The sequence below is a fragment of the Promicromonospora sp. NPDC023987 genome (assembly GCF_040639055.1).
Classification (GTDB): domain Bacteria; phylum Actinomycetota; class Actinomycetes; order Actinomycetales; family Cellulomonadaceae; genus Promicromonospora.
The window spans coordinates 1-48,652 of record NZ_JBEZZF010000044.1 but is presented as its reverse complement, the minus strand read 5'-3'; the positions used below and the strand labels follow the sequence as shown (position 1 = coordinate 48,652).

36 protein-coding genes and 1 tRNA gene are annotated in these 48,652 nt (G+C 71.1%); 23 read left to right on the top strand and 14 right to left on the bottom strand.

Annotated features, from left to right (window positions below; translation table 11 throughout):
* Nucleotides 1–155 precede the first annotated feature (155 nt).
* The 3 genes from AB0F40_RS18580 to AB0F40_RS18570 are packed head-to-tail and all read left to right on the top strand — an operon-like array spanning nucleotide 156 to nucleotide 2,387.
* Complete coding sequence (locus AB0F40_RS18580; protein WP_357470708.1) at nucleotides 156–1,037, top strand: alpha/beta hydrolase; 882 nt, start codon at nucleotides 156–158, stop codon at nucleotides 1,035–1,037.
* Nucleotides 1,030–1,650, top strand: a complete 621-nt coding sequence (locus AB0F40_RS18575) for a WHG domain-containing protein (protein ID WP_357470705.1) — start codon at nucleotides 1,030–1,032, stop codon at nucleotides 1,648–1,650. Before AB0F40_RS18580 ends, AB0F40_RS18575 begins: the two co-directional genes overlap by 8 nt.
* On the top strand, nucleotides 1,647–2,387 hold the full coding sequence (locus AB0F40_RS18570) for a hypothetical protein (protein ID WP_357470702.1): 741 nt from the start codon (nucleotides 1,647–1,649) through the stop codon (nucleotides 2,385–2,387). Before AB0F40_RS18575 ends, AB0F40_RS18570 begins: the two co-directional genes overlap by 4 nt.
* A 93-nt stretch (nucleotides 2,388–2,480) precedes the next feature.
* Here the strand turns inward: AB0F40_RS18570 and AB0F40_RS18565 are convergent, their stop codons facing one another.
* Nucleotides 2,481–3,386: a Bax inhibitor-1/YccA family protein gene (locus tag AB0F40_RS18565; protein ID WP_357470699.1), complete on the bottom strand. Its 906-nt coding sequence runs from the start codon at nucleotides 3,384–3,386 to the stop codon at nucleotides 2,481–2,483.
* A gap of 220 nt (nucleotides 3,387–3,606) precedes the next feature.
* Between AB0F40_RS18565 and AB0F40_RS18560 the strand changes: the two genes are divergently transcribed.
* The 3 genes from AB0F40_RS18560 (at nucleotide 3,607) to AB0F40_RS18550 (ending at nucleotide 7,664) form a co-directional block, all read left to right on the top strand.
* Entirely contained in the window at nucleotides 3,607–4,560 is a 954-nt protein-coding gene (locus AB0F40_RS18560; protein ID WP_357470696.1) for an ATP-binding cassette domain-containing protein, read from the top strand.
* Nucleotides 4,557–5,444 carry an ABC transporter permease gene (locus tag AB0F40_RS18555; protein WP_357470694.1) on the top strand — a complete coding sequence of 296 codons (888 nt, stop codon included), beginning with the start codon at nucleotides 4,557–4,559 and terminating at the stop codon, nucleotides 5,442–5,444. The genes AB0F40_RS18560 and AB0F40_RS18555 overlap by 4 nt, the downstream gene beginning before the upstream one ends.
* A 168-nt stretch (nucleotides 5,445–5,612) precedes the next feature.
* Nucleotides 5,613–7,664, top strand: a complete 2,052-nt coding sequence (locus tag AB0F40_RS18550) for a catalase (protein ID WP_357470691.1) — start codon at nucleotides 5,613–5,615, stop codon at nucleotides 7,662–7,664.
* Here AB0F40_RS18550 and AB0F40_RS18545 read toward each other — a convergent pair whose 3' ends face one another.
* Nucleotides 7,665–11,264 (bottom strand): efflux RND transporter permease subunit, encoded by a 3,600-nt coding sequence (locus tag AB0F40_RS18545; protein ID WP_357470688.1) that lies wholly within the window; start codon nucleotides 11,262–11,264, stop codon nucleotides 7,665–7,667.
* A 299-nt stretch (nucleotides 11,265–11,563) separates the two neighbouring features.
* Between AB0F40_RS18545 and AB0F40_RS18540 the strand changes: the two genes are divergently transcribed.
* The 3 genes from AB0F40_RS18540 to AB0F40_RS18530 all read left to right on the top strand — a co-directional run bounded on the left by AB0F40_RS18540 (nucleotide 11,564) and on the right by AB0F40_RS18530 (nucleotide 13,270).
* On the top strand, nucleotides 11,564–11,779 hold the full coding sequence (locus AB0F40_RS18540) for a hypothetical protein (RefSeq protein ID WP_357470685.1): 216 nt from the start codon (nucleotides 11,564–11,566) through the stop codon (nucleotides 11,777–11,779).
* Between the two features lie 75 nt (nucleotides 11,780–11,854).
* The gene (locus AB0F40_RS18535) at nucleotides 11,855–12,559 is read left to right on the top strand and encodes a helix-turn-helix domain-containing protein (RefSeq protein WP_357470682.1); all 705 of its coding nucleotides are present in this window, start codon (nucleotides 11,855–11,857) and stop codon (nucleotides 12,557–12,559) included.
* A gap of 108 nt (nucleotides 12,560–12,667) precedes the next feature.
* Nucleotides 12,668–13,270, top strand: coding sequence for an ATP-dependent Clp protease proteolytic subunit (locus tag AB0F40_RS18530; protein WP_357470679.1), 603 nt, complete (start codon nucleotides 12,668–12,670; stop codon nucleotides 13,268–13,270).
* Between the two features lie 6 nt (nucleotides 13,271–13,276).
* Here the strand turns inward: AB0F40_RS18530 and AB0F40_RS18525 are convergent, their stop codons facing one another.
* A complete protein-coding gene (locus tag AB0F40_RS18525) occupies nucleotides 13,277–13,771 on the bottom strand; it encodes a helix-turn-helix transcriptional regulator (RefSeq protein WP_357470676.1) in 495 nt (164 codons plus the stop codon).
* Between the two features lie 154 nt (nucleotides 13,772–13,925).
* On the opposite strand from AB0F40_RS18525, the gene AB0F40_RS18520 reads away from it, so the two are divergent.
* Nucleotides 13,926–16,166, top strand: coding sequence for an excinuclease ABC subunit UvrA (locus AB0F40_RS18520; RefSeq protein WP_357470674.1), 2,241 nt, complete (start codon nucleotides 13,926–13,928; stop codon nucleotides 16,164–16,166).
* 30 nt (nucleotides 16,167–16,196) lie between these two features.
* Here AB0F40_RS18520 and AB0F40_RS18515 read toward each other — a convergent pair whose 3' ends face one another.
* The 9 genes from AB0F40_RS18515 to eno all read right to left on the bottom strand — a co-directional run bounded on the left by AB0F40_RS18515 (nucleotide 16,197) and on the right by eno (nucleotide 25,022).
* A complete protein-coding gene (locus AB0F40_RS18515; protein ID WP_357470671.1) occupies nucleotides 16,197–17,135 on the bottom strand; it encodes an alpha/beta hydrolase in 939 nt (312 codons plus the stop codon).
* A 182-nt stretch (nucleotides 17,136–17,317) separates the two neighbouring features.
* A tRNA-Leu gene (locus tag AB0F40_RS18510) sits at nucleotides 17,318–17,391 on the bottom strand.
* 175 nt (nucleotides 17,392–17,566) lie between these two features.
* On the bottom strand, nucleotides 17,567–19,024 hold the full coding sequence (locus AB0F40_RS18505; protein WP_357470668.1) for an NAD(P)/FAD-dependent oxidoreductase: 1,458 nt from the start codon (nucleotides 19,022–19,024) through the stop codon (nucleotides 17,567–17,569).
* Nucleotides 19,025–19,201: 177 nt separating this feature from the next.
* Nucleotides 19,202–20,569: a hypothetical protein gene (locus AB0F40_RS18500; protein WP_357470666.1), complete on the bottom strand. Its 1,368-nt coding sequence runs from the start codon at nucleotides 20,567–20,569 to the stop codon at nucleotides 19,202–19,204.
* On the bottom strand, nucleotides 20,566–20,898 hold the full coding sequence (locus tag AB0F40_RS18495) for a PadR family transcriptional regulator (protein ID WP_357470664.1): 333 nt from the start codon (nucleotides 20,896–20,898) through the stop codon (nucleotides 20,566–20,568). Before AB0F40_RS18495 ends, AB0F40_RS18500 begins: the two co-directional genes overlap by 4 nt.
* Nucleotides 20,899–20,966: 68 nt before the next feature.
* Nucleotides 20,967–21,959 (bottom strand): Ppx/GppA phosphatase family protein, encoded by a 993-nt coding sequence (locus tag AB0F40_RS18490; protein WP_357470661.1) that lies wholly within the window; start codon nucleotides 21,957–21,959, stop codon nucleotides 20,967–20,969.
* Between the two features lie 57 nt (nucleotides 21,960–22,016).
* Nucleotides 22,017–22,517 carry a DUF501 domain-containing protein gene (locus tag AB0F40_RS18485; protein WP_357470658.1) on the bottom strand — a complete coding sequence of 167 codons (501 nt, stop codon included), beginning with the start codon at nucleotides 22,515–22,517 and terminating at the stop codon, nucleotides 22,017–22,019.
* A gap of 41 nt (nucleotides 22,518–22,558) precedes the next feature.
* On the bottom strand, nucleotides 22,559–23,521 hold the full coding sequence (locus tag AB0F40_RS18480) for a septum formation initiator family protein (protein WP_357470655.1): 963 nt from the start codon (nucleotides 23,519–23,521) through the stop codon (nucleotides 22,559–22,561).
* Between the two features lie 220 nt (nucleotides 23,522–23,741).
* Complete coding sequence (gene eno / locus AB0F40_RS18475; protein WP_357470652.1) at nucleotides 23,742–25,022, bottom strand: phosphopyruvate hydratase; 1,281 nt, start codon at nucleotides 25,020–25,022, stop codon at nucleotides 23,742–23,744.
* Between the two features lie 266 nt (nucleotides 25,023–25,288).
* Here eno and AB0F40_RS18470 point away from each other — a divergent pair, with 266 nt between their 5' ends.
* The 3 genes from AB0F40_RS18470 to AB0F40_RS18460 all read left to right on the top strand — a co-directional run bounded on the left by AB0F40_RS18470 (nucleotide 25,289) and on the right by AB0F40_RS18460 (nucleotide 31,480).
* Nucleotides 25,289–26,860, top strand: coding sequence for an ABC transporter permease (locus tag AB0F40_RS18470; RefSeq protein ID WP_357470649.1), 1,572 nt, complete (start codon nucleotides 25,289–25,291; stop codon nucleotides 26,858–26,860).
* Between the two features lie 16 nt (nucleotides 26,861–26,876).
* The gene (locus AB0F40_RS18465) at nucleotides 26,877–27,554 is read left to right on the top strand and encodes an ABC transporter ATP-binding protein (protein WP_357470646.1); all 678 of its coding nucleotides are present in this window, start codon (nucleotides 26,877–26,879) and stop codon (nucleotides 27,552–27,554) included.
* A gap of 308 nt (nucleotides 27,555–27,862) precedes the next feature.
* On the top strand, nucleotides 27,863–31,480 hold the full coding sequence (locus AB0F40_RS18460; RefSeq protein WP_357470644.1) for an endo-1,4-beta-xylanase: 3,618 nt from the start codon (nucleotides 27,863–27,865) through the stop codon (nucleotides 31,478–31,480).
* Between the two features lie 109 nt (nucleotides 31,481–31,589).
* Here the strand turns inward: AB0F40_RS18460 and AB0F40_RS18455 are convergent, their stop codons facing one another.
* Entirely contained in the window at nucleotides 31,590–32,129 is a 540-nt protein-coding gene (locus AB0F40_RS18455; RefSeq protein WP_357470641.1) for a MarR family winged helix-turn-helix transcriptional regulator, read from the bottom strand.
* A 145-nt stretch (nucleotides 32,130–32,274) separates the two neighbouring features.
* Between AB0F40_RS18455 and AB0F40_RS18450 the strand changes: the two genes are divergently transcribed.
* The 9 genes from AB0F40_RS18450 to AB0F40_RS18410 all read left to right on the top strand — a co-directional run bounded on the left by AB0F40_RS18450 (nucleotide 32,275) and on the right by AB0F40_RS18410 (nucleotide 43,605).
* The gene (locus tag AB0F40_RS18450) at nucleotides 32,275–33,951 is read left to right on the top strand and encodes a CocE/NonD family hydrolase (protein WP_357470638.1); all 1,677 of its coding nucleotides are present in this window, start codon (nucleotides 32,275–32,277) and stop codon (nucleotides 33,949–33,951) included.
* 329 nt (nucleotides 33,952–34,280) lie between these two features.
* Nucleotides 34,281–35,870, top strand: a complete 1,590-nt coding sequence (locus AB0F40_RS18445) for an ABC transporter substrate-binding protein (RefSeq protein ID WP_357470635.1) — start codon at nucleotides 34,281–34,283, stop codon at nucleotides 35,868–35,870.
* A gap of 92 nt (nucleotides 35,871–35,962) precedes the next feature.
* The gene (locus AB0F40_RS18440; protein WP_357470632.1) at nucleotides 35,963–36,967 is read left to right on the top strand and encodes an ABC transporter permease; all 1,005 of its coding nucleotides are present in this window, start codon (nucleotides 35,963–35,965) and stop codon (nucleotides 36,965–36,967) included.
* A complete protein-coding gene (locus tag AB0F40_RS18435; protein WP_357470629.1) occupies nucleotides 36,960–37,889 on the top strand; it encodes an ABC transporter permease in 930 nt (309 codons plus the stop codon). Before AB0F40_RS18440 ends, AB0F40_RS18435 begins: the two co-directional genes overlap by 8 nt.
* Entirely contained in the window at nucleotides 37,886–39,055 is a 1,170-nt protein-coding gene (locus AB0F40_RS18430; RefSeq protein ID WP_357470626.1) for an ABC transporter ATP-binding protein, read from the top strand. Before AB0F40_RS18435 ends, AB0F40_RS18430 begins: the two co-directional genes overlap by 4 nt.
* Nucleotides 39,048–40,211, top strand: coding sequence for an oligopeptide/dipeptide ABC transporter ATP-binding protein (locus AB0F40_RS18425; protein WP_357470623.1), 1,164 nt, complete (start codon nucleotides 39,048–39,050; stop codon nucleotides 40,209–40,211). The genes AB0F40_RS18430 and AB0F40_RS18425 overlap by 8 nt, the downstream gene beginning before the upstream one ends.
* Complete coding sequence (locus AB0F40_RS18420; RefSeq protein WP_357470620.1) at nucleotides 40,208–40,921, top strand: type 1 glutamine amidotransferase; 714 nt, start codon at nucleotides 40,208–40,210, stop codon at nucleotides 40,919–40,921. Before AB0F40_RS18425 ends, AB0F40_RS18420 begins: the two co-directional genes overlap by 4 nt.
* A 40-nt stretch (nucleotides 40,922–40,961) precedes the next feature.
* Entirely contained in the window at nucleotides 40,962–41,762 is an 801-nt protein-coding gene (locus tag AB0F40_RS18415; protein WP_357470618.1) for a serine hydrolase, read from the top strand.
* 163 nt (nucleotides 41,763–41,925) lie between these two features.
* Entirely contained in the window at nucleotides 41,926–43,605 is a 1,680-nt protein-coding gene (locus tag AB0F40_RS18410; RefSeq protein WP_357470615.1) for an AMP-binding protein, read from the top strand.
* A gap of 52 nt (nucleotides 43,606–43,657) precedes the next feature.
* Here AB0F40_RS18410 and AB0F40_RS18405 read toward each other — a convergent pair whose 3' ends face one another.
* A complete protein-coding gene (locus AB0F40_RS18405; protein ID WP_357470711.1) occupies nucleotides 43,658–44,878 on the bottom strand; it encodes an aminotransferase class V-fold PLP-dependent enzyme in 1,221 nt (406 codons plus the stop codon).
* 370 nt (nucleotides 44,879–45,248) lie between these two features.
* On the opposite strand from AB0F40_RS18405, the gene AB0F40_RS18400 reads away from it, so the two are divergent.
* Nucleotides 45,249–48,536 (top strand): discoidin domain-containing protein, encoded by a 3,288-nt coding sequence (locus tag AB0F40_RS18400; RefSeq protein WP_357470612.1) that lies wholly within the window; start codon nucleotides 45,249–45,251, stop codon nucleotides 48,534–48,536.
* The last annotated feature ends 116 nt before the right edge of the window (nucleotides 48,537–48,652 follow it).

The following is a 48,652-nucleotide window of genomic DNA, read 5'->3' as shown; positions in this document are numbered from 1 at the left end:
AGTCAGGGTGGGAAGGCCAGCCACCATTCTCCCACGTCCCGTGCGAGCGGGGCACGGTCGTGCCTACTGTCGTGACGTAGCGAACCCGATCGGCACCGGCCCATCTGTTCTCTGGCCTCTTGCGCCGTCTGGCTAATAGGCGTAGCTTGCTGGCTATGACAACCAACCAGCTCGCCTTCCTTGCGCGGCCCGAAGGTCGCATCGCCTACAGCGACACCGGCTCGGGCCCCCTCGTCGTCGCCGTCCCCGGCATGGGGGACCTCCGGTCCACCTACGACGACGTCGTACCGGCCCTCGTCGACGCCGGCTACCGCGTCGTCGTCACCGACCTGCGCGGGCACGGCGACTCGGACACCACGTTCCGCACGCACGGTGACGACGTGACCGGCGCGGATCTCCTCGCGCTCGTCGAGCACCTCGACGCCGGACCCGCCGTGCTGCTCGGCAGCTCGATGGGCGCCTCCTCCGCCGCCTGGGCCGCCGCGGAGCGTCCCGACCTCGTGCGCGGCCTGGTCCTGCTCAGCCCGTACCTGCGCCACCCGGGGTCCCTGGCCATGCAGCGAGTCATGGGGGTGGTCTACCGGGTGCTGCTCGCCTGGCCGTGGGGCGGCGCGTTCTGGGGGTCGTTCTACTCCACGATCTCGAAGGGGCGCCGCTCACCCCGGCACGCCGAGCACGTCGCTGCCATCCGGCAGAGCATGCGCGGCCCGGGCAAGCTGCGCTCCTTCCGTGACCTCGCGGTGGCCCTCGACCACTCCGTCGTCGAGGCCCGACTGCCCGCCGTCAAGGCCCCGGCCCTCGCCGTCGTCGGCGCGCTCGACCCCGACTTCTCCGACCCGGCGGCAGAGCTGGCCTGGGTGGCCGACACCATCGACGCCCGCGCCGTCCTCGTCCCCGAGGCGGGCCACTACCCGCAGCACCAGGCGCCCGACGTCGTCGTGCCCGCCGTGCTCGAGTTCCTCGCCGGGCTCCCTGCGCTGCCGAGTGCCGCCGACGCCCCCGCCGCACAGGCCGAGGAAGACGGTCAGCGTGCCTAGGGCGGGCCTGTCGCCGGACGCGGTGGTGCGCCTTGCCCTCGAGGTCGTCGACGCGGGCGGGCCGAGCGGGTTCGCCGGCCTCACCCTCGCCAAGGTCGCCGCGCGGGCCGGTGTCGCGGCCCCCAGCCTCTACAAGCACGTCGGCTCGCTGGCCGACCTGCGCCGCGAGGTCACGGTGATCGCCGTCCGCGAGCTCACGGCCGCGGGCACGTCGGCGACCGTGGGCCGGGCCGGGGCCGACGCGCTCCACGCGCTGGCCGACGCCTGGCGCCGCTACGCCCACGCGCACCCCGGCCGGTACGTGGCCACGCAGATCGGGGCCGACCCGGACGACCCCGCCGACGCCGTGCTCCGGGCCGCCGGCGAGGAGAGCGTCCGGACGGTCGTCGCGGTGCTGCGCGGCTTCGGCCTCCCGGACGAGCGCGTGGTCGACGCCGTTCGCGCGGTCCGCGCCGGCGTGCACGGCTTCGTGACCCTCGAGCTCGGCGCCGGCTTCCGCATGCGGGAGGACGTCGACCAGAGCTTCAAGGTCCTGATCGACATGCTCGTCGCGGGAGTCGCCGCGCTCGCGACCCCCGACCCCGCGCAAGCCACCACCGGGAGCCACCGATGACCGCAGCCCACTGGACCCCTGCCGCCTTCGTCGCGGCCGGGCTGTCCTTCCTCCTCTTTCCGCTGCTGCGGCCGTGGCCCGACGAGTCCGTCGCCACGGCGGACCTCGCCACCGCCTTCGCGTCCGACCGCTGGGTCCTTGCGCACCTGTGCGGGATCCTCGGCCTCGCCCTCCTCGTCCCCGCGCTGCTCGGCCTGCGGACGATCCTCGCCCAGGCCGGTTCCGCAGACGACCGCGCGGGTGCCGGTGCCGGTCCAGACGCGGCCGCGGTTCCGGGAGCCGGGGCGCGTGCGGAAGCCAGGGCGCGTGCGGGACGCACGGCGGGCGTCGGCGCCGCGACCTGGGCGCTGATCACCGCGTGGGTCGGCGCCGGCTGCGCGGCGCTCTATTTCGGCGCCGAGATCTTCGGCATCCGTACCCTCGCGGAAGCCGCACTGCGGGAGAACGACCTCGGCGTGCTCGCCGACGTCGAGGTGCTACGCATGCAGCCGGGCGCCGTCGCGCTGTTCGGCGTCGGGCTGTTCCTGCTCGCCGTGTCCGGGGTGCTCGTCGCCGTCGCCCTGTGGCGAGCGGGCGGGCGCCCGAGGTGGGCCGGCGTGCCGCTCGCGGTCGGTCTCGTGCTCCTGCTCCCCCAGTTCTTCGGCGGCCCGGGGCTACGGATCACGCACGGGTTCCTCGTCGCTGCGGGCTGTGCCCTGGTCGCCGTGGCGGCACGTTCCCGGACCGGCCGCACGTAGTCGCCCGCCGCGCACGACGACGGCCCGGTCACCTTCCGTGGGGAAGGTGCCGGGCCGTCGTCGGTACCGCGGGTAGGTCAGTCGCCCGCCGTGTCAGTCGCCGCTGAAGAGGGTCTGCACGATCGTCAGCAGCCGCAGCAGCTCGATGTACAGCCAGATCAGCGTCACCAGCAGGCCGAAGGCCGCTGCCCACGCCATCTTGGCGGGCGCGCCGCCCTCGACGCCGCGCTTGATGGAGTCGAAGTCCAGGATCAGCATCATGGCGGCCAGGCCGACTGCCACGACACCGACGACGACGCCCAGCCAGCCGGAGCGCATGCCCCAGCCGTCCAGCACGCCGAACATCACCAGGCCGAAGTTGACCAGCGAGAACACGGCGTAACCGGCCACCGCGATGAGCAGCCAGCGCGTGAACTTGGGCGTGACCCGGACCCGCCCGCTCTTGAAGAGGAACAGCGCGGCCGCGAAGGTCGCGATGGTGCCGAGCACCGCCTGCACCACCACACCGGGCGCCATCGTCTCCATGACCTTCGAGATGCCGCCGACGAAGGCGCCCTCGAAGACCGTGTAGGCCACGATCAGGGCCGGGCTCGGGTTCTTCTTGAAGCTGTTCACGAGGCCGAGGACGAGGCCGCCGAGCGCGCCGACGATCATTACGCCGAACATCATCGGGGCCGGAACCAGCGTCCACGTCGCCGCGGCCACCACGACCAGGAGGGCGAGCAGCCCGCCTGCCTTGATGATCACGTCGTCATAGGTCATGCGCCGGGTGTCCGCGGTGGTCGCGGACGGCGACTGGTACATCGCGTCGAGCTCCGACGCGTCCATCGGCCGCTGACCCGCGGCGCCGTACTGGCCGTACTGGCCAGGCTGCGGCGCAGTGCCGTATGCGGGAGTCTGGTTGGGGTGGGTGGTGGTGCCGCCGCGACGCGCGCCTGCTGCACCGTTGCGACGGGGCTCACCGAAGACGTCGCTTCTCGAAAAGACGGGGTTGCTCATCTGCTCCTCCTGGTCTGTCGGACCATCCTAGGGAACGCTGGGGAGCTCTCAGGAGTTCCCGGGTCATACCGTGGGATGAACTGAGTCCCTCCACGGGATGATCCGGGCCGATTATGGGTGCGGCGGATGCCATCCGCTACCTAGTCTCGTAGCGACCAGTCTTGTAGTGAACGCCATTGACCGCAGAAGCCATCCCGCATGCCAGATGGAAGGGCAAGCAATGATCGAGGCCAGAGGCCTGACGAAGAGGTACGGCGCGAAGACAGCCGTTGACGGCGTCACGTTCACCGTGCAGCCGGGCCAGGTGACGGGCTTCCTGGGCCCGAACGGCGCCGGCAAGTCGACCACCATGCGGATGATCGTCGGACTGGACCGGCCGACCGCCGGGACGGTCACCGTCAACGGCAAGCCGTACGCCGCGCACCGCCGTCCGCTCGCGGAGGTGGGCGCGCTGCTCGACGCGAAGGCCGTGCACACCGGCCGCAGCGCGCGCAACCACCTGCTCGCCATGGCAGCCACGCACGCCATCCCGACCAAGCGCGTCGACGAGGTGATCGAACTCACCGGTCTGCGGCCCGTCGCGGGCAAGCGCGTGGGCGGTTTCTCGCTCGGCATGGGCCAGCGCCTCGGTATCGCCGCAGCCCTGCTCGGTGACCCGCGCACGCTCATCCTCGACGAGCCCGTCAACGGGCTCGACCCCGAGGGCGTGCTCTGGGTCCGCAACATCGCGAGGTTCCTCGCGTCCGAGGGCCGCACGGTCTTCCTGTCCAGCCACCTGATGAGCGAGGTCGCGCTGACGGCCGACCACGTGCTCGTCATCGGCAAGGGCCGCATCCTCGCCGACGCCCCCGTCTCGGAGATCGTCGACGGTGCCGAGCGCAAGCTGGTGCGGGTCCGGTCGCCGCAGGCCACGGAGCTCGCTGAGCTCCTCAAGGGCCAGAACGCCCAGGTGGACGACGTCGAGCCGGGGCTGATCGAGGTCCGCGGCAGCAACGCTGTCGCCGTCGGCGAGCTCGCCGCCTCCTCGAAGATCGTGCTGCACGAGCTCACGCCCGTCGCGTCCACGCTCGAGGAGGCCTACATGTCGCTGACCGCCGATTCGGTCGAGTACCAGTCCGAGGACATCGCGGGCCACGCGGGCACGCAGTCCGATCTCGAGGGGAGCAAGGCATGAGCGCGACGGTCACGGCTCCGCGCGGACCGGCGTCGGGCACGACGGTGGGGCAGACGCCGGTGAAGAACGTCTCTTTCTGGCGCGTGCTGCGCTCGGAGTGGATCAAGCTCTGGACCCTGCGCTCGACGTGGTGGACGCTCGGCCCGACCGTCGTGGTGATGGTGGGCTTCGCGTTCGCCATGGCGCTCGTGGCACAGTTCATCGGCGACCAGATGGCCGACGCCGGGCCCGAGGCGGAGGCCGCAGGGGCAGGCGGGATGATCCCCGGAACGCTGGTCGTGGCCTTCGGGTTCGAGACCGCCGCGCTCGTCGTCGCGGTGCTGGGCAGCATGATCATCACCGGTGAGTACAGCACCGGGATGATTCGCTCCACGTTCGCCGCCGTGCCCGACCGCCTCACCGCCTTCTTCGCGAAGGCCACGGTTCTCGCCGGCGTCACCGCGGTGCTGACGGCCGTGTCGCTCGCGATCGCGTGGGCCGTGACCTACCCGATCCTCGACGCCAACAGCTCCACGGTCGACTTCTCGGACGGCACGCAGGTGCGACAGCTCGGAGGCGTCGTCCTCTACGTCGTGCTCGTGGCGCTCTTCTCCCTGGGGATCGGCGCCCTGCTGCGCCACACCGCCGGAGCGATCTTCACCGTTGTCGCGCTGTTCTTCGTCGTGCCGACGATCTTCACCGGCGCGGCCGCCTTCGCCAGCGACATCGACTGGGTCGTGTGGGTGACCAAGCTGCTGCCCAGCGTGGCGGGCGCCCAGATCACCCCGACCGCCGGGGCCGTCCCCGACGCGCTCGACCCCTGGGTGGGTATCAGCGTGCTGGCCGGCTACACGGTGCTGGTCCTGGCCGGCGCGGCGACGCGCCTCAAGCTCCAGGACGCGTAGCGCACCTGGTCAAGGCCCCGCGGCCCGCACCGACGTCCTCCGGGACGCGCGGTGCGGACCGCGGGGCCTTGGTCGTTCCGGTCGCAGGCCGAGCGTCGCTGCGCCATCGTGGTTTGCGGACCTGAAGAAGCCGGGCCCCGATCCTGAACCCGATCCGAGGGACGCACCATGGCGCGCGACAGGAACCCCGTCCACCATGTCCCCGAGCTGCACGCCCAGGAGGGCGACCGCCTGACGACGGCGCAGGGCGCCGGTGTGGACGACACCGACCACTCCCTGACCGCCGGACCCCGCGGCCCCGTGCTGCTCGAGGACCATCATCTGCGCGAGAAGATCACGCACTTCGACCACGAACGCATCCCGGAACGCGTGGTCCATGCCCGCGGCGCCGGTGCGCACGGCGTCTTCCGGGCGTACGGCAACGCGGCGTCCGTGACCAAGGCCGCGTTCCTCGCCACGCCGGACGAGGAGACCGAGGTCTTCGTCCGGTTCTCCACGGTGCTCGGCTCCCGCGGCTCCGCCGACACTGTGCGTGACGTCCGGGGCTTCGCCACCAAGTTCCACACCAGCGACGGCACCTTCGACCTCGTGGGCAACAACTTCCCGGTGTTCTTCATCCAGGACGCCGTGAAGTTCCCCGACATCATCCACGCGGGCAAGCCGGAGCCGGACCGCGAGATCCCGCAGGCACAGACCGCGCACGACACGTTCTGGGACTTCATCGGCTCGCACACCGAGTCCACGCACATGGCGATGTGGGCGATGTCCGGCCGCGGCATCCCGCGCAGCTACCGCACCATGGAGGGGTTCGGCGTCCACACGTTCCGGACGGAGGCGGCCGACGGGACGACGTCGCTCGTGAAGTTCCACTGGAAGCCCGCCCTGGGCGTCCACTCCCAGGTGTGGGAGGAGGCCCAGATCACGCAGGGCGCCGACCCGGACTTCCACCGCCGCGACCTCTACGACGCGATCGAGGCGGGCGCGTTCCCGCAGTGGGAGCTGGGGCTGCAGATCATGCCCGACACCGTCGACGAGACGTTCGAGGGCATCGACCTGCTGGACCCCACCAAGATCGTCCCCGAGGAGATCTGCCCCGTGCAGGCCGTCGGGCTGCTGACGCTCACCGAGGCTCCGGAGAACTTCTTCGCCGAGACCGAGCAGGTGGCGTTCCACGTGGATCACGTGGTGCCCGGTATCCAGGTCACGAACGACCCGCTCATGCAGGGCCGCCTGTTCTCCTACCTGGACACCCAGCTCACCCGGCTCGGCGGCCCCAACTTCGCCCAGCTGCCGGTGAACCGGCCCCGGACCGCCGTGAACGACATGTTCCGCGACGGGATGCACCAGCAGGCGGTGCACTCGGGCATCGTGGCCTACAAGCCGAACCAGATCGACGACGACCTCCCGCGGACCTCGCCAGAGGGCGAGGACGCGTTCGTCACGATCCCCACGCCGGTATCGGGCGAGAAGGGACGCCACCACCCGGTGTCGTTCACCGACCACTTCAGCCAGGCCCGCCTGTTCTGGCTGTCGCTGACGCCGGTCGAGCAGGCGCACGAGGTCGAGGCGTTCACGTTCGAGCTCGGCAAGTGCCTGCGCCAGGAGGTCAAGGAGGGTGTGCTCGCGTCCCTGGCGTGCGTGGACACCGACCTCGTCGCACGGGTGGCCGCCGGCCTCGGGCTGCCGGTCCCCGACGGCGAGGTGCCGGACGGCGTCGTGGCGTCCCCCGCCCTGTCCCAGATCCCAGCCGAGTCGGGCCGGGTGGACGGCCGGGTGGTGGGCGTCTTGGTGGCAGAGGGCGGCGACCTCTCACCGGTCGCCGATCTCCGGACCGCCTACGCCGACGAGCACGTGCTGGTCCGCGTCATAGCCGCCCGCGGCGGCGAGGTCTCGGGCGGCTCGGGCGAGACGGAGCCCGCGGACCGCACGCTGCTCACCACCCGCTCCGTGGAGTACGACGCCGTCGTGGTCGCCCCGGGCGTCGCCGGCAGCGCCGTGGCGGCGGAACCACGCACCGCCGTCCTGCTCCAGGAGGCGTTCCGGCACGGGAAGGCCATCGTGGCGCTCGGCGACGGCGCCGACCTCCTCACCTCCACCGGCGTCGACACCTCGGCCCCAGGGGTGCTGGCGTGCGGCAGCGTGCGGGACTGCGTGCAGCCCTTGCGTGACGCGCTCGGGATGCACCGTTCCTGGGAGCGCCTGGCGATGTTCGCCGGCTGATCAGTCGGGCGGGTCCAGCGGGTGGGGCCAGGCGGGTGGCGGCGGCCGCTGGTACTGCCGCTGCGGCGGCACCGCGTACTGCGGCGGAGCAGGCTGCTGCGGCGGAGCAGGCTGCTGCGGCCGCACGGCGTAGCGCGGCCGCGCTGGTTCCTGGGGCGGCACCGCGTAGCGTGGCGGCGCAGGCTGTTGGGGCGCGGCATGCGGCGGCGCGGCGTGCTGCGGTGGCGTCTGGGCAGGTGTCGGTCGGCTGTGCCGGGCGGGGCGCGCCCTGCGCTGCGCCGCGGCCTGCCGCCCGACGGTCTGGAAGGCGCCCGTCGCCACGCTGGGGAAGGCACCCGTGAGGGGTCTGCGCACGGTACGTCCGGCCGCGTCGTCGGCGGCCCGACGACGCTCGGCCCGGCGCTCGAAGATCGTGTAGATCACGGGCACCACGTACAGGGTGAGCAGGGTCGAGGACACCAGCCCGCCGATCACCACGAGTGCGAGCGGCTGCGAGATGAACGCCCCGCCACCGGTCAGGCCGATGCCCATGGGCGCCAGCGCGAAGACCGTGGCCAGGGCGGTCATGACGATGGGCCGGAGCCGCTTCCGAGCCCCTTCCCGCACGGCGTCGTCGAGTCCCATGCCGTCCTGGCGGTACTGGTTGATCAGGTCGATGAGCACGATGGCGTTCGACACCACGATGCCGACCAGCAGCAGCGTGCCGATCAGCGCGGGCACGCCCAGCGGCGTGTTCGTGGCGACCAGCGCGATCAGCGCGCCGACCGCGGCGAACGGGACCGACACCAGCAGGATGAACGGCTGCACCAGGCTGCGGAACGCGGCCACCATGACGATGAACACGAGGGCGACGGCGGCCAGGAGCGCCATGCCCAGGTCGCCGAAGGCCTCGGCCTGGTCGGCGGCCGCGCCGCCGACGGTCACGGTCGCGCCGGCCGGCAGGTCCGTCGACTCGATCTCCGCGTTCACCGTCTCGGTCACCGCGCCGAGGTCGTCCCCGGCCGGCGTCACCGACACCGTGGCGGACCGGTCGCCGTCGATCCGGCTGATCGACGTCGGCGTCTTGGCCACCTCGACGTTCGCGACATCGCTCAGCGGCACGGCGCCGACCGCCGTCGGGACCGGGATCTCGCCGATCTCGGCCATCGTGCTCGGCACCGCGTCGGCGGAGAGGGTCACGCCGACGGGCCCCTCGGCCGTGTGCAGCTCGCCCATCTCCTGCGACCCGGTCATCGCCGCCGAAGCGATCCCGGTGACCTGTGTCTCGGTGAGCCCGTACTCCGCGGCGGCCTTGCGGTCGACGGTCACCTCGACGATCTCCTGCGCCGCGGCCAGATCGTTGCTGACCTCCGCGACGCCGTCCAGCGCGCTCATCGCGTCCTGGAGCTGGTTGGTGGCCTCGGTCAGCGTCGCGTCGTCGCGAGCGCGGACCACGAGATCGATGGAGGACGCGCCCACGGAGTCGCCGGCGGAGACGGAGACCTCCGTCGCGGGCTTCTCGGCCGGCCCGCCGACGGCGGCGCGGATGTCCGCCGCGGCGTCCGCGCTGTCGGCCGTCTCATCGAGCGTGACCGCGAACGTCGCCTTGAGCCCCGCGCTCGCGCCGCCGAACACCGCCATCGACATGTCGCCGCCGCTGCCGACGGTGGCCTGCACGCTGTCGACGGCGTCGACGTCGGCCAGGGCGGTCTCCACCTGCTTCGCCGCCTCGTCCTGACCCTTGAGCGACGTGCCGGCCGCGTAGTGCTGCGTCACGGTCACGGTGTCCTGGCCGCTGTCCCCGAGGAAGCTGGTCTCCATGTTCGGGACGAGAGCGGACGTGCCGCCGAGGACCGCGACGGCCATGCCGATGGTCACGACCGGCCGGGCGAGCGCACCGTTCAGCGACGGAACGTAGATCCGCTGCCAGACGCCGCGGCTCTCCTTCTCCTCCGCGGCGGCGCGGGCGACGGCCGCGCCGCGCCCGGTCGACCTCGGCGGCCGGATGAACCAGTACGCCAGCACCGGCACGATCGTCAGCGCCACGACGAGGGAGGCCAGCATCGCGATGGACACGGTGAGGGCGAACGGCCGGAACAGCTCGCCCACCATGCCGCCCACGAACGCGATCGGCAGGAATACGGCGACGGTGCAGATGGTGGAGGCGGCGATGGCCCCGCCGACCTCGCGCACGGCCGCGAGGATCGCCTCGGTCTTCTCCTCGCCGTACGACATGTGCCGCTTGATGTTCTCGATCACCACGATCGCGTCGTCGACGACGCGGCCGATCGAGATCGTGAGCGCCCCCAACGTCAGGATGTTCAGCGTGTAGCCGCCCGCCTGCATGGCGATGAAGGTCACCGCGAGCGACAGCGGGATGGAGATGGCGGACACCAGCGTGGAGCGCATCGACATCAGGAAGACAAGGATCACGAGGACCGCGAACAGCAGGCCGAGGCCGCCCTCGGTGGCCAGGCCGTGGATCGACTCCTCGACGAACGGTGCCTGGTCGAACACGACAGCCGTGTTGATGCCGCGCTCGGCCAGCGTGTCCGCCACCTCGGGCTCCGCCAGCGCTGCCTCGATCGCGTGCGACACCTCGACGGTGTTGGCCTCCGGCGTCTTCGTCATGGCCAGGCCCAGGGACGCCGAGCCGTCGAGGCGGGAGTACGACGTCGCCTCGACCGGCTCGAGCTGGACGGCCGCGACGTCGCCCACCAGCGCCGGGTCCGGGGTGGCGGGCGTGTCGGGCGCGGTCGGCGTCGTGGGCTCGGCGGTCCGGGCCTGCGCGTCCGTGTCCTGACCCGCTGCGGCACCCGCGTCACCGGCCGCGGCGCCGGCACCCGCGTCACTGGCCGCAGCGCCCGGGCCACCGGCACCACCGGGGATCACGGGCAGCTGCTTGAGCTGGTCGACCATGTCGACGGGCTTGCCGAGCTGGACCGACCAGGCACGCCCGCCCTCCGTGATCTGCCCCGCCGGCACGACCACACCGTTGTCCTGCAGGACCGTGGTCAGGTCGTTCGCCGTGAGGCCGGCCGCGGCGAGCTTCTCCTCGTCCGGAACGATGCGGACCTCGGTCTCGCGCTCGCCGGTGACCGAGACCGCCCGGACGCCGTCGACGTCCTCCACCGCCGGCACCACCACGTTCTCGACGGTGTCCGCGAGCGCGTTGGCGTTCTTGTCGCCCGAGACGGCCATCTGGACGACCGGCACGTCGTCGACGGAGCCGGTCGTGACCTGCGGGCTGACGTCCTCGGGCAGGATCTGCTGGGCACCGGCCATCGCGGTCTGGAGCCGTTGGGTCGCGGCTTCCATGTCCGTGCCGTAGGTGAACTCGACGGTGGTCAGCGAGACGCCGGTGGACGCCGTCGACCGGACCGACGCTATCCCGTCGATCGAGGCGACCGCCTCCTCGATCACGTCGGTGACCTGCTCTTCCACGATCTCGGGCGACGAACCCTGGTACTGCGCGCTCACGATGCCCGTCGGAAGCTGCAGGGAGGGGATCAGCTCCTGCTTCAGGGACGTCATGCTCAGCACCCCGAACACCGCTATCGCGATCGTCACCAGCGCTACGACGGCTCGGTTCGCGAGGGACAGTCGGGCGAGATGGAACACGAAGACTCCACGGTGCGGACGAAGATCGGGCATACGGCGCGCCGCCGCCGTCGTAGCCGAGTTCGGACCAACGGGGTGAAACTGACCGAAGTCACAGAGTAGGGCAGTATCCTGCCCCGCCTGCAAGCGCTGACAGAGGCTGGCGAGGCGGGTCAGAGTATGCCCCGGGCGACACGAGAACGAGGAGAACGATCCCCAAGAACCGTTTGCAAAGAACTGCTTGCAAAGATCTGTTGGCATGCGTAGGGTGAGGACACGAGCTAGCCCGCCGAACCACCACACAGAGCCAGGAGAACGTGATGAGCGCCTACGCACCCGCCGTCCGCACCGCTGTACTGCAGCCCATCGGAGTCCCCCTCGCGGCAGCCTCCGCCACTCGCCGGCGACCCGTCGCGCCGAGCCCCCGTGACCGCGCGGCGCAGCGCCGCGAGATCGAGCGTGCCGAGCGGCAGCGTGCCCAGGCCGAGCGCGTGCGCGACAACGCGGCGGCGCGCCACCCGCTCGCCCTGCGCTGACCGCTGATCGCTGACCGCCGCAGGTCCGCGCTCACGATCCGGTCCGATCGACGGCGAGTGGGTAACGTCCTGCCTATGGCGACAGCACGCAAGGACTCCCCGGGCAGCCCGGCGGACCGGGACGCCCGCTCACGCTCGAGGCCACCGGCACCGCGGGCCGTGCCGGACCCGTCCGAGTCGCCGGCCGTGGGCCGGCCCGCCGAGCTCGGCCCGGCGGCGCTGCGCACGCTCGCCCATCCGCTGCGGATCCGCATCCTCGACCTGCTGCCGATGCGCGGGCCGCTCACCGCCAGCAAGCTCGGTGAGATCCTCGGTGAGTCCAGTGGTTCGACGAGCTACCACCTCCGTCAGCTCGCCAAGCACGGCCTGGTCCGCGAGGTGGAGGGCAAGGGCACGGCCCGGGAACGCTGGTGGGAGCGCACTCCCGGCGGGTTCAGCATCTCCAGTGCTGGAAAGGGTTCCCCCGCGGGTCGCCAGACCGCCGAGGCCGTCAACATGGAGTTCCTGCGCCTCCGCAACGAACGGGTGGCAGCCTTCGCCCGTGCGGGGCAGGAGGTGGACGAGGAGGTCCTCGAGTCGTGGCTGGGGGCCGCTACGTTCGCAACGACCAACAAGTGGGCCACGCGGGAGCAGATGACGGCGATCGTCGAGGCCTGGGAACGGTTCGCCGCGGAGCACCTCGATCCGCTGAGCAGGCAGGAGGGCGAGCCAGGGACCATGCCGTTCGAGGTCCATTTCGACGTGTTCCCCACCGTCGACTCGGAGGGAAACCCGCTCTGAGGCACGCTGCCCGAGGTACGCGGTCGGCGGCCCGCCGTCTGCCGTGAGCAGATCTGCGGCGGGCAGAGATCGCTACCCCGCCGGCCCGCGCGGGGCAATGGTGGAGGCATGACCGAGACAAGCCACAGCCAGCCCTTCGACGACCACCTCGCGACGCGTCTGCTGCACCAGCGGATCGTCCTGATCGGCACAGAGATCGACGACGCCGTCGCCAACCGCGTGACCTCGCAGCTCCTGCTGCTCTCCGCCGAGGACTCCGGCGCGGACATCAGCATCTACATCAACTCCCCCGGCGGCTCCATCAGCGCGGGCCTCGCCGTCTACGACACCATGAAGCTCCTGCCGAACGCCGTCTCCACCGTCGCCGTCGGGTTCGCCGGCAGCATGGGACAGTTCCTGCTCGCCGCGGGCACTCCGGGCAAGCGGTATGCGCTGCCGCACGCGCGGATCATGATGCACCAGCCGTCGGGCGGGGTCGGCGGTACGACGACCGACGTCGTCATCCAGGCCGAGAACATCCGCCACGTGAAGGACCTGATGACCCGCCTGCAGGCCGAGCACACCGGACAGCCCGTCGACACGGTCGCCGCGGACTCGGAGCGCGACCGCTGGTTCACGGCCGAGCAGGCACTGGCCTACGGCATGGTCGACAAGATCGTGGACCAGGTGAACGACGTCCGGCCGGGCGGAAAGCGGCGCGCCGGGCTCTAGAGCCTCTCATGCCGCCAGCAGCACGACCTCGCCACGTTGTCCGACGCCGGAGGTGCCGGTCGGCGCCGCGCGCTCGGGCTGGAGCGGGTGCCGGGACGACGAGAAGCCGGCCGCACGGCGAGCAGCGGACGAGAGGACCCGTACCCTGCGGTTCTCCTCCTGTGCCGCCAGCGCGAGAGCGAGCTCGGCCCACGCACGCTCCACGAGGTCGACCAGACGCATGCCGAGCGCCTCGCACACGGCGGCGAGCACCTCGGACGAGGCCTCCTTGCGCCCGCGCTCGATCTCCGACAGGTAGGCCGTGGAGACCCGCGCGTCCGTGGCGACGTCGGCCAGCGTGCGGCGCTGCTCGCGGCGCGTGGTCCGCAGGATGCCACCCACGAGATCACGTAACAGCGGTTCACGGGTGTGTTCGAGCGTGCCAGGTCTGGCGCCGGGCCCGCCGCCGTCGGTGGTGCCGAGCCCAGCAGTACGTGCGGTACCTGTTGAGATCAATGCCATCTGCCCACTCCCGCCGTTAGTACCCGTCACGCTACCCAACCCCACTGACACTCCAGGTCGTTCCGGCGTCTGCTCCTGGCGTAACGCCGGGACCGCACGCGCGGTGCGTGTCAGTGGCTGCTGGCACCATTGGACCACCGACCAGGAAGGGACAGTGGTGTTCGGATCTATCGAGGTGCGCGGGGCCCGTGAGAACAACCTGCAGGGGGTCTCGATCGACATCCCCAAGCGGAAGCTCACGGTGTTCACGGGGGTTTCCGGGTCGGGCAAGAGCTCGCTCGTCTTCGGCACCGTCGCCGCGGAGTCGCGGCGCCTGATCGACGAGACGTACCCCGCATTTCTGCAGGGCTTCATGTCGTCCCGCCCGCGACCCGACGTCGACACCCTGTCGAACCTGTCGGCGGCGATCGTCGTGGACCAGGAGCCCATGGGCGCCAACGCCCGCTCGACGGTGGGCACCGCGACGGACGCCTACACGATGCTGCGCGTCATCTGGTCGAGGCTGGGCCAGCCGTACATCGGCGGGTCCAACCTGTTCTCCTTCAACGACCCGCAGGGCATGTGCGATGGGTGCGAGGGCCTCGGCCGCGTGTCCGCCGTCGACACCGAAGCCCTGGTGGACCGCAGCAAGTCGCTGGCCGACGGCGCCATCACGTTCCCCAACTTCGGCGTCGGCTCCTGGTACTGGAAGGTCTACGCCGACTCCGGCCTGTTCGACGTCGACAAGCCGCTGGCCGACTACACCGACACCGAGTGGCACGACCTGATGTACGGCGCGGAGCGGAAGATCGTCTCGGGCGGCATCAACGTCACCTACGAGTCGTTGGTCCCCAAGATCACGCGGCTCTACCTCGTCAAGGACGTCGACTCGATGAAGGGCGCGATGCGGGCAGCCGTCGACCGGCTCGCCACGTTCACGGCGTGCCCGGCCTGCGGCGGGACGCGGCTCAACGACCGAGCACGATCGTCGCTGGTCAAAGGCAAGCACATCGGCGAGGCCGCGGCCATGCAGCTCACGGACCTCGCCGAGCTGGTGCGCGACCTCGCGGACCCGCACGTCCAGCCCATCCTCGACGGCCTCAACGACCTGCTCGCCACCTTCGAGCAGATCGGGCTGGGCTACCTGTCGCTGGACCGGGAGTCGTCGTCCCTGTCGGGCGGCGAGGCGCAACGCACCAAGATGGTGCGGCACATGGGGTCGGCCCTGACCGACATGACCTACGTGTTCGACGAGCCGACCATCGGCCTGCACCCGCACGACGTGCGACAGATGAACGCGCTGCTCCGCCGCCTGCGGGACAAGGGCAACACGGTGCTCGTCGTCGAGCACAAGCCCGAGGTCATGGCCGCGGCCGACCACCTCGTCGACATGGGTCCTGGCGCCGGCACGCACGGCGGCACCGTGGTCTACCTGGGTGATCTCGCCGGTCTGCGCACCTCAGGGACCGCGACGGGCAAGCACCTGGACCAGGCGGTCACGCTCAAGAGCACGCCTCGCACTCCGACGGGGTCGCTCCGGATCGAGCACGCGAACCTGCACAACCTCCGGGACGTCTCGGTCGAGGTCCCGCTCGGGGTGCTCGTGGCGGTGACCGGCGTAGCCGGGTCTGGCAAGAGCTCGCTCATCCACGGCTGCCTGCCGCGCGACGGCGTGACGTTCGTGGACCAGTCGGCGATCCGGGGGTCGCGGCGCTCCAACCCTGCCACCTACACGGGAATCCTCGAGCCAATCCGCAAGCAGTACGCCCGCGCGAACGGCGTCAAGCCCGCGCTGTTCAGCGCGAACTCGGCCGGTGCCTGCCCGGAGTGCAAGGGCGTCGGCCTCATCTACACCGACCTCGCCTTCATGGCGGGCGTCGCGAGCCCGTGCGAGGCGTGCGGCGGCAAACGGTTCACCGACGAGGTGCTGGGTTACACGCTGCGCGGCAAGAACATCGCCGACGTCCTGGCCATGTCCGTCGAGGAGGCACTGGGCTTCTTCACGGAGAAGTCGGTGCTGCCCATGCTGTCCCGGCTGTTCGACGTCGGGCTGCACTACATCTCGCTCGGGCAGCACCTCAACACGCTGTCCGGCGGCGAGCGGCAGCGGCTCAAGCTCGCGATCGAGATGGGCGGGGACACACCGGCGTTCGTGCTCGACGAGCCCACCGCAGGCCTGCACATGCAGGACGTCGACAACCTCGCCGGCCTGCTCGACCGGCTCGTCGACTCGGGCCGGTCGGTCATCGTCGTTGAGCACAACCTGTCGGTCGTCGCCCGCGCCGACTGGGTGATCGACATGGGCCCCGGCGGCGGGCACGACGGCGGGCACGTCGTCTTCGAGGGCACACCCGCCGACCTGGCGCGGGAGGAGCGGTCGTTGACGGGGCGCCACCTCGCGGAGCTGGTCGCCTGATCGCGTGCCGCGCCCGCGCTTCCCCAGCGATCAGAGGCGGGTCTTGATGAACGCGGCCGTCTGCTCGGCGATCAGGTCCGGCTTGTGCTGGAACACATAGTGGCCGACGTCGAGCTGTACGAGCTCCGCACCCGCCTGGTCGGCGAACTCGGTGCTGGCGGGCACCCAGAAGTCGCCGATCTCTTCACCATTGGACACGAACATCAGCGTCGGGTCGTCGGGGATTCCGCCTTCCTGCACGGTGGCCGCGTTGTCGAGGAGCGCGAGACCTTCGGCGTACTGCGAGTCGTTGAGGAAGTTGTGGTGGGTCAGCATCTCCTGCTGGGAGATCTCGTCGGTGCCCAGCCCAGCGGTCAGAGCGTCACCGCCCATGAGCCTCGAGACCCCGACGAACTTCAGTTTCCGTCCCAGGTCCATCGTGGCCTTCTCAGCCTCGAAGTCGAGCTCGTCGTAGGAATGCGGGACCGCCATGTCAAGGCCGACGACACCGGCCACCTCGTCGGGGTAGGTCTGCGCCCAGTACAGGGCTTCGAGCCCGCCCATCGAGTGCGGCGCCAGGACGTAGGGCGGCTTCTCCCCGGCCTGTCGCAACGCTTCTCGAGTGTCCTCGAGCATGGCGGCCACGTGCCGATCGGTGTCGACGGTGTCGGAGTACCCGTAACCGAAGCGCTCGACCACTACCGTGTGGAAATCGTCGTCGAGGCGGTCCGTGAGCGGATTGAAGGAGAAGATCGGCGAGGCCGTCCCTGCCCCGGAGATGAAGACGATCGCCGGCTCATCGTTCTTCGGCCCGTGCGCGCTCACGGACATCTGGTGCTCGTCAACGGTCGTCATCTGCCCTACGGGCTCGAGCTCGCTCGCCTCCTGGCGGAGCATGATGTGGTGGTAGCCGGTGAAGCCACCCACCAGGACGAGCGCGGTGACGAGCAGGCCCGCCAGGGTCTTACCGATGAACTTCAGGGCTCGCATGTCATTCCCGTCATTGGATGCGCGACCTCCTTGGTGGAGGTCCGTCGCTCTGCATCCAGTCTGCGAGCCGGGCCGCCGCTCCGGCAGGGTGCCAGCCTCCGGGCTACGCCCGGTAACCCCCCACCTGGAAACGTGGGTTAACCCTACCGATACGGCAGTAAGTAGGACAAGCCGGACAGCGGTGCCCCCACCCGGATTCGAACCGGGACTGTGCCGGGTTTAAGCCGGCTGCCTCTGCCAGTTGGGCTATGGGGGCGCACCGCAGAGACTACCGAGCCTCCGCACAAACGACCGCAGGCCATGCGATCCTCCGCGAACCACGCCATGTTCTGCGTTCCAGAGGTCGATGGCGCAGAAGATGGCATGGTCCGCCGAAGATCGCATGGCCGCGGACCCGGACCCGGACCCGGACCCGGACCAGCGTCAGAGGGTCAGCCCTTCGAACCCGACTCCGCGCGCTCGGCGGACGACTCCGCCTTCTGCTCGACCTTCTCGCCCGTCTGCTTCGGCGGCACGGAGGCGCTGCGGAACTCCTGGCGCGGGTCGTGCAAGGAGCCCAGCGAGACCAGCTCGCGGCCCATGAGGAACTGTCCGACCCAGCCGATCAGGATGCGGATCTTGCGGTTACCGGTCGGCATCGCCATGACGTGGTAGCCACGGTGCGCGACCCAGGCCGGGAACCCGCGCAGCTTGACGAAGCCGAACAGCTCCGCGACACCCTTGTACAGACCCAGCGACGCGACGACACCAAGGTTCTTGTGGTCGTAGTCGACTGCGGGCTTGTCCTTGTAGAGCGCCACGATGTTGTCGGCCAGCTGCACGGCCTCACGGATCGCGTGCTGCGCGTTCGGCGGGCAGAACTTGCCGGGGTTGTTGACGTCCGGCACGGCGGCACAGTCACCGGCTGCCCAGGCGCCCTCGACGACCTCGCCGTCCTCCGTCGCGATCTGCAGCGTCGGCAGCACGATGGCGCGGCCCATCTTGTCGTACGGAAGGTCGGAGGCCTCCTTGATGACCGGGTTCGCCTTGACGCCGGCGGTCCACACGATCGTCTCGGTGTCGAACTCGACGCCCGTCGACGTCACGACGTGCCCGTCCACGCAGGACGAGAGGAAGGTGTTGAGGTGGAACTCGATGCCGCGCTTCTTCAGCTCGGCGAGCGCGTACTCGCCCATCGGCTCCGTGACCTCCGGCAGGATGCGGCCGGCACCCTCGATCATGACGAACCGCAGGTCGGACGCCTCGATCGTGTTGTACTGGCGCGTCGCGTAGCGCGCCATGTCCTCGATCTCGGCGAGGGCCTCGATACCGGCGAACCCGCCACCCACGAACGTGAACGTGAGCATGCGCTTGCGCAGGTCGGCGTCCCACGTGGAGGACGCGACGTCCAGGCGGTTGATGACGTGGTTGCGGACCGCGATGGCCTCTTCCACGTTCTTGAAGCCGATGGCCGTCTCCGCGAGACCCGGGATGGGCAGCGTGCGCGACACCGAGCCGAGGCCGATGACCAGCTGGTCGTACGACACCTCGTACTCGTCGCCCTCCTCGGGCTGGATCTTCACGGCCTTGCGCCCGTGCTCGATCCCGCTGACCTTGCCCTGCAGCACATCGATGCCCTTGAGGGCCTTGCGGTGCGGCGCGACGACGTCGCGGGCGTCGATCGACCCAGCGGCCGCCTCGGGCAGGAAGGGCGCGTACGTCATGTACGGCCGCGGGTCGACGACCACGATGGCCGCCTCCCGCTTCTTCAGCTTCTTGCGCAGGCGGCGCGCCACGTAGAGGCCGACGGACCCGCCGCCGAGCACCACGATGCGCGGCACCTTCCGCGGGCGCGGCGTGCTCGCCGTATCGGAAGCATGGCTGACCGAGGTCAGGTCGTTCTGAGGCATGATTCCCAGGGTACCGCGCGCTTCGCATCCCTACCGACACGACGAAGAGCGGCGTGTGCGTGATGCACACCACGCCGCCGTCGCCGTTGCAGGAACTTCCTCGATCCTCTGGCCACCACAACGGACCACCCCCACCGGAAGTTCCCGGTCGGCGGAAGTCCGTCGTGACGGGCCGGGTCAGTCGGCCTGCGTCGCCTCGAGCGTCGGCTCCCGGAGCTCGGTGTCCGACGTCGGCGCCTCACCCGGGTGCACCGTCTCCCCCCGCGTACGGCTCATCGGGCGGTCGCCGGCGGCCGGCCCCGTGCCAGGCTCGTCGGACGACGGCTCGCCGGTCGCCGGCTCGTCAGCCCCGTCGGCCTCTCCTGAGCCGGCCACCGTCGTATCGCCGTCGATGGCCGTCGGCGCCTTGAGGAACGGCCACGGCATGTCCTGCGGCCGCACCCCCGTGGGTGGCTGCGGATACGGGTCGTCGTACCCCTCGGAGTCATAGAACCCGCTGCCCTCGGCGCCCAGTCCGAGCTCCTCTGCGGGTACGGCGCTGAGCGGGAAGACGTTCCAGCGGCTGCGCCCGTCGGACGCGGTGGCCGGCTGGAAGCTCCAGGAACCGGCGACGTCGGGCACGGACCAGGTGTCCCAGGTCACACTCTCGTCGATGGTCCGAACGGGCCGGCCGCGGTCGTCGAAGAGCTGCACGTCGCGGATCGGGTTGCCTTCCGCGTCGTAGGCGAAGATGTTGCTGACCTGCATGCCGTCGACCCAGACGCCGTCCGCCTCCGCCATGGGCGCACCGCTCGCCGTGCTCGCCTGGGAGATCTGCGCGTTGTAGTACCCGTCGCTCCACCCCGCGTCGTAGCTGAGGCCGCCGGCCATGACCGGGTCGGCGTCCGCCTCGACGTCGAGCACCATGGGGACGGCGAGGACGCCGGCGGCGACCGACGCGACCGCGACGGCGCGGGGGAACCAGGACCAGCGCGGAACCCACTTGCCGCGCCCCCACTGGACGCTCACGACGATCGCCGCGACCACCAGGACGCGACCGGCCGCCGACGACGGCCAGAGGGTGACGTCGTTGATCCCGTACGACCAGATGACGACCTGCGCGGCGACCCAGCCGCGCAGGATCCACCAGGCCGGGGCGAGGGACCGCGCGAGCTCGGCGAACGCCGTCCAGGCCGGGGTGCTCGCCACGGGCCGCCACACGGCGCGCACCCGCTCGGACGCGACGGTCCAGGCCCCCGCGACCGCCCGGCCAGGTCCCCGCCTGACGCTCCGCGCGGGGACCGACGCCGGCAGGCCCGCCGCCGCGCGCAGCTCGGCCGCGTACTCGTCGGCCGGCCCGAAGCGCGCCGACAGGTCGAACACGTGGGTCTCCGGGGCAGCGGGGACGACCGCCTCGTCCAGGACCGCCTCGGTGAGGTCCGCCTCCAGGCCGTCGGTGAGGTCGTCGGCCACTTCCGGGCCGAGGTCCGCCAGGTGCAGACGCACCGCCTGCGCGTAGCCGCGCACGTGTGCCGAGAGCGCGTCACTGCTGGTGATGGTGTTCATCGAGCTACCTCGTTCCTCTCGCCGAGAAGTCCGGCCACCGTGTCGGCGAACTCCTGCCACTCCTTGCGCTGCGTCTTCAGCGCTTCCCGCCCGTGCGGGGTGATGCCGTAGTACTTGCGATGGGGCCCGGACTCCGAGGGCACCACGTAGCTCGTCAGCGAGCCGCCCGCGTACAGGCGGCGCAGGGTGCCGTAGACGGACGCCTCGCCGGACTCGACGCCGCTGGCACGCAGTCGCCGGACGATGTCGTACCCGTAGCCGTCCTCCTGCTCGACGACCGCGAGCACCGCGGCGTCGAGCACTCCCTTGAGCAGCTGCGTTGTGTCCACGAGGTGCACGGTACCGCGCAATGCGTAATAGTGCGACGGTGCTCGCGAACTTCATCCGATGACGACCCTCACGCCATGGACAGCGCGATCCCGTCGAGGATGTCGTGCTCGCTCGTCACCACGCTGGTCAGCGACCCACCCGCCGCCGCGACGTCGGCCGCGACGCGGGTGACCACCTCGGACCAGACGAGGGCGCCCGCCGCGATCACGTCGACCCGCCCCGGGTGCAGAAATCCCATCGCCACCCGGTCGGCTCGCGGCGCGGCCAGGAGCGCCCCGCAGGACGCCAGGACCGTCGAGACCGGCAGCTCCGCCTGGTTCACGCGCTCGCGCGAGTACTCCGGCAGGCCCAGCGCGTGCGCGGTCACCGTGGTGATCGACCCGGCCAGCCCGACCAGCGTCGTGGTCTTCGCGAGCGGGACCACGCGGGCGGCGTCGTCCAGATGGTTGCGCACGTCCGCGCGGGCTGCCGCGATCTCGGCGGCCGACGGCGGATCGCTGTGCAGGTGCCGCTCCGTCATCCGCACCGATCCGATGTCCATCGAGACGCTCGCGTCCACCGAGTCGGTGCCGAGGACCAGCTCGGTGGACCCTCCGCCGAGGTCGACGACGAGGAACGGGCCGGCGTGCGCCTCCGCCACCGCGCCGGTGGCGCCGCGGAAGGAGAGCTGCGCCTCTTCCGCACCGGTGATGACCTCGACGTCGACACCCAGCGCCGAGCGGACGCCGTCGAAGAACTCGCCACGGTTCCGCGCGTCGCGCGTGGCCGACGTCGCCACGAACCGCACCCGTTGCGCTCCGGCGGCCTCGATCACGGCCGCGTACTCGCGAGTCACCGCGAGGGTGCGCGCCAGTGCCTCGGGCGCCAGCTCACCGGTGCGGTCCACGCCCTGCCCGAGCCGCACCACCTCCATGCGGCGGTCGAGCTCGGTGAGGTTTCCGGCGGCGTCGACGTCCGCGACCAGCAGGCGGATCGAGTTGGTGCCGCAGTCGATCGCGGCCACGCGAGAGGAAGTCACGCGAGGATTCTTCCAGGCGACCGGCCGTCCGGGACCGAACATGCCGGTTCCGCGAGAAACCTCACGTGGTTGTGGGCGTGACCAGAGCTGGGGGCGGGGTCAGCAGGTGCAGCGGTCGGGGCGCCAGGTGTCCCTGGCCAGCGCCAGGGCCTCGTCACCCAGCGGGTTCACGCCGGGGCCGGCGGCGAGGGCGTGCGCGAAGAGGACGTGGAGGCACTTGACGCGCGTCGGCATGCCACCGGCGGAGATGCCGGCGATCTCGTCGACGTGCGCGATGGCCTCGCGCTGCGCGAGGTAGTGCTCGTGCGCCTTCCGGTACGCGGCGGCGAGCTCGTCGTCCGACTCGAGCCGCGCCGTCATCTCCCTCATCACACCGTTCGCCTCGAGCGTCGAGGCGGCGGCGACCGCGCCGGGGTGCGTCAGGTAGAAGACCGTGGGGAACGGGGTCCCGTCCGGCAGCCGGGGCGCGGTGCGTGCCACGGTCGGCCGGCCGCACACGCAGCGCGCCGCGATCCCCACGACGCCGCGCGGCTCGCGGCCGAGCTGCTCGGCCAGGACGCGCAGATCGTCGTCGGACACGGTTTCAGTCGCGGTGTTCACCCACCCATTGTCGCCCAGTCCGCGACCTGGACCCAGCAGACCTACTCCTCGCCGCCCGCGATCCGCACCGAGTCCCAGACGCTGGTGTACCAGGGGGCGTCCCTGTCCTCGGCCGTACCTGGCGACGGCTCGACGACGCCGTCCGCCGGCTCCTCCTCCTGGACCGCATCGGTGTCGAGCGGGCGCCATACCTTGTCGCCCGGCATGACGAACCGGAACCGGGACCGTGCCTGCTCGATCACGTACGACCGGTCGTCCCAGCGCGCCAGCTCGGTCTCGAGCTCCGCCTTCTGGTCCTGCTGCTGGCTCAGCTCGGCGCGCAGCTCACGCAGCTCTGCCTGCTGCGTCACGACAGCGCGCACTGTCGGGAGCAGCAGCACCACCGCGAGAAGGACCACCACGGAGAGGACCATCGCCCGGACCGTCAGCACCTCCGGGAGCACGAGCCCGAAGCTGCCCCGCTTGCGGTCCGCACGTGCCGGGCGCGTGGGCGGTGCCACGCTGCCGGTGACCGCGCTACGGCGGCGCGGCTGCGTGGGCCGCTTGGCACCCCCGTCCGACGCCGGCCGCGCGCCACGCGGAGCTGCCGTACCGGGACGTGCGGTTGCGGGGCGTGCGGTTGCGGGGCGTGCGGTTGCGGGGCGTGCCGAGGACCGTGCGGGGGCGGTTGCGGGCCGTGCCGGTGCGGTCCGGCGACTCGACGACGGCGCGGCGGGCTTCCGACCGGCGCCTTTCGCCGTCGTGCCCTTCGCGGGCGTGGTACGCGCGGCGGCGCCCTTCGCGGCGGCGCTCTTCGCAGCAGTGCCCTTCGCTGCCGACCCCCTGGCCGTCGCGCCGGACGGCTTCTTCGGCGCGGCCTTGCCCTTGGCCGACGACGCCGACCCCTTGGCCTTCTTCGCACCGGCGGCGCCGGCTCCCGAACCCGCACGCGGCGTCGACGACGGGCGCGCACCCGAGCCGTGCGCCGAACCCGAGGGTCGCGCCGGGCGACGTGAGGAAGGCATGGGTCGATTGTGCCGATTCGCCGGGCCTTTGTACCGGCATTACCTCCGGCGCGCCGTGTGTCGAACCTGTGGAACGCAAAAGTCCGCCCCGACCAAGCCCTCCGGCATGCGTCTCACGCGAGACGCATGCCGGACCGCTTGGTCGGAACGGACCTTCCGCGGCGGCCGGGACGGCCGCGGCGACCCGGGCGACCGCGGCGCCCGGCGGCAGTCCGCCGACTCAGCCCTGGAAGCGGGGGAACGCCGACCGGCCGGCGTACGTGCCGGCCTCGTCGAGCGCCTCTTCGATACGCAGGAGCTGGTTGTACTTGGCGATGCGCTCACCACGGGCGGGTGCGCCGGTCTTGATCTGACCGGCGTTGGTCGCCACGGACAGGTCCGCGATGGTGGTGTCCTCGGTCTCGCCGGAGCGGTGCGAGGTCATCGTGGTGTAGCCGTTGCGCTGGGCCAGCGTCACGGCGTCCAGCGTCTCGGTGAGCGTGCCGATCTGGTTGAGCTTCACGAGCAGCGAGTTCGCCGACTTGAGCTCGATGCCCTTGGCGAGGCGCTCGGGGTTGGTGACGAACAGGTCGTCGCCCACGATCTGCACCTTGTCGCCGACCTTGCTCATGAGCCCGGACCAGGCGTCCCACTCGTCCTCGGACAGCGGGTCCTCGATCGAGACCAGCGGGTAGTCGGCCACGAGCTGCTCGTAGTAGGCGATCATCTCGTCCGAGGTCTTCTTGCCGCCCTCGAACGCGTAGACGCCGTCGGAGAAGAACTCCGTCGCGGCCACGTCGAGCGCGAGGCCGACGTCGACGCCGGGCTTGAGGCCCGCGCGCTCGATGGCGACGAGGATCAGGTCGAGCGCCTCACGGTTGCTGGCGAGGTTCGGCGCGAAGCCGCCCTCGTCGCCCAGGCCGGTGGACAGGCCCTTCTCCTTCAGCACGGACTTGAGGGAGTGGTACACCTCGGTGCCGGTGCGCAGCGCCTCGCGGAAGGTCGGGGCGCCGATCGGGGCGACCATGAACTCCTGGATGTCCACGTTCGAGTCCGCGTGGGACCCGCCGTTGAGGATGTTCATCATCGGCACGGGCAGCACGTGCGCGTTCGGGCCGCCCACGTAGCGGAACAGGTCCAGGCCGGCGCTCTTGGCGGCGGCCTTCGCGACGGCGAGCGAGACGCCAAGGATCGCGTTGGCGCCCAGCTTGCCCTTGTTCGGGGTGCCGTCCAGGTCAAGCAGTGCCTGGTCGACGATGCGCTGCTCCTCGGCGTCGTATCCGACGAGCTCGGGGGCGATCACGTCGTTGACGGCCGCCACCGCCTTCTCGACGCCCTTGCCCAGGTAACGGCTCTTGTCGCCGTCACGCAGCTCGACGGCCTCGAACGCGCCGGTCGAGGCGCCGGACGGGACCGCCGCACGGGCGAAGGTGTCGTCGTCCAGGACGATCTCTACCTCCACGGTGGGGTTGCCGCGAGAGTCGAGGATCTCGCGTGCTCCAACGGCTTCGATGCTAGCCACGGAATCTCCTTCTAAGGATGTTGCTCGGAGGTTACGGCCCTCAGCCTAGAACGTCCGCCGAGCGGACGAGCAACCGTCCACCGCACGTTCACCGTCCGACCGGCAGGGCGGACGGCGACGCCGTACGCCCCCGGTTCACAGGGTCACCACAGGTCGGCGACAGGCCCACCACAGCGTGCGTGCCTAGCGTTCCGGTCGTCCGGCGCGGACCGCCTCCCGGAGTCCCCCGCGTCGCCCGCTCGCTCGTTTCCCCAGGGCTCAGCGCCATGGCCCGCGAGGCGGTCCGCGCGGACACCAACGTCTCGCACGTCCCCTCCCGACCCTGGCAGGAGCCCATGTTCTTCACCTATCTGCGCAGAGAGCTGCGCAACCGACGGAAGCAGACCGTCGTCGTAGCGATCGGTCTCGCGGTCGCCATCGCGCTGGTCATCGTCGTCAACTCGGTCTCGACCGGCGTCAAGGACGCCCAGTCCGAGGTGCTCGAGTCCGTCTACGGCGTCGGCACCGACGTCACCGTCACGCAGGGTCCCGGCGCACCCGGAGAGGGAGGCGGCCGGAGAGTAGAGCTCGGCGCGCCCATGGGCGAGGCCCTGGACACCCGCGTCGAGGAGGACCACCTCACCACCGCGATGGGGGCGATGCCCTTCGACGCCACCGCGCTGGAGAAGATCTCCGGGCTCGATCACGTGTCGGGAGTCGCCGGCGCGCTGGACCTGCAGAACCTGTCGTTCTCCGGCGAGCTGCCCGGGGCCTCGGCCGACAGCGGCAGCAGCGGCAGCAGCGGCGGCGCCACGACGGAGCCCGGCGAGGGCGGCGGTCAGTCCGGCGGTGCCCCCTTCGAGATCGAGCAGTTCACGGTGACCGGCCTGGACCCGGAGGCCGCCGCCGTCGGGCCGCTGACCACCGCAGAGGTCACCGACGGCCGGACGCTGGAGGCGGGCGACAAGAACGTCGCCGTCGTCGACAGCGCCTACGCCACGTCCGAGGACCTCGCCGTCGGCGACAAGATCGCCGTGGGCGGCACGGACCTGGAGATCGTGGGCATCGTCGCGTCCTCGTCCGGCGAGGGTGTCGCGACGACCTCCGACGTCTACGTCCCGCTCGCCGTCGCCGCGACCCTCGCCGACCTCGCCGACCAGGTCACCGACGTCTACGTCCAGGTCGACTCCGCCGAGAACGTGGAGGCCGTCGCCGCCGCGATCGAGGCAGAGCTCCCCGACGCCTCCGTGAGCACCCAGTCCGACCTCGCCGAGGGCGTCACCGGATCGCTCGCCACGGCGTCCGACCTGATCGGCACGCTCGGCACGTGGCTGAGCGCCATCGTGCTCGCGGCGGCCTTCGGCCTCGCGATCCTGTTCACGGTCTCGGGCGTGAACCGGCGGACCCGTGAGCTCGGCACGCTCAAGGCGATCGGCTGGAGCAGGAACCGCGTGGTGGGCCAGGTCGCCGGGGAGTCCGTCGTCCAGGGACTGATCGGCGGCGGCGCGGGCCTCGCGCTCGGGGCGCTGACAGTCTGGGCCGTCAACCTCGCGGGCATCACGCTGAGCGGCGCGTCGGGCGGGGGCTTCAGCATGGGCGGCCCGGGCAGGCAGCCTCCCGAGGGTGCGGTGCGGGACGGCGGGGCCGCACCGGCAGGCGACAGCTTCGGTGCCGCCCCCGTCGGCCTGGCCGACGCCGCGGACAGCGCCGTCGACGTCGTCCTCCAGGCGCCGGTGAGCCTGTGGATAGTCCTCGCCGCCGTCGGGCTGGCGGTGCTGGGCGGCCTGCTCGCCGGGATCGTCGGTGGACAGCGCGCGGCCAAGCTGCGCCCCGTCGAAGCCCTCCGTTCCCTCGCCTGAAAGGCTGCTCCGAACCATGTACCAGATCGACGACCTGACCAAGACCTACCGCCAGGGCAAGCGCGTGGTGCGCGCGCTCAAGGGCGTGTCCCTGACCATCGGCGACGGCGAGCTCGTGGCCGTCCAGGGCCCGACGGGCGGGGGCAAGTCCACCCTGCTGCAGATGCTGGGCGGGCTGGACCGGCCGACGTCGGGCACCGTCAAGCTCGACGGCACCGACCTCGCCGGCATGAGCGACGCCCAGCTGACCGCGGCCCGGGCCGAGACCATCGGGTTCGTGTTCCAGAACTTCAACCTCATCCCGACGCTGACGGCGCTGGAGAACGTCGAGACGGCGCTCGTGCCGGCGAGGCTCCCGCGACAGAGCCGGACGGCACGGGCACTGGCCGCGCTGGACTCGGTGGGCCTCGGCGACCGGGGCGACCACCTGCCGGGTGAGCTGTCGGGCGGGCAGCAGCAGCGGGTGGCCATCGCGCGGGCGCTCGTGAAGAACCCGAAGGTCCTGCTCGCCGACGAGCCCACCGGCAACCTCGACGAGGAGACCCGTGACGAGATCGTGGACCTCCTCGAGGGCCTGTGGAAGGAGCAGGGCCTGACGATCGTGCTGGTCACGCACGACTCGGTGGTCGCGAAGCGGACTCCGCGCCGCCTGCGCATCGCGAAGGGAGCCCTGAAGGACCTCACGGCGGCGTAGTTCAGGCGCTGGGCGCATGGTGCGCCTCTACCCAGGGATCTGGCCCGGAACTGTATGGATTTCGGGCCCGATCCCTGGGTAGCGGCGGATATCTCTGACCGTCGCTTCTCGACGGCGGCGCGTGGTCTGGCTACGCTGCCCCTACGTCCGCCGTGCACCGTCGCCCGGCGTTCGAACCTCACCCGGAGACACGCGCAAGGGAGCGCAACATGCCTCGTCGAAATCGTTTCATCCCGGTTCTTCTGAGATCGCGAAATCGTTTCACAGCCGCCGGTGCAGCGGCGCTCGTCGCCGCAGGGACGCTGGCGGTGGCACCCGCCTCCGCGACCGCGGCAAGCACCAGCACACCCACCGCCACATCCACATCCACATCCACATCCACCGTCGTCACCTCCGTCGACTTCGAGGACGGCACCACCGGAACCTGGACCGCCAGCGGCGCCGCGGGCCTCGAGGTAGTGCCCGACCCCGCCGAGGAGGGCAGCGGCAACGTCCTCGCCATCACCCGAGCCGCCGACTACGAGGGCATCCAGTCCCCCACCGGGATCTTCCAGCCCGGCCTGACCTACACCTTCAGCATGCGCGCCCGCCTCGCGGAGCCCTCCGACCCGGCCGGGACCGCGCCCACCAGCGCCGACCTCCGGTTCGTCATGAAGCCGGCCTACGCCTGGGTCGGCAACACGACCATCGGCACCGACTGGACCACCGTCACCGGCACCTGGACGGCCGACGGCGACGCCGACCCCGCCGAGCTGCAGGCCTACCTCGGCAGCACGGACCAGGACGCCCCCTACACGATCCTCGTGGACGACATCATGGTGACCACCTCCGAAACCGCCCCGCCCGACGACGTCGTCCCCGGCGGCGCGATCAACCCCACACCCACACCGGTCTACCTCGCGGAGGGCAGCGGCGACGTCTCCGCCCTCACCTTCGACGACGGGCCCAACCCCGGCACCACGCCCGCCCTGCTCGACTTCCTCGCCGAGCACGACATCAAGGCCGTGTTCTGCGTGATCGGCCAGAACATCCAGGCCGACGGCGGAGCCGCGATCCTGCGCCGGATCGTCTCCGACGGCCACGTGCTGTGCAACCACTCGACGGGGTACGCCGACATGGGCTCCTGGACCGAGGACCAGGTGCGCGCCGACCTGGTCGCGAACCTCGGCATCATCCGCGACGCACTCGGCGACCCGGACCAGCAGGTCCCGTTCTGGCGCGCGCCGAACGGCTCGTGGGGCGTCACGCCCGGCGTGGCCGTGGAGCTGGGCATGCAGCCGCTCGCCGTGCGGAACACGATCGCCGACTGGGAGACGCAGGACGTCGACACCCTCACCGCCAACCTGCGCACCGCGATGGTCGCGGGCGAGCTGGTCCTTGCGCACGACGGCGGCGGTGACCGGTCCGGCACGCTGGCCGCGGTGCGGACGGTGGTCACCGAGCGGCTGGCCGCGGGCTGGGAGTTCACGTTCCCGCAGGGCACTCCCCCGGTGTCGGGCCCCGTGATCGAGGACCTGACCGGTATCAAGGAGACCGTCGACTTCCCGGTGGGCGTCGCGATCGACAGCCGCGAGACGTCGGGCGCGGCGGCCGAGCTCCTGAACCGCCACTTCGGCCAGCTCACCCCCGAGAACCACATGAAGCCCGAGGCCTGGTACGACGATGACGGTGCGTTCCGCCGTCATCCCGAGGCGACGGCGCTCATGGACTTCGCGCAGGAGAACGACCTGCGGGTCTACGGCCACGTGCTGGTGTGGCACAGCCAGACCCCAGAGTGGTTCTTCCAGGACGACGCCGGCGAGCCGCTCCCGGCGACCGACGAGGGCAAGGCGATCCTCCGCGAGCGCCTGCGCACCCACGTGTTCGACATCGCGGAGAACCTGAGCACCGACTACGGGCCGTTCGGCTCGGACACCAACCCGCTTGTCGCGTTCGACGTGGTCAACGAGGTCGTGTCGGACGGCGGTGAGGACGCGGACGGTCTGCGCCGCAGCGAGTGGTTCCGGATCCTGGGCGAGGACTTCATCGACCTGGCCTTCGAGTACGCGGACGAGGCGTTCAACGAGACGTACGCCGCGGCGCCGTCGGACACGGTCGCGGACCGGCCCGTGACCCTGTTCATCAACGACTACAACACGGAGCAGGGCGGCAAGCAGGACCGGTACCGCTCCCTGGTGGAGCGGCTGCTGGAGCGCGGGGTGCCGGTGGACGGCGTGGGGCACCAGTTCCACGTGTCCCTCGCGATGCCGGTCAGCGCGCTGGAGGCGGCCATCGAGCGGTTCGCTGACCTGCCGGTCACGCAGGCCGTCACGGAGCTGGACGTCACCACGGGCACTCCGGTGACCGAGGCCCGGCTGATCGACCAGGGCTACTACTTCAAGGACGCGTTCGACGTGTTCCGTGCGCATGCGGAGGACCTGTTCTGCGTGACGGCGTGGGGTCTGACCGACGGCCGGTCGTGGCGGGTCGACAGCGGTGCGCCGCTGCTGTTCGACGACCAGTACCAGGCCAAGCCCGCCTATTACGGGGCGGTCGGCGCGGAGCTGCCGGCCCGCCTGCGCACCGTGAACGTGTTCGCGGGCGACGTGCCGCTGGACGGTGCGGCGACGGGTTCTCCGGTGTGGGACCGGCTGCCTCGGCACACGTTCGACGCGCCGGGCGGCGGCGAGGCCGCCTTCCAGCTGCGCTGGGCGCCCGATCACCTGACGGCGTTCGTCTCGGTGGACGACGCCGAACCGGCGCCGGCAGATGCGGTCACGCTGGTCCTCGGCGACGACGGGGACGGGTCAGCGGAGTACGTGGTCGGCAGGGACGGTTCGGTGACCGGCGGTGCGGAGGGCGCGGACGCCGTGGCGGCCGAGCGGGAGGGCGGCTACGACGTCGTCGTGCACCTGCCGGCGTCCCTCGAAGAGGGCGCTACCGCCGCCTTCGATGCCCGGGTGACCAGCGATGACGTGACCACCACGTGGAACACGCCCGGTGCGCTGGGCACCCTGACGCTGGTCGAGGAGCTGTCGTACCTGGAGGTGCCGCAGGCCGCCGAGGCGCCGGTGGTCGACGGCGACGTCGAGAAGCTGTGGGCCTCGGCGGGCGTGGTGACCACCACCAAGGAGGTCGAGGGCACGGGCGGCGCGGTCGCCACCGTCAGCACGCTGTGGCACGAGGGATCGCTGTTCGTCCTGGCCGACGTGGCGGACCCCGTGGTCGACGTCTCGGGATCCGACCCGTGGGTCCAGGACTCCGTCGAGATCTATGTGGACGGGGGCAACGCGAAGAACGGCGGGTACCGGGCCGACGACACCCAGATCCGCATCTCGGCGCAGAACGCCGTGTCCTTCGGCACGGGCGACGAGGCGGCCCAGCGCGCACGGGTCGCGAGCGCTACCACGCTGACCGACGGCGGGTACCGCGTCGAGGCGTCCGTCGACCTGCTGTCCTACGGCGGGCTCGGCACGTTCCACGGTCTGGACTTCCAGGTCAACGACGCGGCCGACGGCGCGCGGACCGGCATCCGGAACTGGGCGGACCCGACCGGGGCCGGCTACCAGTCCACGGCCCGGTGGGGCGTGGGGCAGCTCGTGGCCGCCCCGGGCCTGACCAACCTGACGCCGCCGGTGGTCGAGGGGCGGCCGGCGAAGGGCAGGACGCTCACCGCCGACCCGGGCACGTGGTCGCAGGAGGCGACGTTCACCTACCGCTGGCTGCGGGACGGCGAGCCCGTACGCGGTGGCGGCAGGCCCGGCGGCCACGGCGGGCCTGCCGCCGGCGGCGGCCCTGCAGGCGGCGGCCAGTCCTCGGGCGAGGGGCAGCGGTACAAGGTCAAGCCGTGGGACGTCGGGCACGAGCTGTCCGTCGAGGTGACGGCCCGAACCGCTGACGGCACCACGGCCACGGCGACGAGCGACCCGGTGCGGGTCCGGCGCTGAGGATACCGCCGGGCACCTGACCACGTTCGTCCGGCTGGTGCGGCAGCCGCGGCGTCCGGGCACTTCGTTGCCCGGGCGCCGCGGTGCCAACCGCCGACCCCTGGTTGGCTCAGTGACGTTCCTGCCCGTGCTCGCCGCGCGCCTCGCCGTGCTTCTCGGCCAGCACGTCACGCAAGGTGTGATGGAGGTGCTCGAGAAAGTCGGCGAACCGGGCGAGAAGGTCGTCGGGGAAGTCCGCCATCGCGGCGTTGACCTGGACGGCTACCGGGTCGAAGTACTCGGCGACGAGGGCCTGCGCGTGCGGGCCTGCGCGGAGGGTGGTCACGCGTCGGTCGGGGTGCTCGTGCGTGCGGCGCACGTGATCGGCGGCCTCCAGCCGGTTGAGCAGTGCCGAGGTGGCGTTGGGCGACAGGCGGATGCGCTCGCCGAGGCGGGCCGGCGTGAGCAGCCGGCCACGCTTCTCGTCGTTGGCGATCTCGATCAGGGCGGTGGCGTCGCCGGGGTGAAGCTGCAGCCAGCCGGCGAAGGCACGCCGCAGGTCCGCGTAGTCGGCACCGTAGCTCTTGATGCCGTCGAGCACGCGTGCCCGCTGGTCGGCCTGCCCCTCGGCCTCCTCATGGGCCTCGACACCCTCGCGCTGGTCCGTCATCCCCGCTCCCGCTCGTAGTCGGTGGGCGGCTCTGTGCGCAGCCCCACATCCCCAGCCACTTTACATCCACCATGGAAGCATTTAGATTCCATCGTGGAACTATTCCACCGCAGCCTTTGTTGAGCTGCCCGCCGAAGGGGAAGCGATGACCCAGCCCACGACGAACCCCGTACCCCGCACCGGGACGAGCACACAGCCGAGCACCGGCGCCAACGTGTTCAGCGACGACCCGGTCCCGACGTCGGCGCACCCGCCGGCGCCGTTGATCTTCGAGCGAGACGTGCCGATCCCGATGCGCGACGGCGTCGTACTGCGGGGAAACCTGTACCGCCCGGCCGACAACGCGGCGGCGCCGGTGCTGATGAACTTCGGCCCGTACGGCAAGGACCTCTCCCTCGCGGCGCGGCAGAAGGACTACTACGACGCCCTCGGCAAGGGAGTCTTCCTCAACTGGGAGACGCCCGACCCGGAGTACTGGGTGCCCCGCGGCTACGCCGTCCTGCGGGTCGACTCCCGCGGCTCGGGTGCGTCGCCGGGCCTGCTGGACGCGTTCTCCGCGGCGATGGCGCGTGACCACTACGACGCGATCGAGTGGGCCGGGACCCAGCCGTGGAGCACCGGCAAGGTCGGCCTGCTGGGCATCTCGTTCTACGCCATGACCCAGTGGACCGTCGCGGCCCTGCAGCCGCCGCACCTCACGGCCATGATGCCGTGGGAGGGGGCAGTCGACGCCTACCGTGACTTCATCCGGCACGGCGGCATCCTCAACGCGGACTTCATGCGGCTGTGGGGCGGCGGCATCCTCGCGGCCAGGAACCCCGGGTCGGAGGCCGTCAACCTGTTCGACAGGTCGCGAGCACACCCGCTGGACGACGCCGCCTACACCGACTGGACGCCGGACCTCGGCAAGATCGAGGTCCCGTTCGTGTCGGTCGGCAACTGGGGAAACCTGATGCTGCACCTCCGCGGGAACATCGAGGGCTTCGTGCACGCCGCCTCGTCCGAGAAGTGGCTGCGGATCCTCGTCGGCGGCCACATCCTCCCGTTCTACTCCCCCGAGGCGCTGGCCCTGCAGGAAAGCTTCTTCGGCCACTACCTGAAGGGCGAGGACACGGGCTGGCTGGACCAGCCTCCGGTCCGGGTCGCCCTGCGCGGCGCGGACGGGATCAGCTGGCGCGACGACACCGGCTGGCCGCTGACCGGGACCGAGTGGCGGGACCTGTACCTCGACGCCACCGATCTCCGGCTCGGCGACTCGGGTCCCGCGAGCGACGGGATGGTCGAGTACCCGGCGCCGGAAGGGACCGCGTCGTTCCTGCTGCCGCCCGGCCACGACATCCGCGAGATCACCGGGCCGATCGCCCTGCGGCTCTGGGTGTCGTCGTCCAGCACGGACGCGGACTTCTACGTCACTCTTCGCCAGATCACCGCCGACGGCGACGAGGTGTTCGGGATCAACCCGGTGGACCAGCCCGTCCAGCCGTTGGCACAGGGCTGGCTCCGGGCGTCACATCGCAAGACCGATCCCGACAGGTCGCTGCCGTACCGCCCGTACCTCGTCCACGACGAACAACAGGATCTCGTACCGGACGAGATCGTCGCTGTCGACATCGAGGTCTGGCCGACCAGCATCGTCCTCGCCCCCGGCGACCAGCTCCTCCTGGAGATCAGCTCCAGCGACAACGAGACCATCCACGTCCGGATGGATTCCGACGAGCAGGAGCGCCCGGTGGGACGGTTCAACGGGACCAACCGCATCCACACCGGCCCGAACCGTCCCTCCGCCCTCCGCATCCCCGTCATCCTGGCCGACCCGGCCTGACAGTGCCGAACAGTGCCGAACAGTGCCGAACAGTGATGATCCGGCACTGACGATCCGGCCGGAGTTGTTTCCGTCGCGCAGGCACGCGACGGAAACAACTCCGGCCCACGCGTTCCCGACGTCGGGTTCGTCCGGCGTACGGAGGGAAGGGTCCTTGCCGAATCGTTACAGACGGTTAACACGAGTTTTCGCGCAACCGGCCCGCTCTGGCGATATGGTCCAAATCTCCCCGTCCCCCGGATCGGGGAGCCGACATGGGGAGGCAAGCAGTGAGGCAAGCACGAGTAGGACAAAGGGGCCCGCTCGCCGCGGTCGCTACGTGTGCCGCCGTGGCTCTGACGGTCGCCGGGTGCACCCCGAACGACACCGAGTCCCAGAGCGACGGTCCGGTCACGCTGGAGACCTGGATCAGCCAGGACATGGAGACGCTGTTTCCGGGCGATGCCGGGTCCTACGACCCGATCAGCGTCCTGGACGTCGTCTATGACGGTCTGGTCCGGTACGACCCGGAGACCACTGAGCCGTACAACTACGTGGCCGAGTCCATCGAGGCAGGCGAGGACAACACGGTCTGGACCATCAAGATCAAGCCGGACCTCACGTTCCAGAACGGCGAGCCCGTCGACGCCGAGGCGTTCGCCCGCTCCTGGAACTACACGGCCGACGGAGACAACGGCCTGTACTCCAACTACTTCTTCAGCATCGTCGAGGGCTACGAAGAGATGCAGCCCGAGACGGACGAGAACGACGAGATCGTGAAGGAGGGTGCGGCGGACGAGCTGTCCGGGCTGCAGGTCATCGACGACCTGACGCTCGAGGTCACGCTCAGCTCCCCGTTCGCGGGCTTCGCGACGATGCTCGGCTACACGGGCTTCTTCCCGATCGCCCAGGAGTGCCTGGACGACGTCGAAGCGTGCGCCAAGACGCCCATCGGCAACGGTCCGTTCCAGGTGACCGACTGGCAGCAGGGTCAGGAGCTCACCGCCGAGAAGTGGGCCGACTACCCGCTGGAAGAGACCCCGGAGTACGACTCGATCCACTGGACCGAGTACTCGGCGGGCGAGACCGCGAGCTGGGCCGACTTCAAGTCCGGCGACATCGACATCTCGTTCCCGCCGACCGCCGAGGTCGAGGCGGCGAAGAACGACCCGGAGCTCGCCGAGCGGTACGTCGAGCGCCCCGGTTCCGCCCTGACCTACATCGGTTTCTCGGGGTACACGGACGGCCCGTGGAACGACAAGGAGTTCCGCAAGGCGATCTCGATGGCGATCGACCGCGAGGGCATCGTCGCCTCGCTCGGCTCCGGTCAGGCGATCCCTGCCGACTCCTGGGTGGTTCCCGGCGGCGTCCCTGGCGGCGAGGCCGGCACCTGCGAGTGGTGCACCTTCGACCCGGAGGCGGCCAAGGCGGCGCTCGAGAAGGCCGGCGGCTGGCCCGAGGGCGAGAAGCTGCAGATCAGCCTGGGCGACGACGAGGCAGAGGTGGAGCGCTTCACCGCGATCGGCAACTCGATCGAGGAGGTGCTGGGCATTCCCTACGAGCTCAACGTCGACCCGGACTACTTCAGCACCCGGGCCGCACAGGGCTATGACGGCATGTTCCGGAACAACTGGTTCCCCGACTACCCGCTGAACGAGAACTACCTCAGCTTCTACGCGTCCGGCTCGGCGAAGGACAGCCAGTTCGGCTGGTACAGCAAGGAGTTCGAGGACAAGCTCGACGAGGCAGACGCCGCGCCGACGCTCGACGACGCGGTGGCGCTCTACCAGGAGGCGGAGGGCATCCTCGCCGACGAGTTCCCGACCATCCCGTTCACCTGGAGCTTCAGCGCGACGTACTACAGCGAACGGCTCGACAACGTGATCCTCAACCCGTTCTCGGGTGCGCCGATCCTGCGCGAGATCGAGATCACCGAGTAAGCCACCTTCGTCGTGGGCGTGACCGTTGCGTCCCGTTTCCCTTCCAGGGGCAAGGGTCACGCCCACGACAGAGACCAGCACGAAAGTAGGCCATGGGTCGCTACATCCTCAGGCGTGTGCTGCAGGCGGTCGGCACGCTGCTGCTCGTGATGCTGCTGCTGCATCTGCTCACGACCGTCGCCATCCAGCTCAACGGCAACCCGGCGCAGGCGTTCTTCGGGGACAAGATCCCGTCCCCGGCGCAGGTCGCTGCCGTCGAGCAGCGCTTCAACCTCGACGACCCCTGCTTCGACCAGGTGGGCGACCCGTGCCTCGGCCCGTTCGTCGAGCGTCTCGGCCAGTACGCGCAGGGCGACTTCGGCACGAACCTGCGCGGGCGCGAGGTCTCGGACATCGTCGCGGCGGCGGCGCCGAACACGATCCGCCTCTTCTGCGTCGTCCTGGTGACCTGGCTCGCCCTCGGCATGGTGCTCGGCTCCGTCGCCGCGCGCTGGCGCGGCTCGCCGAGCGACCACGGCATCAGGCTGACGTCGGTGCTCATCGACGCGTTCCCGGTCTTCGTGCTGCTGATCGTCTACCGGTACGTCGTCGCGGTGCCGCTGAACGGGTGGGCCGAACGGACGTTCGGCGAGAACAGCTGGCCGCCGTACTGGTTCAAGCCGTCGTTCGACCCCGAGCACCCCTGGGCCACCGTCGTCGTGCCCGGCATCCTCCTCGGCCTGGCCGGGTCGGCGGCGTTCATCCGCCTGGTCCGCGCCGGCCAGCTCGAGTCCTACCAGGGCGACCACGTGCGCACCGCCCGGTCGAAGGGGCTGGCCGAGCGCCATGTCGTCGTGCACCACGTCGTGCGCAACTCGTCGGTGCCCGTGGTGACAGCGATCGGGCTGACCTTCACCGAGGCCCTCGGCGGGGCCGTCATCACCGAGGGCCTGATGAACATCTACGGCATGGGCGGCGTCCTGTGGGGCGCCGTGCGGGACGACGACGTCGGGCTCGTGCTCGGCATCGTGACCCTGCTGGCCGCCGTGACCGTCGTCGTGATGATCGTCGTCGACATCGCCTACGCCCTGCTCGACCCGAGGATTCGCTATGAGTGACGCAGCCACCCCCACGCCGACGACGGGGTCGGCCGGTACACCGTCGAACCCGCTGGGCGAGGCCTGGCGCACGCTGCGCCGACGGCCCGACACGATCATCGCGACCGCCGTCCTGCTGGTCTTCGCGGTGATGGCCGCGTTCCCCCAGCTGTTCACCACCACGAGCCCGCGATCGTGCCCGATCCGGGAGGCCCGCACGGACCCGCAGGGCTGGGGTAGCGAGCACCCGCTCGGCACCGACGCGCTCGGGTGCGACGTGCTGGCCACGATGGTGCACGGCGTCCGACCGTCGCTGCTGCTGGCGCTCGTCGTCGTCGGCGTCTCGGTGGTCATCGGCGTCACCCTCGGGCTGCTCGCCGGGTACTACCTCGGCTGGGTGGACTACCTGATCTCGCGGACCGTCGAGGTGTTCCTGGTGGTTCCGCTGCTGCTGGCGGCGCTGCTGGTGCTCTCCCTGTTCAAGGGCGTCGACCTTGGTGCGGGGACGTTCAACGTGATCCTGCTGCCAGCCGTCGTGCTGATCCTGTTCGGCTGGATGCCGTACGCCCGGTACGTCCGGGCCAGCACCCTGGAGGCCAAGAACCTTGACTACGTCACCGCCGCACGCTCACTGGGCGCCTCCGACCTGCGCATCATGGTCCGCCACGTGCTGCCGAACGCGATCGGGACCGTCACGGCGCTGCTGCCGACGTCGGTGGCCGGCGTGATCAGCGCGGAGGCGGTGCTGTCCTTCCTGGGCATCGGGGTGCGCCCGCCCGCGACGAGCTGGGGCATCCAGATCGAGCAGGGTTCGCAGTGGGTGCTCGGCGGATCGCCGCACATCCTGCTCGCACCCCTGATCTGCCTGGTGGCCACGGTGCTGGCGCTGGTGGTGCTCGGCGACGCCCTGCGCGACGCCCTCGACCCGAGGCTCACGGCATGAGCGCCGTCACGAGGCCGGTGCCGAACGGCGCATCCGGCTCCGCCCCCGGGGCAGCACCGAGCGACGTGCTCCTCGAGGTCACCGACCTGACCGTCGAGTTCCGGACGCCCGACGGCCCGGTCCGCGCCGTCGACGGGTTGTCCTACCGGGTCGAGGCCGGCCGCACGCTCGCCATCGTCGGCGAGTCCGGTTCGGGCAAGTCCGTCTCGTCGCTGGCCGTCCTTGGTCTGCTCCCGGACACGGCGCACGTCGCGCGCGGGAGCGTCCACCTGGCCGGCACCGACCTGCTCGGCCTGAGCCGCAAGGAGCACCGAGCACGCTGCGGCGACCAGGTGGCGATGGTGTTCCAGGACGCCCTGGCCGCGCTGAACCCCGTGCACACCGTGGGCTACCAGCTCACCGAGGCGCTCAGGGCGCGGCGCGGGATGTCGCGCGCCGACGCCCGCAGGCGAGCCGTCGAGCTGCTCGACCTCGTCAAGGTGCCGAACGCGAAGGCCCGCGTCAAGGAGTACCCCCACCAGTTCTCGGGCGGCATGCGCCAGCGCGTCATGATCGCCTCGGCACTGGCGATGGATCCCGACGTGCTCATCGCTGACGAGCCCACCACGGCCCTCGACGTCACCGTGCAGGCACAGGTCCTGCGGCTCCTCGCCGAGATCCAGGCAGAGCGGCAGATGGGCCTCGTGCTGATCACGCACGACCTGGGCGTCGTGGCCGGCGTCGCCGACGACGTCACGGTCATGTACGCGGGCCGCGCCGTCGAGCAGGCACCCGTCGTGCCCGTCTACACGACGCCGGCGCACCCGTACACGCGCGCGCTCCTGCGGTCGATCCCGTCCTCCTCGGGTGCCGGGCGCCTGTCCGTGATCCCGGGGCGCCCGCCGAACCCTGCCGCGATGCCGGCCGGCTGTCCGTTCCACCCGCGCTGCGACGCGGCCCGCGACGTGTGCCGCACGGACGTGCCGCCCGCGGCCGTCCCGGCCGAGGGCCGGATGTCGGCGTGCCATTTCGCGGCGGACATCATGGCGGGCAGAAACCCGGCGGCCGACGACGGTGCGGGCGCCGCTGACGGCGCAGGCGCCGTCGAACGTAGGGATCGTCGCACGACAACCGGCGATGAGGCGACCATGCCTACGTTCACCGACACCGGAGGACGTGATGACTGAGCCCGTGCTCGAGGTGCGTGACCTCGTCAAGCACTACCCCGTCCGCAACGGCCTGCTCCGCCGCTCTGTCGCCGCGGTGAAGGCCGTGGACGGCGTCTCGCTCCGCCTGGACCGCGGCCGCAGCCTCGGTCTGGTGGGCGAGTCCGGTTCGGGCAAGTCGACGCTCGCCCGCGTGCTGGTCGGTATCGAGAAGCCGACGAGCGGCCAGGTGCTCGTGGACGGCGAGGACGTGCTGCACCTGTCCCGAGCCGGTCGCAAGCAGCTGCGCCGCGACGTGCAGATGGTGTTCCAGGACCCGTACACGTCACTGAACCCGCGGATGCCGGTGAGCGAGATCGTGGGCGAGCCGTTCGCGATCCATGGCATCGACCCGGCGGGCGGACGGCGCGCCGCCGTGGGCGAGCTGCTGGAGCTCGTCGGTCTCGACCCCGAGCACGCGAACCGGTACCCGCACCAGTTCTCGGGCGGCCAGCGGCAGCGCGTCGGGATCGCCCGCGCGCTCGCTCTGCGGCCCAAGATCCTGGTGTGCGACGAGCCCGTCTCCGCGCTGGACGTCTCGGTGCAGGGCCAGGTCATCAACCTCCTGGAGGACCTCCAGGCCGAGCTGGGGCTGTCGTACCTGTTCGTGGCGCACGACCTCGGCGTGGTGCGGCACATCGCCCACGACGTCGCGGTGATGTATCTCGGTCGCATCGTCGAGCGAGGGCCGGAGGCCGACGTGTACGACACGGCCCAGCACCCGTACACGCAGGCGCTGCTGTCGGCGGTGCCGGTGCCCGACCCGTCGGTCCGGCTGGTCCCTGCCGCCCCCGCCCTCGACGACGCTGCGTCGACCCGCGCCGTCGGCACGATCGTCCTGGAGGGTGACCCGCCCTCTCCGGTGGACCCGCCGTCCGGATGCCCGTTCCACACGCGCTGCTGGCTCGCCCCGACGCTGCCGGAGGCAGGCCCGGGTCCGGACGCGTCCGGCACACCGACGGGCCGATCCGGCCTGCGCCTGGTCCCGTCGGTGTGCGAGACGGAGGTACCCGCGCTGGTCGCGCGCCACGACGGGGGCGCTCCCAGCACTCCCGGCACCGCCCCGGCCGGCGCCGCTGCCCACGTGGTGGCCTGCCACTTCGCGCGAGAGCTGGTGGCCCATAGGGTCGAAGCATGACGCGTGTCCTGGTTGTCCTGAACTCGCCCACCAGTCTGATGGGCAGGCTCGAACAGTGGCTTCCCGAAGCCGGGCTCGAGCCTGTCCTCACCCCCGGCGCAGAGCTTCCGGAGAGCCTGGACGGGTTCGCGGGCCTGGTCCTGCTCGGCGGCGGCTTCATGCCCGACGACGACGTGCACCACCCGTTCCTGGCCCGCGAGCGCCGGCTGACCACGGAGGCGCTGGCCGACGGCGTGCCGGTGCTCGGGCTGTGCCTCGGCGGACAGCTGCTGGCGCACGTCACGGGCGGCAGCGTGACCGCTCGGTCGGGCGAGACGGAGCGCGGCATGTGCCCGCTCACGGTGCTCCCCGCGGCGTCGGACGACCCGGTCTTCGGTGCGCTGCCGGGCGTCCCGGACGAGCCGCTGTGGATGATCGAGAACCATGAGGACTCGGTGACCGGCCTCCCGCCGACGGCGACGCTGCTGGTCTCGAGCGGGGACTGCCCGATCCAGGCCTTCCGGGTGGGCGACCTGGCGTGGGGCCTGCAGTTCCACCCCGAGGCACGGCCGGAGCGCGTCGCGACGTGGGACGAGGCCGCGCTCGCGGAGTCGGGCATCGACCGGACTGCGCTGGCCGCGGCGGCGATGGTCCACGCTGCGGAGAACGAGGCGCAGTCGCGGGCGCTCGTCCGTGCCTGGTCCGACGTCGTCCACGAGACCGCGAAGTAGGCAGCACCCGCCCGGACCGACCAACGCAAGGAGCCAGGACATGGTGTCGACAGGTACGCACAGCGACGGGGTCCCGGTAGTGGCCTACCGGATCGCCAGGGCGTCGGGCGAGGTGCTGGCCGCGCGCCAGGACCACGTGGACTTCTACGCGGCCTCGACCGTGAAGCTCGCGGTGCTCGTGGCGGCGGCCCGCGAGCTCGACGCCGGGACGGCGAGCCTCGACGAGGTCCGCACGGCTACCCGGACCTTCACCTCGCAGGTACCCGGCGCGGGCGACTACACCATCGAGCCCGACGACGTCGACGAGGGGCTCCCGCCCGACGGCACCCCGATGCCCCTTGGCGACGTCGTCGAGCGCATGATCACCGTCTCCTCGAACGAGGCGACCAACATGGTCGCCGACCGCGTGGGCCTGCCCGCAGTGAACAAGGTCCTGGCCGACGCCGGTGCGACCGGCTCGGTCTTCGGCCGCAAGTACTCGGACCTGGCCGCGGAACAGGCGGGCGCCTCGCACCGGACGACGGCGGCCGACCTGTGCCTGCTCATGTCGGCCCTGGTCGCCGGGAAGCTCGCAGGCCCGGAACGGACCGGCTGGATGTGCGAGCTGCTCGGGCGCCAGACCGACCGCCAGCTGACCGCCGCAGTGCCGCACGGCGTCCCGTTCGGCTCCAAGTCCGGCTGGGTGGACGGCATCCGGCACGACGTCGCGTTCGTGGGCGAGCCGGGCCCGGACACCCTGGTGGTCTCGGTCTGCACGCGCGGCTACGACGAGCAGGCCGCCGAGGAGACCCTCAAGTCCCTGGGCGCCCTGGCCCTCTCCCTCACCGGACCGCCGCGCTGACGTGCCCGCCCTGCCCTTCGAGGCCTAAGTTTCTTCGCTTTGAGCGGCCGCAAAGCGGAGCGACTTAGGCCTCGAAGGAGATCGTCACGCCGCCTAACGCTTGCCTCAGGGACCAGGTTGCTATTGAATGCGACTGCAATAGAGGCGAGCCACGGGAGGCGAAGTGCTGAGTACCAGCGCGACACAGGTCCGGACCGGCAGCCTGGTGCAGGTCGACCGCAGGGAGAACCTGTTCAACCAGGGCTTCCACCTCGTCCGGTCGGGCGTCCTCGCCCCTGGCCCTCGCGTGCACCGGGACGTCGGCGCCATCTGGCAGCTCATCACCTGGGGCCCGTCCATCGCGGGCGGCTACCGCGCGAGTGCTGTGCGCGCCCCCCACCAGACGGCGGTCGTCGACGACCGGCGCAGCTCGACCTTCTGCGAGCTCGACGAGCGCACCGACCGGCTGGCCAACGCCCTGAAGGACCTGGGCGTCGGCGCCGGCACCCCCGTCGCCGTGATGTGCCGTAACCACGGCGGCCTCATCGAGGCCATGGTGGCGCTGGCCAAGCTCGGCGCCACCACGCTGCTCTGCAACTCCGGCCTGTCCCCCGTCCAGGTGTCGGACGTCGTCGCCGAGCAGCGGCCGGCCCTCTTCCTCGCCGACCAGGAGTTCCTGGACCAGGAGCCCGACCTGCCCGCCGACCTACGCGTCCGCACCACCTGGACCGACGACGGCACCTCCGACCTCGCCGAGCTCATCGCCGCCGGCGGCCCCGGCGGCCCCGGCCGCCCCGGCCGCCCGGCCAGGGTGCCCGTGCCGGAGCGGCCCGGCCGGACGGTCGTCATGACGTCGGGCACCACGAGCACACCGAAGGGCGCCCGCCGTCCACAACCGCACGGCCTGAGCGAGGCGGCGTCGCTGCTGTCGGTCATCCCGTTGCGGGCCGGCGACCGGATGATGATCGCCACGCCGATCTTCCACACCTGGGGGCTCGCCGCCCTGCAGCTCGGCATGGCTCTGCACGCCGAGCTGGTGCTGCGGCGGCGGTTCGACCCCGAGCAGGTCCTCCGGACGATCGAGGAGCGGCGGGTGACCGCCCTGATCGTGGTGCCCGTCATGCTGCAGCGCATTCTCGACCTGCCGCCAGAGGTGAAGGCACGGTACGACACGTCGTCGCTCCGCGTCGTCGCCTACTCGGGTTCGGCCATGCCGGCCGCGCGCATCACCCAGTTCCTCGACGAGTTCGGCCCGGTCCTCTACGGCCTGTACGGCTCCACGGAAGCTTCGTGGGCCTCGATCTCCACGCCCGAGGACCTGGCTGCCGAGCCGACGACGGCGGGCCGCCCGCCCCTGGGCACCCGCATCGGCATCCTGGACGACGACGGCCGGCCGGTACCCCGCGGCGACGTCGGCCAGATCTGCGTCGGCAACGGCATGCTGTTCGAGGGGTACACGAACGGGACGGGCAAGCAGATGTTCGGCGACCTGATGGCCACCGGCGACCGCGGCCGGCTCGACGCCGCAGGCCGCCTCTACGTGCTGGGCCGGGCCGACGACATGATCGTCTCGGGCGGCGAGAACGTCTTTCCGCGTCCCGTGGAGGACGCGATCACCACGATGCCCGAGGTCGCGGACGTCGCCGTCTTCGGCGTGCCCGACGAGACGTTCGGCAACCGGTTCGCCGCGTTCGTGGTGCTGCACGACGGCGCGGCGCTCACCGCCGAGGCCCTGGTCGACCGGCTCAGGGGCCGGCTCCCGCGCTTCTCGCTCCCGCGCGACGTCCACTTCCTGAAGTCGCTCCCCCGCAACCCCACGGGCAAGGTCCTCCGCAGCAACCTCCCCGACCTCCCACCCCGTTGAGTGCTGGGTATTTGCGGGATCAGAACGTTTCGACCCCACAGATACCCAGCACTCAACGACGGCGGTCAGTCAGGAGGGTGCGGATCTGCCAGAGGCCTGCCGCCACCTCCATGTAGCTCGTGCTGAGCGGGGAGAGGCCTACCCGGAGGCCCTGCGGCGGGCGGAAGTCCGGGATCACGCCACGCTCCCAGGCCTGGGCGACGACCCGCTTGAAGTCCGGGTGGTCGAGCATGATGTGGCTCCCCCGGCGCTCCGGGTCACGCGGCGAGGCCACCCGAACCCCGGTCAGGTACTCGTCGGCGATCTCCATCGCGAACCCGGTCAGCGCCAGCGACTTCGCGCGCACCGCCGGCATCCCGGCCTCCTCGACGAGCTCGAGCATGTCGCGCATCGGCAGCATCCCGATCACCGGCGGCGTGCCGCTGATGAGCTGCCGGATCCCGCTGGCGGGCTCGTACTCGGGTCCCATCGCGAACGGGTCGGCGGCCCCCATCCAGCCCTGGACCGGCTGTCGCACCTCGTCCTGCAGACCTGTCGCCAGGTACGCGAAGGCGGGTGAGCCGGGCCCGCCGTTCAGGTACTTGTACGTGCAGCCCACGGCGATGTCCACGCCGTCGGCGTCCAGGTCCAGCGGCACCGAGCCCGCGGAGTGACAGAGGTCCCACAGGACGAGCGCCCCGGCGTCATGCACGATCCGCGTGATCGCAGGGAGGTCGGCGACGTAGCCGGACTTGTACGCGATATGGCTGAGCAGCACCAGCGCGGTATCCGGCCCGACGACGGCGGCCACCTCCTCCGGTGTCACGCCCCCCTCGGCGTCTGGCGTGATCCAGCGGAGCTCCAGGCCGCGCTCGGCGGCGATGCCCTGGAGCACGAACCGGTCGGTGGGGAAGTTCTCGGTGTCGGCGACGATCACGCTGCGCCCCGGCCGCGCGTCGACGGCGGCGCGGGCCAGCTTGTAGAGCAGCACCGTCGTCGAGTCGGCGACGACGGTCTGACCTGGTGCGGCGCCCAGGACCACCCGGCCGAGGGTGTCACCGAGCTCGGTCGGCGCGTCCATCCAGCCCTCGTCCCACGACCGGATCAGGCGTGCGGCCCACGGACCGTCCACGAAGGACGCGAGCCGCTCGCGGGTCGCGGTCAGCGGCCGGCCGAGCGAGTTGCCGTCGAGGTATGCGACCAGGCCGTCGCTCGGGGCGAAGAGGTCGCAGTACCGGGCCAGCGGATCTGCCGCGTCGAGCGCGGCGGCCCGATCGCGCAGCTCGGCGGGCAGCTCGGCGGGCGGCCCCGCGGGCAGGTTCGCGGACAGGTCGGCGTGTGATGCGGGGTCGGTCACAGGTGCTCCAGGTCGCTCGGCTTCGGCCCGAGCGTACGTCCTGAACGGCTCCGCCCGAACGGTCCGCACCGGCGAACCCTTGACGCCCGCGCGTCGGCGTCAGTAATGTCCGGAACACTCAAACGCAAGAACTCGACAGAGTAACGCGTGATTATCGACGGACATACAGCAAGGACCGAAGATCCATCCTGGTGACGACCCCGTCAAAGAGGACGGGAGATCGGGGACGACGATGTTCCGCTCCGCAACGCCACGCCATGTACCGGGCCATGGGCGCAGACCGGGACCAGCTCCCGCTCTCCTGTCCGTGCTCACCACCACCGCCCTGACGGCCGTGATCCTCGTGCCCACGCCGGCGGTCGCCGCGGCCGGCGTCCTCTCCACCGACGCCCCCGCCGCAGCCAGCAGCAACAACGCGCCCTACCTCGCTGACAACCTGACCGACGGCGACCAGGCGACCTACTGGGAGTCGACCAACGGCAGCCTCCCGCAGTGGGCGCAGGTCGACCTCGGCACCGGCGCGACCGTCGAGGAGGTGGTGCTCCGGCTCCCCAGCACCTGGGAGGCCCGCACCCAGACGCTGTCGGTCCAGGCCGGCGCGGACGGCTCCACCTTCACCACCCTGGCCGCGAGCGCCGAGCGGCGGTTCGACCCGGCGTCGGACAACACGGTGACGATCGACGTCCCGGACACCGAGGCGCGCTACCTCCGGGTTACCGTCACCGCCAACAGCGGCTGGCCCGCCGGCCAGCTGTCGGAGCTCGAGGTGCGCGGCACGCGGGCCGCTCCGGACCCGGACGAGCCGGTGGAGGGGACCGACCTCGCGGAAGGCCGCACCCTTGAGGCGTCGTCGACCCAGTGGACCTACGTCGCCGAGAACGCCAACGACGGGGACACCTCGACGTACTGGGAGGGCGCGGGCGGGCAGTATCCGAGCACGCTGGCGGTGGCGCTGGAGTCGGCGGCCGAGCTGAGCGGCGTCGTCGTGAAGCTGCCGCCGGCCACCGCCTGGGGGCCGCGTACGCAGACCTTCGAGGTGCAGGGCCGCACGGGTGCGGGGGACGCGTGGGCCACGCTCGCGCCGTCGGCCGGTCACGCCTTCGACCCCGCGACGGGCAACACCGTGACGGTTCCCGTCACCGGTACCGCGCAGGAGGTGCGGCTGCGGTTCACCGGCAACACGGGTTCGGGCAACGGGCAGGTGGCCGAGCTGCAGGTGTTCGGCCTTCCCGCGGCGAACCCGAACCTGACGGTCACCGGTGTCACCGCGGACCCGGCGTCACCCACGGAGTCCGACGACGTCACCCTGTCCGCCGTCGTGAAGAACATCGGGACCGAGGCATCGGGCGCGACGGGCGTCTCGTTCACGGTCGACGGCGACGAGGTGGCCACCGGCGAGGTGCGTGCGCTCGATGCGGGCGCCGAGGCCACGGTCACCGCGGACATCGGCGCGCGGGCGGCCGGCTCGTACGAGATCGGGGCTGCCGTCGACCCGTCGGACGCCGTCGCCGAGCAGTCCGAGAGCGACAACGCCTACGCGCACCCGGACCCGCTGGTGGTGACCGAGATCGCGAGCTCCGACCTGGTGCCGACGGTGTCCTGGACCCCGACCACGCCGGCGGCCGGCGAGACGGTGACGTTCTCGGCACGGATCGCGAACCGGGGCACGCTCGCCACGGGCTCTGGCCCGCACGACCTCACGCTCACGGTGCGGGACGACGCCGGCTCGGTGGTCCGCACCCTCACCGCCTCGGTCTCTGGCACGATCGCCGCGGGCGGCACCAGCCAGAGCGTGGACCTGGGCACCTGGCCTGCCGCCGACGGCGCGTACGACGTCACCGTGACCGCGGCCCCCGACTCGACGGAGGTCGCGGCCAAGCGGGCGAACAACGAGGTCACGCAGTCCCTGTTCATCGGCCGGGGTGCGGACATGCCGTTCGACACCTACGAGGCGGAGGACGGGGTCGCCGGCGGCGGGGCCGTCGCCGTCGGGCCGAACCGCGTGGTCGGTGACCTCGCTGGCGAGGCGTCCGGGCGCCGGGCGGTCACGCTCGACCAGACCGGCGCCTACGTCGAGTGGACCACGCGCGCGTCGGCCAACTCCCTGGTGGTGCGGTTCTCCATGCCCGACGCCGCAGGCGGCGGCGGCACCAACGCGACGCTCGCGGTCTACGTGGACGGCGAGTTCCTCAAGAACATCGACCTGACCTCCCGCTACGCCTGGTTGTACGGCAACGAGGCGAACCCGGGCAACCAGCCCGGCCAGGGCGCGCCGCGGCACATCTACGACGAGGCGAACACCCTGCTCGGCACCACCGTCGAAGCGGGCTCGACGATCAGGCTGCAGAAGACGGCGAGCAACACCAGCCGGTACACGGTCGACTTCGTCGACCTGGAGCAGGCGACGCCGCAGGCCAACCCGGACCCGGCCCGGTACGTGGAGCCGGACGGGTTCTCGCACCAGGACGTCCAGGACGCGCTCGACCGGTTCCGGATGGACTCGACGGGCAGCCTGGCCGGCGTCTACCTCCCCGCCGGCGACTACCAGACCGCCAGCAAGTTCCAGGTCTACGGCAAGGCGGCCGACATCGTGGGCGCTGGGCCGTGGTTCACGCGGTTCCACGCACCGGCCGGCCAGGAGAACACCGACATCGGGTTCCGGGCGGACGGGACGGCGAACGGCTCGACGTTCCGCGACTTCGCCTACTTCGGCAACTACACGTCGCGGATCGACGGGCCCGGAAAGGTCTTCGACTTCGCCAACATCTCCGACATGACCATCGACAACATCTGGGTCGAGCACATGATCTGCATGTTCTGGGCGGCCAACATGGACGACTCGGAGATCAAGGACTCCCGGATCCGCAACACGTTCGCCGACGCGCTGAACATGACCAACGGCAGTGCGAACAACCACGTGCACAACAACCAGGCGCGCGGCACAGGGGACGACTCGTTCGCGCTGTTCGCCGCGACCGATGCCGGAGGCAGCGGCCAGCAGGGCAACGTGTTCGAGAACCTGACGTCCACCAACACGTGGCGGGCCGCAGGACTGGCGGTCTACGGCGGGCAGAACAACACGTTCCGCAACATCTACATCGCGGACACGCTCGTCTACTCCGGCGTGACCATCAGCTCGCTGGACTTCGGGTACCCGATGGAGGGGTTCGGCCCGGCGCCGACCACCTTCGAGGGCATCTCGGTGGTGCGCTCCGGCGGCCACTTCTGGGGTGACCAGGTGTTCCCGGCAGTGTGGCTGTTCTCGGCGTCGAAGCCGTTCACTGCGATCAGGATCAACGACCTCGATATCACTGACCCGACGTACTCGGGGATCATGTTCCAGACCCAGTACGTCGGCGGCCAGCCGGTCAACCCGATCCAGGACACCGTGTTCACCGACGTGTCGGTCTCCGGTGCGCAGCGCAGCGGAGACCAGTACGACGACCGGTCCGGGTACGGGCTCTGGGCCAACCCGATGCCGGAGGCAGGACAGGGTCCGGCGGTTGGTTCGGTGACGTTCAACAACCTGACGTTCGAGAACAACTACCGCGACATCGTGAACGAGACGTCGACGTTCACGATCAACCGCAACTAGCGGCGCCGGCGTTCTGGCTGCCGTGCCGGTGGGCACGGTGGGGCCTGGTGGAGGGCCTGCGGCCCGGGGGGGGGGGGGCGCGGTGGGAGAGGAGAGGGGCGGGGGCGCGCGAAAGA

Excerpts from the sequence above, each read along its gene's own strand:
- AB0F40_RS18580 (WP_357470708.1), top strand. The coding sequence starts at position 156 with ATGACAACCAACCAGCTCGCCTTCCTTGCGCGGCCCGAAGGTCGCATC.
- AB0F40_RS18570 (WP_357470702.1), top strand. The coding sequence starts at position 1,647 with ATGACCGCAGCCCACTGGACCCCTGCCGCCTTCGTCGCGGCCGGGCTG.
- AB0F40_RS18565 (WP_357470699.1), bottom strand. The coding sequence starts at position 3,386 with ATGAGCAACCCCGTCTTTTCGAGAAGCGACGTCTTCGGTGAGCCCCGT.
- AB0F40_RS18560 (WP_357470696.1), top strand. The coding sequence starts at position 3,607 with ATGATCGAGGCCAGAGGCCTGACGAAGAGGTACGGCGCGAAGACAGCC.
- AB0F40_RS18555 (WP_357470694.1), top strand. The coding sequence starts at position 4,557 with ATGAGCGCGACGGTCACGGCTCCGCGCGGACCGGCGTCGGGCACGACG.
- AB0F40_RS18550 (WP_357470691.1), top strand. The coding sequence starts at position 5,613 with ATGGCGCGCGACAGGAACCCCGTCCACCATGTCCCCGAGCTGCACGCC.
- AB0F40_RS18540 (WP_357470685.1), top strand. The coding sequence starts at position 11,564 with ATGAGCGCCTACGCACCCGCCGTCCGCACCGCTGTACTGCAGCCCATC.
- AB0F40_RS18535 (WP_357470682.1), top strand. The coding sequence starts at position 11,855 with ATGGCGACAGCACGCAAGGACTCCCCGGGCAGCCCGGCGGACCGGGAC.
- AB0F40_RS18530 (WP_357470679.1), top strand. The coding sequence starts at position 12,668 with ATGACCGAGACAAGCCACAGCCAGCCCTTCGACGACCACCTCGCGACG.
- AB0F40_RS18525 (WP_357470676.1), bottom strand. The coding sequence starts at position 13,771 with ATGGCATTGATCTCAACAGGTACCGCACGTACTGCTGGGCTCGGCACC.
- AB0F40_RS18515 (WP_357470671.1), bottom strand. The coding sequence starts at position 17,135 with ATGCGAGCCCTGAAGTTCATCGGTAAGACCCTGGCGGGCCTGCTCGTC.
- AB0F40_RS18505 (WP_357470668.1), bottom strand. The coding sequence starts at position 19,024 with ATGCCTCAGAACGACCTGACCTCGGTCAGCCATGCTTCCGATACGGCG.
- AB0F40_RS18500 (WP_357470666.1), bottom strand. The coding sequence starts at position 20,569 with ATGAACACCATCACCAGCAGTGACGCGCTCTCGGCACACGTGCGCGGC.
- AB0F40_RS18490 (WP_357470661.1), bottom strand. The coding sequence starts at position 21,959 with ATGTTCGGTCCCGGACGGCCGGTCGCCTGGAAGAATCCTCGCGTGACT.
- AB0F40_RS18480 (WP_357470655.1), bottom strand. The coding sequence starts at position 23,521 with ATGCCTTCCTCACGTCGCCCGGCGCGACCCTCGGGTTCGGCGCACGGC.
- AB0F40_RS18470 (WP_357470649.1), top strand. The coding sequence starts at position 25,289 with ATGGCCCGCGAGGCGGTCCGCGCGGACACCAACGTCTCGCACGTCCCC.
- AB0F40_RS18465 (WP_357470646.1), top strand. The coding sequence starts at position 26,877 with ATGTACCAGATCGACGACCTGACCAAGACCTACCGCCAGGGCAAGCGC.
- AB0F40_RS18455 (WP_357470641.1), bottom strand. The coding sequence starts at position 32,129 with ATGACGGACCAGCGCGAGGGTGTCGAGGCCCATGAGGAGGCCGAGGGG.
- AB0F40_RS18450 (WP_357470638.1), top strand. The coding sequence starts at position 32,275 with ATGACCCAGCCCACGACGAACCCCGTACCCCGCACCGGGACGAGCACA.
- AB0F40_RS18440 (WP_357470632.1), top strand. The coding sequence starts at position 35,963 with ATGGGTCGCTACATCCTCAGGCGTGTGCTGCAGGCGGTCGGCACGCTG.
- AB0F40_RS18435 (WP_357470629.1), top strand. The coding sequence starts at position 36,960 with ATGAGTGACGCAGCCACCCCCACGCCGACGACGGGGTCGGCCGGTACA.
- AB0F40_RS18430 (WP_357470626.1), top strand. The coding sequence starts at position 37,886 with ATGAGCGCCGTCACGAGGCCGGTGCCGAACGGCGCATCCGGCTCCGCC.
- AB0F40_RS18425 (WP_357470623.1), top strand. The coding sequence starts at position 39,048 with ATGACTGAGCCCGTGCTCGAGGTGCGTGACCTCGTCAAGCACTACCCC.
- AB0F40_RS18420 (WP_357470620.1), top strand. The coding sequence starts at position 40,208 with ATGACGCGTGTCCTGGTTGTCCTGAACTCGCCCACCAGTCTGATGGGC.
- AB0F40_RS18415 (WP_357470618.1), top strand. The coding sequence starts at position 40,962 with ATGGTGTCGACAGGTACGCACAGCGACGGGGTCCCGGTAGTGGCCTAC.